The sequence below is a fragment of the Ensifer sp. EB106-05-01-XG146 genome, from assembly GCF_058791875.1.
Genome location: NZ_JBYTDX010000001.1, coordinates 1,562,164 through 1,617,941 on the forward strand (window position 1 = coordinate 1,562,164; position 55,778 = coordinate 1,617,941).

Annotated in this window: 52 protein-coding genes, 1 tRNA gene, 1 pseudogene and 1 riboswitch (2 of these 55 only partly in view); of the genes and pseudogenes, 25 read left to right on the forward strand and 29 right to left on the reverse strand. The window is 62.7% G+C overall.

The features are described from left to right. Positions 1-1,136 carry the 5' portion of a methionine--tRNA ligase gene (gene metG / locus AC3WVQ_RS07710; RefSeq protein ID WP_110819174.1) on the reverse strand. The gene continues 418 nt to the left of window position 1, outside the view, so only the first 1,136 of its 1,554 coding nucleotides appear in the window; it begins with the start codon at positions 1,134-1,136; its stop codon lies beyond the left edge, outside the window. 176 nt (positions 1,137-1,312) lie between these two features. On the opposite strand from metG, the gene AC3WVQ_RS07715 reads away from it, so the two are divergent. After that, entirely contained in the window at positions 1,313-1,618 is a 306-nt protein-coding gene (locus AC3WVQ_RS07715) for a nucleoside triphosphate pyrophosphohydrolase family protein (RefSeq protein WP_060610969.1), read from the forward strand. Here AC3WVQ_RS07715 and AC3WVQ_RS07720 read toward each other — a convergent pair. From AC3WVQ_RS07720 to AC3WVQ_RS07735, 4 genes are all read right to left on the reverse strand, one after another. Beyond that, complete coding sequence (locus AC3WVQ_RS07720) at positions 1,613-2,641, reverse strand: DNA polymerase III subunit delta' (protein WP_110819175.1); 1,029 nt, start codon at positions 2,639-2,641, stop codon at positions 1,613-1,615. The two genes, AC3WVQ_RS07715 and AC3WVQ_RS07720, sit on opposite strands and share 6 nt — an antisense overlap. Further along, positions 2,638-3,321, reverse strand: a complete 684-nt coding sequence (gene tmk, locus AC3WVQ_RS07725; RefSeq protein WP_226020682.1) for a dTMP kinase — start codon at positions 3,319-3,321, stop codon at positions 2,638-2,640. The genes AC3WVQ_RS07720 and tmk overlap by 4 nt, the downstream gene beginning before the upstream one ends. A gap of 101 nt (positions 3,322-3,422) precedes the next feature. Further along, entirely contained in the window at positions 3,423-4,583 is a 1,161-nt protein-coding gene (locus AC3WVQ_RS07730; RefSeq protein ID WP_060517170.1) for a D-alanyl-D-alanine carboxypeptidase family protein, read from the reverse strand. Between the two features lie 63 nt (positions 4,584-4,646). After that, entirely contained in the window at positions 4,647-5,681 is a 1,035-nt protein-coding gene (locus tag AC3WVQ_RS07735) for a septal ring lytic transglycosylase RlpA family protein (RefSeq protein ID WP_060517172.1), read from the reverse strand. Between the two features lie 311 nt (positions 5,682-5,992). Here AC3WVQ_RS07735 and AC3WVQ_RS07740 point away from each other — a divergent pair. From AC3WVQ_RS07740 to AC3WVQ_RS07760, 5 genes are all read left to right on the forward strand, one after another. Continuing rightward, positions 5,993-6,082 (forward strand) — tRNA-Ser (locus tag AC3WVQ_RS07740). A gap of 98 nt (positions 6,083-6,180) precedes the next feature. Further along, positions 6,181-6,846: a CBS domain-containing protein gene (locus tag AC3WVQ_RS07745; RefSeq protein ID WP_060600651.1), complete on the forward strand. Its 666-nt coding sequence runs from the start codon at positions 6,181-6,183 to the stop codon at positions 6,844-6,846. A gap of 205 nt (positions 6,847-7,051) precedes the next feature. Further along, on the forward strand, positions 7,052-9,508 hold the full coding sequence (locus AC3WVQ_RS07750) for a phosphoketolase family protein (RefSeq protein WP_181432605.1): 2,457 nt from the start codon (positions 7,052-7,054) through the stop codon (positions 9,506-9,508). Between the two features lie 124 nt (positions 9,509-9,632). Beyond that, positions 9,633-10,952: a glucoamylase family protein gene (locus tag AC3WVQ_RS07755; protein WP_110819177.1), complete on the forward strand. Its 1,320-nt coding sequence runs from the start codon at positions 9,633-9,635 to the stop codon at positions 10,950-10,952. Positions 10,953-10,977: 25 nt separating this feature from the next. After that, positions 10,978-12,651, forward strand: a complete 1,674-nt coding sequence (locus tag AC3WVQ_RS07760) for an ABC transporter ATP-binding protein/permease (RefSeq protein WP_090293828.1) — start codon at positions 10,978-10,980, stop codon at positions 12,649-12,651. Between the two features lie 91 nt (positions 12,652-12,742). On the opposite strand, the gene AC3WVQ_RS07765 is transcribed toward AC3WVQ_RS07760, so the two are convergent. Both AC3WVQ_RS07765 and AC3WVQ_RS07770 read right to left on the reverse strand, forming a co-directional pair. Then, entirely contained in the window at positions 12,743-12,868 is a 126-nt protein-coding gene (locus AC3WVQ_RS07765) for a hypothetical protein (protein WP_255380881.1), read from the reverse strand. Positions 12,869-13,061: 193 nt separating this feature from the next. Further along, positions 13,062-13,304: a hypothetical protein gene (locus tag AC3WVQ_RS07770; RefSeq protein WP_060520773.1), complete on the reverse strand. Its 243-nt coding sequence runs from the start codon at positions 13,302-13,304 to the stop codon at positions 13,062-13,064. A 227-nt stretch (positions 13,305-13,531) separates the two neighbouring features. Between AC3WVQ_RS07770 and AC3WVQ_RS07775 the strand changes: the two genes are divergently transcribed. Both AC3WVQ_RS07775 and AC3WVQ_RS07780 read left to right on the forward strand, forming a co-directional pair. Further along, positions 13,532-14,446 (forward strand): DnaJ C-terminal domain-containing protein, encoded by a 915-nt coding sequence (locus AC3WVQ_RS07775; RefSeq protein ID WP_090293829.1) that lies wholly within the window; start codon positions 13,532-13,534, stop codon positions 14,444-14,446. 3 nt (positions 14,447-14,449) lie between these two features. Then, entirely contained in the window at positions 14,450-14,764 is a 315-nt protein-coding gene (locus AC3WVQ_RS07780; protein ID WP_060520771.1) for a chaperone modulator CbpM, read from the forward strand. Here AC3WVQ_RS07780 and AC3WVQ_RS07785 read toward each other — a convergent pair. Next, on the reverse strand, positions 14,761-15,189 hold the full coding sequence (locus AC3WVQ_RS07785) for a nuclear transport factor 2 family protein (protein ID WP_060585136.1): 429 nt from the start codon (positions 15,187-15,189) through the stop codon (positions 14,761-14,763). The two genes, AC3WVQ_RS07780 and AC3WVQ_RS07785, sit on opposite strands and share 4 nt — an antisense overlap. A gap of 199 nt (positions 15,190-15,388) precedes the next feature. Between AC3WVQ_RS07785 and AC3WVQ_RS07790 the strand changes: the two genes are divergently transcribed. Beyond that, the gene (locus AC3WVQ_RS07790; RefSeq protein ID WP_034794298.1) at positions 15,389-15,745 is read left to right on the forward strand and encodes a hypothetical protein; all 357 of its coding nucleotides are present in this window, start codon (positions 15,389-15,391) and stop codon (positions 15,743-15,745) included. Positions 15,746-15,767: 22 nt separating this feature from the next. Here the strand turns inward: AC3WVQ_RS07790 and AC3WVQ_RS07795 are convergent, their stop codons facing one another. Both AC3WVQ_RS07795 and AC3WVQ_RS07800 read right to left on the reverse strand, forming a co-directional pair. Beyond that, positions 15,768-16,754, reverse strand: a complete 987-nt coding sequence (locus tag AC3WVQ_RS07795; protein WP_034794300.1) for a copper chaperone PCu(A)C domain-containing protein — start codon at positions 16,752-16,754, stop codon at positions 15,768-15,770. A 95-nt stretch (positions 16,755-16,849) separates the two neighbouring features. Beyond that, positions 16,850-17,239 (reverse strand): hypothetical protein, encoded by a 390-nt coding sequence (locus tag AC3WVQ_RS07800; protein ID WP_090293831.1) that lies wholly within the window; start codon positions 17,237-17,239, stop codon positions 16,850-16,852. Between the two features lie 162 nt (positions 17,240-17,401). Then, positions 17,402-17,489, forward strand: a riboswitch (glycine riboswitch). A gap of 141 nt (positions 17,490-17,630) precedes the next feature. On the opposite strand from AC3WVQ_RS07800, the gene gcvT reads away from it, so the two are divergent. The 3 genes from gcvT to gcvP are packed head-to-tail and all read left to right on the forward strand — an operon-like array spanning position 17,631 to position 22,013. Further along, a complete protein-coding gene (gene gcvT, locus AC3WVQ_RS07805) occupies positions 17,631-18,770 on the forward strand; it encodes a glycine cleavage system aminomethyltransferase GcvT (protein WP_060520768.1) in 1,140 nt (379 codons plus the stop codon). A 16-nt stretch (positions 18,771-18,786) separates the two neighbouring features. Then, a complete protein-coding gene (gene gcvH / locus AC3WVQ_RS07810) occupies positions 18,787-19,149 on the forward strand; it encodes a glycine cleavage system protein GcvH (protein ID WP_034794310.1) in 363 nt (120 codons plus the stop codon). After that, positions 19,149-22,013, forward strand: coding sequence for an aminomethyl-transferring glycine dehydrogenase (gcvP, locus tag AC3WVQ_RS07815; protein WP_090293832.1), 2,865 nt, complete (start codon positions 19,149-19,151; stop codon positions 22,011-22,013). The genes gcvH and gcvP overlap by 1 nt, the downstream gene beginning before the upstream one ends. A 142-nt stretch (positions 22,014-22,155) precedes the next feature. Here gcvP and AC3WVQ_RS07820 read toward each other — a convergent pair whose 3' ends face one another. From AC3WVQ_RS07820 to AC3WVQ_RS07860, 9 genes are all read right to left on the reverse strand, one after another. Continuing rightward, positions 22,156-22,584 carry a response regulator gene (locus AC3WVQ_RS07820; protein ID WP_127889067.1) on the reverse strand — a complete coding sequence of 143 codons (429 nt, stop codon included), beginning with the start codon at positions 22,582-22,584 and terminating at the stop codon, positions 22,156-22,158. A gap of 11 nt (positions 22,585-22,595) precedes the next feature. Further along, complete coding sequence (locus tag AC3WVQ_RS07825; protein WP_090293834.1) at positions 22,596-24,101, reverse strand: sensor histidine kinase; 1,506 nt, start codon at positions 24,099-24,101, stop codon at positions 22,596-22,598. A gap of 92 nt (positions 24,102-24,193) precedes the next feature. After that, entirely contained in the window at positions 24,194-24,586 is a 393-nt protein-coding gene (sufA, locus tag AC3WVQ_RS07830; RefSeq protein ID WP_034794319.1) for a Fe-S cluster assembly scaffold SufA, read from the reverse strand. A 93-nt stretch (positions 24,587-24,679) separates the two neighbouring features. After that, the gene (locus AC3WVQ_RS07835) at positions 24,680-25,060 is read right to left on the reverse strand and encodes an SUF system Fe-S cluster assembly protein (protein ID WP_034794321.1); all 381 of its coding nucleotides are present in this window, start codon (positions 25,058-25,060) and stop codon (positions 24,680-24,682) included. 69 nt (positions 25,061-25,129) lie between these two features. Continuing rightward, complete coding sequence (locus AC3WVQ_RS07840) at positions 25,130-26,371, reverse strand: cysteine desulfurase (protein WP_090293835.1); 1,242 nt, start codon at positions 26,369-26,371, stop codon at positions 25,130-25,132. Between the two features lie 129 nt (positions 26,372-26,500). Beyond that, on the reverse strand, positions 26,501-27,781 hold the full coding sequence (sufD, locus tag AC3WVQ_RS07845) for a Fe-S cluster assembly protein SufD (RefSeq protein ID WP_034794325.1): 1,281 nt from the start codon (positions 27,779-27,781) through the stop codon (positions 26,501-26,503). Positions 27,782-27,803: 22 nt separating this feature from the next. After that, positions 27,804-28,559, reverse strand: a complete 756-nt coding sequence (sufC, locus tag AC3WVQ_RS07850) for a Fe-S cluster assembly ATPase SufC (protein WP_034794631.1) — start codon at positions 28,557-28,559, stop codon at positions 27,804-27,806. Between the two features lie 80 nt (positions 28,560-28,639). Further along, positions 28,640-30,109, reverse strand: coding sequence for a Fe-S cluster assembly protein SufB (gene sufB, locus AC3WVQ_RS07855; protein WP_060520765.1), 1,470 nt, complete (start codon positions 30,107-30,109; stop codon positions 28,640-28,642). Between the two features lie 149 nt (positions 30,110-30,258). Then, positions 30,259-31,425 carry a cysteine desulfurase family protein gene (locus AC3WVQ_RS07860; protein WP_060520764.1) on the reverse strand — a complete coding sequence of 389 codons (1,167 nt, stop codon included), beginning with the start codon at positions 31,423-31,425 and terminating at the stop codon, positions 30,259-30,261. Positions 31,426-31,649: 224 nt separating this feature from the next. On the opposite strand from AC3WVQ_RS07860, the gene AC3WVQ_RS07865 reads away from it, so the two are divergent. Together AC3WVQ_RS07865 and AC3WVQ_RS07870 are read left to right on the forward strand one after the other, a co-directional pair. Next, complete coding sequence (locus AC3WVQ_RS07865) at positions 31,650-32,327, forward strand: alpha/beta hydrolase (RefSeq protein ID WP_034794344.1); 678 nt, start codon at positions 31,650-31,652, stop codon at positions 32,325-32,327. Positions 32,328-32,532: 205 nt separating this feature from the next. Then, positions 32,533-33,351, forward strand: a complete 819-nt coding sequence (locus AC3WVQ_RS07870) for an alpha/beta fold hydrolase (RefSeq protein ID WP_110819180.1) — start codon at positions 32,533-32,535, stop codon at positions 33,349-33,351. Between the two features lie 11 nt (positions 33,352-33,362). Here AC3WVQ_RS07870 and AC3WVQ_RS07875 read toward each other — a convergent pair whose 3' ends face one another. Beyond that, a complete protein-coding gene (locus tag AC3WVQ_RS07875; protein ID WP_060585115.1) occupies positions 33,363-34,562 on the reverse strand; it encodes a GGDEF domain-containing protein in 1,200 nt (399 codons plus the stop codon). A gap of 94 nt (positions 34,563-34,656) precedes the next feature. Then, positions 34,657-35,820, reverse strand: a complete 1,164-nt coding sequence (locus AC3WVQ_RS07880; RefSeq protein WP_090293838.1) for an anhydro-N-acetylmuramic acid kinase — start codon at positions 35,818-35,820, stop codon at positions 34,657-34,659. 100 nt (positions 35,821-35,920) lie between these two features. On the opposite strand from AC3WVQ_RS07880, the gene tyrS reads away from it, so the two are divergent. Next, on the forward strand, positions 35,921-37,174 hold the full coding sequence (gene tyrS / locus AC3WVQ_RS07885; protein WP_034794357.1) for a tyrosine--tRNA ligase: 1,254 nt from the start codon (positions 35,921-35,923) through the stop codon (positions 37,172-37,174). A gap of 150 nt (positions 37,175-37,324) precedes the next feature. Here the strand turns inward: tyrS and AC3WVQ_RS07890 are convergent, their stop codons facing one another. Beyond that, the gene (locus tag AC3WVQ_RS07890) at positions 37,325-40,717 is read right to left on the reverse strand and encodes a YhdP family protein (protein ID WP_090294410.1); all 3,393 of its coding nucleotides are present in this window, start codon (positions 40,715-40,717) and stop codon (positions 37,325-37,327) included. Between the two features lie 128 nt (positions 40,718-40,845). Here AC3WVQ_RS07890 and AC3WVQ_RS07895 point away from each other — a divergent pair, with 128 nt between their 5' ends. The 6 genes from AC3WVQ_RS07895 (at position 40,846) to AC3WVQ_RS07920 (ending at position 46,006) form a co-directional block, all read left to right on the forward strand. Next, complete coding sequence (locus tag AC3WVQ_RS07895; protein ID WP_143034188.1) at positions 40,846-41,073, forward strand: hypothetical protein; 228 nt, start codon at positions 40,846-40,848, stop codon at positions 41,071-41,073. Between the two features lie 55 nt (positions 41,074-41,128). Further along, a complete protein-coding gene (locus tag AC3WVQ_RS07900; protein ID WP_090293840.1) occupies positions 41,129-41,596 on the forward strand; it encodes a peroxiredoxin in 468 nt (155 codons plus the stop codon). A gap of 8 nt (positions 41,597-41,604) precedes the next feature. Continuing rightward, the gene (locus AC3WVQ_RS07905; RefSeq protein WP_034794364.1) at positions 41,605-42,432 is read left to right on the forward strand and encodes a ferritin-like domain-containing protein; all 828 of its coding nucleotides are present in this window, start codon (positions 41,605-41,607) and stop codon (positions 42,430-42,432) included. 104 nt (positions 42,433-42,536) lie between these two features. Further along, positions 42,537-43,871, forward strand: a complete 1,335-nt coding sequence (locus AC3WVQ_RS07910; RefSeq protein ID WP_244546684.1) for a M23 family metallopeptidase — start codon at positions 42,537-42,539, stop codon at positions 43,869-43,871. Positions 43,872-44,056: 185 nt separating this feature from the next. Further along, on the forward strand, positions 44,057-45,565 hold the full coding sequence (locus tag AC3WVQ_RS07915; RefSeq protein WP_034794369.1) for a DEAD/DEAH box helicase: 1,509 nt from the start codon (positions 44,057-44,059) through the stop codon (positions 45,563-45,565). 9 nt (positions 45,566-45,574) lie between these two features. Continuing rightward, positions 45,575-46,006: an NUDIX domain-containing protein gene (locus AC3WVQ_RS07920; protein ID WP_090293841.1), complete on the forward strand. Its 432-nt coding sequence runs from the start codon at positions 45,575-45,577 to the stop codon at positions 46,004-46,006. Positions 46,007-46,193: 187 nt separating this feature from the next. Here the strand turns inward: AC3WVQ_RS07920 and AC3WVQ_RS07925 are convergent, their stop codons facing one another. The 7 genes and pseudogenes from AC3WVQ_RS07925 to AC3WVQ_RS07955 all read right to left on the reverse strand — a co-directional run bounded on the left by AC3WVQ_RS07925 (position 46,194) and on the right by AC3WVQ_RS07955 (position 52,037). Beyond that, the gene (locus tag AC3WVQ_RS07925; RefSeq protein ID WP_034794374.1) at positions 46,194-46,511 is read right to left on the reverse strand and encodes a TfoX/Sxy family protein; all 318 of its coding nucleotides are present in this window, start codon (positions 46,509-46,511) and stop codon (positions 46,194-46,196) included. Continuing rightward, entirely contained in the window at positions 46,504-48,132 is a 1,629-nt protein-coding gene (locus AC3WVQ_RS07930; protein ID WP_492382688.1) for an NTP transferase domain-containing protein, read from the reverse strand. Before AC3WVQ_RS07930 ends, AC3WVQ_RS07925 begins: the two co-directional genes overlap by 8 nt. Further along, positions 48,129-48,830 carry an XdhC family protein gene (locus AC3WVQ_RS07935; RefSeq protein ID WP_090293844.1) on the reverse strand — a complete coding sequence of 234 codons (702 nt, stop codon included), beginning with the start codon at positions 48,828-48,830 and terminating at the stop codon, positions 48,129-48,131. The genes AC3WVQ_RS07930 and AC3WVQ_RS07935 overlap by 4 nt, the downstream gene beginning before the upstream one ends. A 2-nt stretch (positions 48,831-48,832) precedes the next feature. Beyond that, the gene (locus AC3WVQ_RS07940; protein ID WP_034794382.1) at positions 48,833-49,165 is read right to left on the reverse strand and encodes an XdhC family protein; all 333 of its coding nucleotides are present in this window, start codon (positions 49,163-49,165) and stop codon (positions 48,833-48,835) included. After that, positions 49,162-50,457 (reverse strand): vWA domain-containing protein, encoded by a 1,296-nt coding sequence (locus AC3WVQ_RS07945; RefSeq protein ID WP_090293846.1) that lies wholly within the window; start codon positions 50,455-50,457, stop codon positions 49,162-49,164. The genes AC3WVQ_RS07940 and AC3WVQ_RS07945 overlap by 4 nt, the downstream gene beginning before the upstream one ends. Continuing rightward, positions 50,457-51,386 carry an AAA family ATPase gene (locus tag AC3WVQ_RS07950; protein WP_060520752.1) on the reverse strand — a complete coding sequence of 310 codons (930 nt, stop codon included), beginning with the start codon at positions 51,384-51,386 and terminating at the stop codon, positions 50,457-50,459. The genes AC3WVQ_RS07945 and AC3WVQ_RS07950 overlap by 1 nt, the downstream gene beginning before the upstream one ends. Positions 51,387-51,510: 124 nt before the next feature. Next, positions 51,511-52,037, reverse strand: a pseudogene (locus AC3WVQ_RS07955) (flavin reductase family protein). Positions 52,038-52,298: 261 nt separating this feature from the next. On the opposite strand from AC3WVQ_RS07955, the gene AC3WVQ_RS07960 reads away from it, so the two are divergent. The 4 genes from AC3WVQ_RS07960 to AC3WVQ_RS07975 form a co-directional block, all read left to right on the forward strand. Next, the gene (locus AC3WVQ_RS07960) at positions 52,299-53,390 is read left to right on the forward strand and encodes a branched-chain amino acid ABC transporter substrate-binding protein (protein WP_060520750.1); all 1,092 of its coding nucleotides are present in this window, start codon (positions 52,299-52,301) and stop codon (positions 53,388-53,390) included. Continuing rightward, a complete protein-coding gene (locus tag AC3WVQ_RS07965) occupies positions 53,387-54,394 on the forward strand; it encodes a P1 family peptidase (protein ID WP_181432606.1) in 1,008 nt (335 codons plus the stop codon). The genes AC3WVQ_RS07960 and AC3WVQ_RS07965 overlap by 4 nt, the downstream gene beginning before the upstream one ends. A gap of 76 nt (positions 54,395-54,470) precedes the next feature. Then, positions 54,471-55,148 (forward strand): ribulose-phosphate 3-epimerase, encoded by a 678-nt coding sequence (gene rpe / locus AC3WVQ_RS07970; RefSeq protein ID WP_034794395.1) that lies wholly within the window; start codon positions 54,471-54,473, stop codon positions 55,146-55,148. Then, positions 55,145-55,778, forward strand: the 5' portion of a protein-coding gene (locus AC3WVQ_RS07975) for a DUF2259 domain-containing protein (RefSeq protein ID WP_090293847.1). 110 nt of this gene lie beyond the right edge of the window; only the first 634 of its 744 coding nucleotides appear in the window; its start codon is at positions 55,145-55,147; its stop codon lies off the right edge, out of view. The genes rpe and AC3WVQ_RS07975 overlap by 4 nt, the downstream gene beginning before the upstream one ends.

Genomic DNA, 55,778 nt, shown 5'->3' on the forward strand with positions numbered 1-55,778 from the left:
ACGGGCACCTGGCCGTCGCAGTTCTTGACGATCATCGACAGCGAGCGGCTCGCCAGGTTGCCGATGCCGTTGGCAAGGTCGGAATTGATGCGGGTCGCGATCCCTTCCTCGCTATAGCTGCCGTCCTGGCCGAAGGAGACTTCGCGCAGGAAGAAGTAGCGGATCTGGTCGAGACCGAAATGTTCGACGAGGTTGAAAGGGTCGACGACGTTGCCGAGCGACTTCGACATCTTTTCGCCCTTGTTGAGCAGGAAGCCGTGCGCGAAGACGCGCTTGGGCAGCGGCAGGCCGGCCGACATCAGGAACGCCGGCCAGTAGACCGCGTGGAAGCGGATAATGTCCTTGCCGATCACATGGATGTTCGCTGGCCAGAACTTGGCGCGCGGGCCCTTGGGGTCGTCGAGATAACCGGTCGCGGTGATGTAGTTCGTCAGCGCGTCGACCCAGACATACATGACATGCGCCGGATCGTTCGGCACCTTGATGCCCCAGTCGAAGGTGGTGCGCGAAACCGAGAGGTCCTTGAGGCCGGACTTCACGAAGGAGATCACTTCGTTGCGGCGCTCGGCCGGGCCGATGAAATCCGGATTCTCTTCGTAGTGCTTCAGCAGCTTGTCCTGGTATTCGGACAGCTTGAAGAAGTAGCTCTGCTCCTCGACCCACTCGACCGGCGTCCCCTGCGGGCCGTAGCGCACGCCGTCGGCGCGCAGCTCGGTCTCGTTCTCCTGATAATAGGCTTCGTCGCGCACCGAATACCAGCCGGCGTAGGAGTCCTTGTAGAGGTCGCCCGCCTCGCCCATGCGGATCCAGATGTCCTGCGACGCCTGATGGTGGCGCTGCTCGGTCGTGCGGATGAAATCGTCGTTGGACGCGTTCAGGGCCACGGCCATCTTCTGGAATTCGGCCGAATTGCGGTCGGCAAGTTCCTGCGGCGTCACGCCTTCCTTGCGCGCCGTCTGCTGCATCTTCTGCCCGTGCTCGTCCGTGCCGGTCAGGAAGAAAACCTCACGTCCGTCGAGGCGCTGGTAGCGCGCCATGGCATCCGTCGCGATCAGTTCATAGGCATGACCGATGTGCGGCTTGCCGTTCGGGTAGGAAATCGCTGTCGTGATGTAGAAGGGGGACGTGTCTCTCATAGGCGGATTCGATCTATCTCGGATTAAGCTACGCACGCTCTTAGCGCATACGCTGTTAGGAAGAAACATGCGATCCATGAAAAGCCCGGCCGAAGCGGCCGCCGCCACCGCCCTCCTCCTTGCGCGCCCCGCGTGCAAGATTTAGAACAAACGGGAAACAAATGAGGGGGGGAGTCGTGCTGGATCAACTTGGCAGCCAATTTGAAACCGCGTCGGCCGGCTATGCCGCCGCGCACGGGATCGAGCGCGATCCCGACTGGTTCATCTTGAAGATGCAGGAGGAAATGGGGGAACTGACCCAGGCCTGGAACAAGCTGAGCGGTCGCGGGCGGTCCCAGGGGAAATCGCCGGACGACCTCCGGACACAGATGGCCGACGAGACCGCAGACCTTCTTGGGCACGTCCTGCTCTTCGCGCAGCACCACAAGCTGGACCTCCAGGCGGCGATCGAGCGAAAATGGCGTTTTCAACCGGCGCTATAGCGCCGCTTTCATATCGTCGAGCAGCGACAGAATGGTCTGCTTTCGGTCGAGATTATAGGCATCGCTGACCGTCAGTCGCTCGGTCACGGAGGCTGACAGCCGGGCGAAGCGGTCGGCGCGCATGATATCGCCCGAAACGGCCGCCTCCCGCGCCTCCCGCATGATGCGATCGCTGGCAAGGGCCTGGAAGAAATCGAAGATCGTTTCGCTGTCCTTGCCGGCGAGTGCATCGGCGAGCTTGTGCATGTCTTTCCGGACAGACGGTCCCTGCCCTGTAAGGATGCCCTCGAAGGTTGCCGCGATTTCCAGTCCGCCATAGTTGATCAGCTTCAGCGCCTCGGCGACGCTGCCGCTGGCGGCTGCGATGATGCGCCCGGCATTCTCGCCCTCGAGATCGAAACCGAGATGCGCCAATGCCTGGCCGAGCGGTGCTGCGTCGAGCGGCTTCAGTCGCAGCGGCAGGCAGCGCGAGCGGATCGTCGGCAGCAGTTTTCCGGGTGCATGCGTCAGCACCAGGAACAGCGAGCGGCGCGGCGGTTCCTCGAGGATCTTCAGGATGGCGTTGGCCGCATTGCGATTGAGATCGTCGGCCGGATCGATGATGACGATGCGCCAATTGCCCGTGCCGGAGGTCTGGCTGAAGAACTTGCCCGCGCGCCGGACCTCGTCGACGGTGATCGCCCCCTTCGCCCTTCCCGTCTTTTCATCGATCGGGCGGGCCAGGTGCAGGAGATTGTGTGAGGCGCCGGAGGCAAGCTGCCTGCCGATCGCAGAGGTCGGGTCCGGGTCGGCAAGCGTTTCAGGCGCGTCGGACGGTTCAGGATTTTTTAGGATGTGATGGGCAAAGCGGAAGGCAAGTGTCGCCTTGCCGATCCCTTCCGGCCCTTCGATCAGGATCGCGTGGTGCCCCTTGCCGGAGCGATAGCTCTGCGCCAGAAAGGCTTCCGCCTGCTCATGGCCGAACAGGCGATTGTTCTCCGCGGGCGCAATGGCGCCATCAAGGACCCCGGCTCTTTCGCTCATGACACGGCTTCCTCGGCCGACGTGTCCGTGCCGTCGCCATGCGGCAGAAGCGCTTCGACAAGCGAAAGCACCTCGGCGGTGATGGCCTCAACCGGCTGCGTCGCATCCACCACCCGGCACCGCTCGGAATCGCGTCTGGCAATGTCGAGAAAGGCGTCGCGCCGCTTCTCGTGGGTCTCTAGTTGTTCCTTTTCGAAACGATCGGGATTGTCGTCGCCGGCGCGGCGTTGCGCCCGCTCGAGGCCGACGCTGGCGGGCAGGTCGAAGATCACGGTGCGGTCCGGCACGACACCGTTGATTGCTACGCGCTCCAGGCTTTCGACGAAGCTTTGTTCGAGATTGCCGGTGATGCCCTGGTAGACGCGCGAAGAATCCATGAAGCGATCGCAAAGCACGATGATGCCCTTGTCGAGCGATGGCCGGATGACCTCCTCGACATGGTCGCTGCGGGCTGCGGCAAAGAGAATCGCCTCCATCCGCACTCCGAAGGATTCCGCAGCCCCCGAAAGCAGCACGTGACGCACCGCCTCGGCGCCGGGAGAACCACCCGGCTCGCGCGTCGTCAGCACCTCGTAGCCGCGGGCGCGCAGGGAATCGGCTAGCAGGCGGAGCTGCGTCGACTTGCCGGCACCTTCCCCGCCTTCGAATGTTACGAATAGACCTTTTTTCAGCGACACCATGCTTTCCCGTATCGGCATGCGGTTTGGCCCTGTTTAGCCGATTGGTCCTCCGGGCGAAACCGTCAGGTGACGATTTGAAGAGGCATTCGAGTGAGCGCGGCTCAGAGCCAGAAGAAAAGCAGTTCCTGCAGGGCGTCGACCGCGCGGCTCGTCAGGGTTCCCTGCCCCACCGCGCCGGCCGTCTTGACCGGGACCTCGCGCAACAGTTTCTCGCCGTTCCACAGCTTGACGACGCCGACTTCCGTGCCGGCCGTCACCGGCGCCCGCAAGGGCCACTTGTAGACGATGCGCGCCGTCAGCCGCTCGGGATTGTTGACCGGCAGCAGCACGTCGACCGGACCGCCGGCCACCAACGCGACGTGAGACGCGTCGCCGCCATAGACGGCTGCCTCGCCGATCGCTTCTCCATCGGCGAAGATCCGCTTCTTCTCGAAGGCGGTCATCGCCCAGTCGAGAACCTTGCGGCTTTCTTCGATGCGTTCCTTGTCGGTTTCAAGGCCGCCCATCGCGAGATAAACGCGGCGGTCACCGCGTTGCAGCGACGCGGCGAGCGAAAAGCCGAAACCTTCGGCAAAGCCCGTTGCCAGGCCGTCCACGCCGATATTGGCGGAGATCAGCGGGTTCTTGTTGCGTTGGAGGATCTTGTTCCATTCGAATTCCGGCTGCGAATAGAGCCGGTAGAGATCGGGATGCGCTTCGTGCAGGTGGCGGACGAGCGTCACGAGCTCGCTCATCGTGATCTTGTTGCCGGGATCGGGCAGACCGGTGGCGTTGCGGAAGGTCGCAACCGGCATGCCGAGTTCGCGCGCGCGCGCCGTCATGCGCTCAGCGAACGCACCTTCGCTGCCGGTCATGCCCTCGGCGAGAATGATGCAGGCATCGTTGGCCAGCTGAACGGCTACGCCCTGCAGGAGATCGGCGACCCGGATGCGCGACTTCAGAGCGGCAAACATCGTCGAGGTGCCGGCCGGCGCGCCGCCGGTCCGCCACGCATGCTCCGATACGTCGTAGAGGGTTTCGGGCGAGACTTCGCCCTTGCCGAGCGCTTCGGCGACGACCTCCATGGTCATCAGCTTGGCAAGCGAAGCGGGTGGGATCGGGTCGTTTTCGGCACGCGAGAAAAGCACCGTGCCGGTTTCTGCATCGACCAGCAGGATCTGCTTTGCCTTGGTGTCGAAGGCGGGTGCCGGCGTTTGCGCGAATGCGGCGCCGGCAAACAACGCAAGGCCAAGGAAAGCGGCCGAAAGCATCTTCATGCGCATGGGAAACTCCGGTTTCCCCTCGGGCATAGCAGCGTGGTCATTTTGGCACAACGCCGAGAACTGTTAACGGGCCGAACCGTTCGTTTTCTGGCGCTTGGCGTAGTCGACGATGACTTGCGGCGTTAGCTGCTTCTTGTCGACCATGATCGCTTCGAAGGGCGATTCGGCGTCGCTGACGCGAACTTCGTAATAGGCAGCCGCATATGCCATGTTGCCGTCGGGCATCGGAATGTACTCCGGCCGCTCGCGCGGGATCGGGCCGATTTCCGGCAGCATGACGAATTCGTTGAACGACGCCGGCTGCTGGGCAAACTGCGGCACGGGCGCGGCCATCGCGGTGACCGGTTCGCTGACGTCGAGCGACGCCTTGGCCGGCACGGTGATGGTGCCGAGGCTTTGCTTGCGGAACGGTTCGTTCGAGGCAACCATCACGCCGGTTGCGATCTGCCCTTCGGGCATGATGCTCGGCCCGCGCTGGCCCTTCTCGACATAGGACGCCATCAGGTAAGGCATGTCGTTGCCTTCGAGCGGTGCGCGGCCGACATATTGCACCTTCACCTGTGCGCTGCCCTTGCGCTTGATGTCGAGCAGGTCCGCCGTTTTCGAGGAAACGTCGATGATGCGGCCGTATTCGTAGGGGCCGCGATCGTTGACGCGCACGATGACCGAGGTGCCGTTTTCCATGTTGGTGACGCGGGCGTAGCTCGGCAGCGGAAACGTCGGATGGGCGGCCGACAGATGCGCCTTGTCGTAGACTTCGCCGTTGGCGGTCAGGCGTCCGTGGAAGGCGGAGCCGTACCAGGATGCCATACCCGTCTTGTTATAGCCGAAGTCTTCCTTGGGCTGGTACCACTTGCCCTTGACCTGATAGGCCTTGCCTACCTGAAAGCGTCCGCCGCCCTTCGGGATGTTGTTGCCGGTGGCAACGCGCGGGCTCGCCTTTACGCCATAGACGGATTCAGGAAAGTACTCCTTGCTCCGCGCAGTTTTCTTGACATTCGACGTGGAGCCGCAGGCGGCAAGCGTTACGCACAGTGCCGGGATCGCCGCAAGGCGCAGTCCCTTGACCAGATATGCCGCATTTTTATTGGAGGTCATCTGTCCCACAACATCGATCGATAAAGCCGTACTCGAAACCTTCCGCTTACCCCCAGCGGAAATCTCGACGTCCCGAAACGGAACAGGTGTGTATTCATGACATCATCAAGGCAAAAATGCGAACTCATCCACAGGCCGGCTCCGCATTTCGTGAGTTATGGTTTACGGCTGGTTAACGTGATCGGGCCCGGCGCCTGCTCTTCAAAGCGGTCGAGAAAATCTTGCAGCGACGCATGTTAATTCTTGCAAAGCGCCAAGGCTTCGCGCAATAACGCCGTGCCCGGCACGCAGTCGCGCGGTGCTTCAGGCAAGGACAGGTGGCCGAGTGGTTTAAGGCTCTGGTCTTGAAAACCAGCGTACGGGAAACCGTACCGTGGGTTCGAATCCCACCCTGTCCGCCATTTCCCTTTTCTCCACCCATTAGTTGTCGAACCGACGAGATGGGACTACCTTACGAAGCGTAATGACGGTGCCAAGTCCTTTGGGGAGCGGGATCGACATGCGCGTTAAAGATGTGATGACGACGTCGGTCGTCAAGTTGTCCCCTGACAACAGCGTCAGGCAGGCGGCCCGGATTATGCTCGACAATCATGTCAGTGGCCTTCCCGTGGTCGACGGTGATGGAGCCCTGGTGGGCGTCATCAGCGAAGGCGACCTCATTCGCCGGAGCGAGCTTGGCGGCGGCATTCCGGTCGCCGACCCGACCGGGGCCGCGGACGAGCGGGCGAGCGCCTATGTGCGCCGATCCTCCTGGAGGGTCGGTGATGCCATGACGGCCAATCCCGTGACCATCGATGAGGATGCCTCCGTCGCGCGCGTTGCGTCTCTGATGCGGGAGCGCGGCATCAAGCGTGTACCGGTGCTTAGAAACGGCCTTGTTGTCGGTATCGTCAGTCGCGCCGATCTGCTGCAGGCGATCTTGTCTGCAAAGCAAGACGAGACGGCGGCCGGCGACGAAGCCATCCGGCGCAGTATCCTGGTGCGCATCGGCGAAAATACCGGTCTTGAAGGCCTGGACATAAAGGTCGCCGTGACCGACGGCATCGTGCACCTCTGGGGCAACGTGGATACCGCCGATTGCCGTAAGGCGGCCCGCATCCTCGCTGAGAACGTGCGCGGCGTTCGCGGCGTGGTCGAGCACTACGCCGAGCCCTATCCGCAATAAGATATGCGTCGAGACCGCCGCGGCCTGTGTCCGCGGCGCTGCAAGCGTATTCCTGCTGCTGTCGTTCGTACTTCAAGCGTTCCACCATCCTGCCCGCCGCAGAAAAAACAGCAACGACCGTAGCGAATTCGAGAGACTGCGATGGCTTGCGCGACGGCAAGCTGGAGGGAATTTCAGCATAGGTCCTTTTGACCGGGAGGCTCAGATGGTTTCGCCTGAAACAGCATCCATGAAAGAGACGGCATCCGGAAAATCAGCAGCACCGTTGTCGGCCGACGAACTCCGCCTGATGGACGCCTATTGGCGCGCTTCGAACTATCTGTCGGTCGGGCAGATCTATCTGCTCGACAATCCGCTTCTGCGCGAGCCGCTGAAGCGCGAGCACATCAAGCCGCGCCTGCTCGGCCATTGGGGCACGTCGCCGGGCCTCAACATGCTCTACGTGCACCTCAATCGCGTCATCAAACGCGACGACCTCGACATGATCTATATCATCGGTCCCGGCCATGGCGGGCCGTCTCTGGTGGCGCATGCCTATCTGGAAGGGACCTACACGGAGTTTTATCCGAACATCGCCGAAGACGCCGAAGGCATGCAGCGGCTGTTCAAGCAGTTCAGCTTTCCCGGCGGCATCCCGAGCCATGTGGCGCCGGAAACGCCCGGCAGCATCCATGAGGGCGGCGAGCTTGGTTATGCGCTCAGCCACGCCTATGGCGCCGCCTTCGACAATCCCAATCTGGTCGTTGCCTGCATTGTCGGCGATGGCGAGGCCGAGACCGGGCCGCTTGCGACGGGCTGGCAGAGCAACAAGTTTCTCAACCCTGCCCGCGACGGCTGTGTTCTGCCGATCCTGCACCTGAACGGCTACAAGATCGCCAATCCCTGCTTCCTCGCCCGCATTCCGCACGACGAGTTGAAGAAGTTCTTCGAGGGCATGGGCTACAAACCCTATTTCGTCGAAGGGCATGATCCGGCAAAGGTCCACCAGCAACTGGCAGACGTGCTCGATACGGCGACGGCCGAAATCCGGCAGATTTGGGACGATGCCCGCATCAGGGGCAATCTGAAGCGCCCGGCCTGGCCTATGATCATCTTCCGCACGCCAAAGGGCTGGACCTGTCCGCCGGAAATCGACGGTAAGAAATGCGAGGACTACTGGCGCGCACATCAGGTGCCGATGGGCGAGATGGAGAAGCCCGAGCACATCCGCATCCTCGAACAATGGATGAAGAGCTATCGCCCGGAAGAACTCTTCAGTGACGAGGGCCGGCTGAAGCCCGAGATCGCGGCGCTCGCCCCATCCGGACATCGCCGCATGAGCGACAATCCGCATGCAAACGGCGGCCTGCTGTTGCGCGACCTGAAAATGCCGGGCTTCCGGGACTACGCCGTCGACGTTCCGAGCCCGGGTGCCACGACCGTGGAAGCGGCGCGCGTGATGGGCAAGTTCCTGCGCGACGTGATGAAGAACAACATGGACGCGAAGAACTTCCGGCTGTTCAGCCCGGACGAAAACAACTCCAACCGATGGCAGGATGTGCTCGAGGTCACCGACCGCTGCTACATGGCCGAGATCTATCCGGAGGACGATCACCTCTCACCGGATGGCCGCATCATGGAAGTCTTGAGCGAGCATCAATGCCAGGGTTGGCTTGAAGGCTATCTCTTGACCGGGCGCCACGGCTTCTTCTCCTGCTACGAAGCCTTCATCCACATCATCGATTCCATGTTCAACCAGCACGCCAAGTGGCTGAAGGTCTGCAATGAGATCCCCTGGCGCCGGCCGGTCGCGTCGCTCAATTATTTCCTGAGCTCCCATGTCTGGCGGCAGGATCACAACGGTTTCAGCCATCAGGATCCGGGCTTCATTGATCATGTCGTCAACAAGAAGGCTGAGGTCGTCCGCGTCTACCTGCCGCCGGATGCCAATACGCTGCTGTCGGTCACCGACCATTGCCTGCGCAGCCGCAACTACGTCAACGTCGTCGTCGCCGGCAAGCAGCCGGGCCCACAATGGCTGACGATGGAACAGGCCGTGCGCCATTGCAGCATGGGTGTGAGCATCTGGGACTGGGCCAGCAACGACGCCAACAGTGAGCCGGACGTCGTCATGGCCTGCTGCGGCGACACTCCGACGCTGGAAACCCTCGCCGCCGTCCAGCTGCTGCGCGAGCATCTGCCTGAAGTGAAGGTCCGGGTCGTCAACGTCGTCAACCTGATGAAGCTGCAGCCGGCGGAAGAACATCCGCATGGCCTTTCGGACAGCGACTTTGATGGCATCTTCACAAGGGACAAGCCGATCATCTTTGCCTTCCACGGCTACCCGTGGCTGATCCATCGCCTCACCTATCGCCGCACCAATCACGGCAACCTGCATGTTCGCGGCTACAAGGAAGAAGGGACGACCACGACACCGTTCGACATGGTGGTGCTGAACGAACTCGACCGCTTCCACCTGGCCGGCGATGCCATCGATCGCCTGCCGCAGCTCGGCGCGCGGGCGGCCTACTTCAAGCAGGCGATCCAGGCCAAGCTGATCGAGCACCGGGAGTATATCGAGAAGCATGGCGACGACATGCCCTCGATCAGCGGCTGGAAATGGGGCGTTAACGGGGTGCAGCCTGCCAAGGCTGGGACATCGACCGAAGGGGACAATGTCTAAGGCCCGCGCACGGCTGGATTGACGATCACCCTGCCCGGCTTGCCTGGGCTTGCGAGCCGCTCCGCAAGGAGCGTCTCGCGCACACGACACGAACGAACCCTCATCCTCATTGCGGCTGGCTGCCATGTCGGAATTGCTGTCGACAGATCCCGAACTGAACCGCATGCCGACCGAGCAGGATCTTGCCCGGTTGCAGTTCACGACGCTGCTCTACTATCTCCACTGCACCAACCCGGACAACGGCCTGGTCCGTGACAAGACGCAGGAAGACGCGCCCGCAAGCATCGCCGCGGTCGGCATGGCGCTCGCGACGATCCCGGTGTTGGTCGAGCGCGGCATCGTCATCCGCAAATTTGCCGCAAAGATCGCGCGTCGGCGCTTGCAGTTTCTCCTGGAGTGCCCGCAGGGACCGGAACCCGACGCCTCCGGCTACAAGGGCTTCTTCTACCACTTCCTCGATATCGAAACCGGCAGGCGCGTTTGGGAGTGCGAGCTTTCGACGATCGACTCCGCCTTTCTTTTCGCGGGTGCTCTGACAGTGGCCGCCTATTTCGACGGCGATGGCGCCGAAGAAGTTGAAATCCGCAGGGTGGCAAACGCGCTCTATGAACGAGCCGACTGGAACTGGGCCTGCGATCACGGCCTGACGCTCACCCACGGCTGGCGGCCGGAAAACGGCTTCATCCCCTATCGCTGGCGCGGCTACGACGAGGGCCTGCTCCTCTACATCCTCGGCCTCGGCTCACCGACCCACCCGCTCCCGCCGGAAGCCTATGCGGCTTATACCGCAAGCTACGACTGGCGGAACCTTTACGGGCGCGAATTGCTCTATTCGGGACCGCTCTTCACCCACCAGCTCTCGCATATGTGGGTCGATTTCCGCGGCATCCGCGACGAATTCATGCGCGAGCACAACAGCGACTATTTCCAGAACAGTCGCCACGCGACCTTCGTCCAGCAGGAATATGCCATCCGCAACCCGCTGAATTTCGTCGGCTACGGCGAGCATTGCTGGGGCTTCACCGCAAGCGATGGTCCCGGCTGGACCAAGCGCACGGTGAACGGTGTCGAGCGGGATTTCTTCGACTACATCGCCCGCGGCGCCCCCTTCGGTCCTGACGATGGGACCGTGTCGCCCTGGGCAGTCGTCGCCTCCCTGCCCTTCGCGCCGGAAATCGTCATACCGACGGTCTGGAATTGTGCCCGTATGGATCTCGGCATGACCAGGCTTTACGGCTTCAGGCCCTCCTTCAACCGCAGCTTTCCGGCGGAAGGAACCGAATCCGGCTGGTGGGTCAGCCCCTATCATTTCGGCATCGACCAAGGCCCCGTGGTGCTGATGATCGAGAACTACAGGACCGGCCTGCTGTGGAACATCATGCGCCGCTGCGAGCCGATGGTGGTGGGATTGCGACGGGCAGGCTTCTCCGGCGGCTGGCTCTGACGGCCAAAGCAACAAAGGTACTCTGATGGACAGCCAGCCAGTGCCGATCAGAACAACCGCACTTCGCTTCGCACGGGCTGTCCGGATGCTGCTGACCTCCGAGGTCGGAGGCCGTGCCAAGTTGATGTTTGCCGGGCTTATTGCGCTGCTTTTCGGTCTGAACGGCCTCAACGTCGTCAACAACTACGTCGGCCGAAACTTCATGACGGCGATCGCCGAGCGCCAGATGAGCGAGTTCATTCGGCAAGCGGTTTTCTACGTCTGCGTCTTTGCCGTTCTCACCGTGACCGGTGTTATCGCACGTTTTGTCGAAGAACGGCTGGCGCTGCTGTGGCGTGAATTCATGACGAGACGCGCCGTCGATCTCTATTTGGAGGAGGAGACCTATTATCGCGTGGAAGTCTCGGGGACGCTAAGCAATCCGGACCAGCGGATATCGGAGGACATCCAGGCGTTCACTGTCACCACGCTTTCCTACATCATCATGCTGTTCAGCAGCACGCTGACGGTGGTGACGTTCTCAGGCGTGCTCTGGTCGATCAGCCCGCTGCTGTTTGTCGTCGCTGTTTTCTATGCCGCCTGCGGCTCGTATATGACGATCGTGCTCGGTCGGCCGCTGATCGGCCTGAACTATGAGCGGCTCGACAGGGAGGCGAACTTGAGGTCGAGCCTCATGCACCTGCGCGAAAACGCAGAAGCGGTGATGGTGACCAGCGTCGAGGGGCAGCAGAAGACGCGATTGCTAGATCGCCTCGATGCCTTGGTCGTCAACATCCTGACGATTACCGCCGTCAATCGCAACCTGGCCTTTTTTACCAGCGGCTACAACTGGATGATCCAGATCATCCCGGATTTGATCATCGCTCCGGCTTTCATGCGCGGCGAAATCGAGTTTGGGGTGATTACCCAATCAGGTGCAGCCTTCGCCATGCTTGTCGGCGCATTCTCGCTGATCGTCAGGCAGTTCAATTCGATCTCGAATTTCGCCGTCGTCGTTTCTCGACTGAGCGCCTTGCTGGAGGCAATCGAGGAAAGCCGAAAAAGCAGCGTCTCGTGCATCGAACTGGTGAAGCAAGACGGCGATCTGGCCTTTGACCAGGTAACGCTGGGATCGGCAGTCACCCACCCATTGCTTCGCGATCTGTCGCTGTCGATCCCAATGGGAACGCCTGTGCTGATCTCAGGGCCGCATGCGGCCGCGGGGGCTGCCCTCTTCCGGGCCACCGCGGGAATTCCGACCGCCGGCACCGGGCGGATCGAGCGCCCGGAAAGTCTGATGTTTCTGCCGCAACGACCCTATCTGCCGCCGGGTCCTCTTCGGCAATATCTTCTGCCGCCTGGAAGTTCCGAAGGCATCTCCGATAGCCAGGTGCTCAATGTCTTGCGCAGCCTCGGTCTCGGTGGGCTCGCCGATGGCGCCGAGGGGCTGGAGAAGGAACAGGATCGGGATATGTCCTTGGGCGACCAGCAACTCCTGGCCCTCGCCAAGGTGCTTCTCGCCAGACCACGGTATGTGTTTCTCGACCGGATCGAGGCAACGCTTGGTCGTGAGGCCTTGCGCAACACCCTGAGCCTTCTCCGCCAGAGTTCGATCACCTGCATCAACAACGGCGAGGAAGGCGATACACGCGACCTTTACGGCGCCTTCCTGGATTGCCGGGAGGATGGCAGCTGGACGTGGAAAGACGATCGGACTTGATCAGCCCCATCCCGGCACGCACTCAAGGCCGAGACCTGACCGGCATGCCCCGCCTGAGCGATCGCCCAATGACCGATTCTGACGCCGGCACCTACCGCGGCGCGACGATGCCCTGGTAGTAGTCGCCATCACCGCCGACGACCCGCGGCGGACCATTGTAGGTTTGTGAACAGGCGGCCAGCGTGGTGAGCGCAAGCAACAATACGATCGTTCTCATGAAGTCCCCTTCTGGCCTGCATGCCGGCTATGTCCTTGAGACTTGGGAGAATCTGAGGCGGAGCCGGTTAGAAAACAAGTACTAAAATGGTGGTATAACAAAATCTATGATCGTTGAAGATGCAATCTTCAACGATTGCCGCCCGCTATGGGGCGGCAATCCGGACACGGTCAACAATGGATGAATAGGTCGCCTAGATCGGGCGCTGCCGGTTGGTCTGTTCGCGCTCTCTCCAGTACTGCAGCCGAAGTCGCGGCGCCATGATCCAGGCGATGAACGGCGTGACGAGGAAACAGCTGACGACCACGATCGGGATCGCATATTTGGCGTTGGCCGTGAGGGCCGGTACCGACAGAACGATCAGGATCCCGATGGCGAACAGGATGGCGTTGATCATCAGGCCGACCATGATCGCGAGTTGCAGGCGGACGGACATTTCGACCTCCCGAAGCTTCGGGGCGCTACGCCCCTTAAGCGTGCATTTGCGCGGCGGATTGTAGCAGACCGCTCTCATTCGCGAAATGGTGGAGTTCGCGCGGCGTCTCGCCCCTGTCGCGGGCGCAAATCTGCTCTATGCTTTTAGGCGAGCGATTGAAGACGCACGCGCCGGCCCGGCAAGGCTCGGGGAACGTGGTCGATCCGCGCTCGCCCAAAGGAGATCGCATGACGAGCCCATACGAAACGCTCGGTGTCAGCCGCGACGCGACGCAAAAGGACATCCAGAGCGCCTATCGCAAGCTTGCCAAGATGCTGCACCCGGATCTCAATCCGGGAGACAAGGGCGCGGAGGACCGCTTCAAGGCGGTTTCAGCGGCCTATTCCTTGCTTGGAGACGAAGACAAACGCGGAAAATACGATCGCGGAGAGATAGACGAGACCGGAGCGGAAACGCCGCCCCGGCACTACTACCGCGACTATGCCCAATCAGGCGATGCGGGGGCACGTTACGAAAGCGCGCATGGCTTTTCTGATTTCGCCGAAGCGGACGATATCTTTTCGAGCTTCTTTTCACGGCGCGCGGGCGGGCAGCAGCAGCGCCAGCGCGGTCGCGATACCCATTTCTCGATGGAGATCGCATTTCTCGACGCGGCCAATGGCACCAAGACCCAGATCACCCTGCCCGGCGGCGGACCTGCGCTCGACCTGACCATTCCGCCCGGCACGCGCGATGGCCAGACGCTGAGGCTGCGCGGCAAGGGAGAACCGGGTCGCGACGGCGCACCGGCTGGCGACGCGCTGATCGACATTCGCGTCCGCCCGCATCCGCTCTTTGCCACGGATGGTGACGACGTGCGCTACGAGGTGCCGATATCGCTGAGCGAGGCCGTGCTCGGCGGCAAGATCCGCGTTCCGACGATCGATGGTGCCGTGAACGTTTCGATCGCTCCGCACACCAACACGGGCAAGACGCTTCGGCTGAAGGGCAAGGGACTGCACAAGCCGGGCGGTGGCCATGGCGATGCCTATGTCAGCCTGAAGATCGTGCTGCCGCAGGCCCCGGACCCGGCGCTTTCCGCCTTCGTCGAAGGCTGGGCCGCCGGCAAGACGGAAGATCCGCGCAAGGGCATGGGAGGATGACCTATGAACGACCGTGAATTTTGCGAACATCTCGATATCGAGGTCAAGGTTCTGCGCATCTGGGTCGAGCAGCGCTGGCTGATGCCCCAGGAGGCTGACGCCGGCTGGCTGTTCGAGGATGCCGACCTTGCGCGCGCGCGGCTGATCCAGGATCTGACGGGCCCCATGGGGGTCAATGACAACGGCGTCGACGTGGCCATGCAACTGCTCGACCAGGTCCACAGCCTACGGGGTCGCCTAGCGGTGTTGATGAACGCCATTCGCTCCCAGGAGCCGGCGGTTCAAAAGCTCATCTTGTCGAGCGCCGAGGAGGATTAGGCAACGGCCGGCTCGTTCAGCAGCCCGATCGTTTCGGCGACAAACAGGGTATCGACGAACTCCGTAAGGTCGACGATCCGATCGTCCCGGAACGTGAACTTGTCGATGATTTCGGTTCGCTCGCGGGTCTGCGACGGGATGAAGCGAACAAAGCCGGCGCGGTGGACGATGACGGTATCGCCATCGGCATAGCAGCCGACCATCTCCATCTCGCTCAGGTCCCAGTTCTTGACGAGCGTCGAGAAACTGTCGCGCACTGTTTCCGGCGTGTTGACGGCCAGTGCCAACGTGCCGAGCCTGCCGCTTCCCACGATGCGGAAGCTGAAGTTCGGATCGAGTTGCGCCATCATGGTGTCGAGGTCGTTGACATCGCGGGCGAGATAAAGGGCCCGCACCCTGAATTCCAGCATGCTTCGCTCAGTCATGACAGCCTCCCCGTTTCTATTAGAACGAGTGTGTTTTAACTTTAGCGATCGCGCAAGTATTAGTGGTGTTCCGCCCCGCTTCGCACCGCTCGCAGTGACCATCGTTAGAGTTTTCCTAAAATGCAACCACCAGTTTTTACCCGCCTTCAGGTGAAACTGAGCGACAAGAATGGATTGCTAACGGGAAGGCAGAGAAAACGTGACACAGGTCGTCACAGTATCCGCAACGACGGCGGCTTATGCGGCGGAAGCGCTGAAGCCGTCTGCACGTGTGCGTGGCGACGGTCCGACCGATGAAGCGATCACGTTGCTCTCGGCGCGGCGCACCGAAGAGCCCAAGTTGACGCCGGTCTCGATCCCGAAGACCAAAGGCGCCCTGCCCCTCTCCTTCATGCTGGCCACGGCCGACGGCCGTCTGCCGGAGCGCTCGGAAGCCGAAGCCCTGCGCCGCTATCTCGAATTCATGCGCGATGACGACGGCGGTTCCGAGAAGCAGGAAAACGAAGGCCGGCAGGATGAACCCGCCGGCCAGGAGGATGAAAGCGACGCCGCCTGAGGCGGTATCGCGATTTCTCGGGTCAATGATGCTTTTGGCCGCCGGCTGCCTCACCGCCCTTGGCCGAGCCGACCGGGAACGTCGCATCGACCTTGCCGGCCTTTTCGAAGACGAGCGTGACGGGAACCGTATCGCCTTCCTTGAAGGGCGTCTTCACGTCCATGAACATCAGATGCAGGCCGCCGGCCTTGAGCTCCACCGTTTCGCCGGCCGGCAATGCCACGCCGTCGTCGAGCTTGCGCATCCGCATCACGTCGTTTTCCATCTTCATCTCGTGGATCTCGACACGCGCGGCCGCAGGGCTCTCGACAGCAACGAGCCGGTCTTCACCTGCCCCACCGTTCTTGATCGTCAGGAAGCCGCCGCCGACCTTGGCGCCCGGCAGCATGGCCTTCACCGAGCCACCGGAGATATCGAGATCGCCGACCTTCGCCGAGCCGCCGGCCGCAGCCATATGTCCGCCATGGCCGGCGTGCGGATCGGCGGCATCGGCCATCGTCACCGTTACGGTCGGTGCCGGGCTTTTCAGGTCATGTGCGTTCTGGCCCTCGGCAGCCACCTGGTCCCAGACGACCTTGCCTTCGGTGCCGCAAAGCTGTGTGGTCGGGAAGGCCAGCACTGTCTCCTTGTCGAAGCCCGAGACTTTGCCGCGCACGACAAAGGTGTCGTAGTATTCGTTGGGAAGATTGCCGCCCTTCCACCGGATCTCCAGTGGGCCGGACGAGACCTTCTTGCCGTGATTGTCATAGGTCTTCTGGTAATCGCCCTTGATGATCTCGATTTCCCAGCCGGGCTTCGGCTGCGGTTGGGCGAAAACGAAGCCTTCCGGCAGCTTGATCTGTACTTCCGTCGTCGGCTTGCCGTCGCAGCCATGCGGAACCTGCAGCACCGCCTTGAAGGTGGTCTCCACCGGCGCCGTGTCTTTCTCGAAGGTGGCATGGGCGTGGGCGATGCCGCTTGCGGCAAGGGTAAGGCCGAGCGAAAGCGAAACGATCCTGGTCTTTGTCATGTCGGAATCTCCTGACCACGCGCCGGGCTTTGCCCGGTGTCCGGTGGTCCAAGCCGCTTGAACGCGGCAAATTGTATTGGGATGCGAGAGGAGAGTTACGAACGCGCCGGAGGCCCGCGCGAAGGCGGCAGCAACCGCAGATGCGGATGGGGCGTCGCGTATTCAGCGACAACTGTCGAAACCTGCCAGGCGCCCGTTTCGGCGCGAACGCTCTCGGTTGGCGGAGCCGGCAGCAGGATAGAGCCCGAAAGACGGCAGGCCTCGCAGACCGGGGCCATCGCTTGGCCCTTGCCGCTTTCATGGTCGACGCCATCCATGCCGAAGCAGATTTCGGCGATCGTTCCGTCAGGCAGCTGATAGGCGGAAATTTCGGCCGGGCTGAGCGTCTTGGCGCTGAGCGGCTTGTGGGCAAAGGTCAGGAAAACGAGCGCAAAGACGGCGATCAGCCGCACTGCTATCCCGAATTTTCCGTCGCGCCCTGTCATGGTTATCCCCGGTATCTGTCTTGGGTTATCCTCAACCGGAGAAGAATGCAAAGGCAGAATTGCCGCACCCTGCCCGGCTGCGTCTTTTGGTCATGCGACAAAAATGTGTTTCAGCGCGACACCGCCCCCTTGCCAAGCTCTGGCCTTCGCCGTTATCTGGAGACGATCTTGTTGGGAGAAGCCGGTTCGCTCCGGTGCCGAAGGAGCAACCGCCCCGGAAACTCTCAGGCCAAAGGACCAGCAAGGTGCCGGTAGGACTCTGGAGAGAAGCGTTTTTACGCTCGCCGAAGGGATAACAATCTCAGGCAAAGGGACAGAGGGGGCTCGAATCGACGGCGATTGACGCCGGAAGTGTGAGCCGGCGCGGGAGCGCCAGACCTGGAGGCCGGATTTGGAAAACAATCCTCATTTGAAACAGACGCCGCTGCATGCGCTGCACCTTTCGCTGGGCGCGCGCATGGTACCCTTTGCCGGTTACGACATGCCGGTGCAGTACCCCGATGGCGTGATGAAGGAACACCAGCACACCCGTGTTGCTGCCGGTCTCTTCGATGTATCGCATATGGGCCAGGTCATCGTTCGGCCGAAGTCCGGCAAGATCGAGGACGCGGCCCTGGCGCTCGAAAAGCTGGTGCCGGTCGATGTGCTCGGCCTTGCCGAGGGCCGCCAGCGTTATGGCCTCTTCACCAATGCCGAAGGCGGCATCCTCGACGACCTGATGATCACCAACCGCGGCGACCATCTCTTCCTCGTCGTCAACGCTGCCTGCAAGGACGCCGACTTCGAGCTCCTGAAGGCCGGTCTCTCCGATACCTGCGACGTGACGATGCTCGACGATCGCGCGCTGATCGCGCTTCAGGGCCCGCACGCCGAAGCCGTGCTCGGAGAACTCTGGGCTGATGTCTCCGCCATGCGCTTCATGGACGTCGCCGAAGCCGACCTGCATGACGTCACCTGCATCATTTCCCGCTCGGGCTATACCGGCGAAGACGGTTTCGAGATCTCCATTCCCGTTGCCTCCGCCGTCGATGTTACCCAGCGCCTGCTCGAACATCCCGATGTGAAGCCGATCGGCCTTGGCGCCCGCGATTCGCTGCGCCTTGAAGCCGGTCTTTGTCTCTATGGCAACGACATCGACACCACCACGACCCCGGTCGAAGGGGCGCTCGAATGGGCACTGCAGAAGGCGCGCCGCGCCGGTGGCGCCCGCGAAGGTGGTTTCCCCGGTGCCGATCGTATCCTCGGCCAGTTCGCCGCTGGCGCCTCGCGCCGCCGCGTCGGCCTGAAGCCCGAGGGACGCGCGCCGGTTCGCGGCGGCGCTAACCTCTTTGCCGATGCCGAGGGCAAGACCCCGGTCGGCCAGGTGACCTCGGGTGGCTTCGGCCCCTCGGTCGATGGCCCGGTCGCCATGGGCTATGTCGATGCCGGCCATATCGAGAACGGCACCACCCTTTTTGCGGAAGTGCGCGGCAAGTACCTGCCGGTGGCGGTCGCCGCCCTTCCCTTCGTCAAACAAACCTACAAACGCTGATCAGGAGAGAGCGCACATGTTGAAGTTCACTGAGGAACACGAGTGGCTGAAGATCGAAGCTGGTGTCGCAACCGTCGGCATCACCGAGCATGCCGCCGGCCAGCTCGGCGATCTCGTCTTCGTTGAACTGCCGGAAACCGGCTCGAACTTTGCCAAGGGCGATAGCGCCGCCACCGTCGAATCCGTCAAGGCAGCTTCTGACGTCTATTGTCCGCTTGACGGCGAAATCGTCGAAGTGAACCAGGCGATCGTCGACGACCCGTCGCTCGTCAACAGCGACCCGCAGGGTGCTGCCTGGTTCTTCAAGCTGAAGCTTGCCAACCCCAGCGATGCCGATGCCCTCCTCGAGGAAGCGGCCTACAAGGAGCTCGTCGCCTGATGAGCATGCCCAAGGATTTCACCTTTACGGACTACAAGCCGTATGACTTCGCCAATCGGCGTCATATCGGCCCGTCGCCGGCCGAAATGGACGAGATGCTGAAGGTCGTCGGTTACCCGACGCTCGATGCGCTGATCGACGACACCGTGCCGCCTTCGATCCGCCAGAAAACGCCGCTTGCCTGGGGCGCGCCGATGACCGAGCGCGAGGCGCTCGACAAGATGCGCGAAACGGCCAACCGCAACCAGAAGCTCGTGTCGCTGATCGGCCAAGGCTACTACGGCACGATCACGCCGCCGGTCATCCAGCGCAACATCCTGGAAAACCCGGCCTGGTACACGGCCTATACGCCCTACCAGCCGGAAATCAGCCAGGGCCGCCTCGAAGCGCTGCTCAACTACCAGACCATGGTCTGCGACCTGACTGGCCTCGACGTTGCCAACGCGTCGCTTCTCGATGAAGCGACCGCAGCCGCTGAAGCGATGGCGATGGCCGAGCGCGTTTCGAAGTCGAAGGCCAAGTCCTTCTTCGTCGACGAAAATTGCCATCCGCAGACGATCGCGCTTCTGAAGACCCGCGCCGAGCCGCTCGGCTGGCAGATCGTCATCGGCAATCCCTTCACCGATCTCGATCCGGTCGACGTCTTCGGCGCGATCTTCCAGTATCCGGGCACCTACGGCCATGTGAACGACTTCACGGGCCTGATTGCCCGCCTGCACCAGACTGGCGCGATCGCGACCGTTGCCGCCGATCCGCTGGCGCTGGCGCTTCTGAAGTCGCCTGGCGAAATGGGCGCCGATATCGCCATCGGCTGCACCCAGCGCTTCGGCGTTCCGGTCGGCTATGGGGGGCCGCATGCGGCCTATATGGCCGTCAAGGATGCACACAAGCGCTCGATGCCCGGCCGTCTCGTCGGCGTCTCGGTCGACGCGCGCGGCAACCGCGCCTATCGCCTGTCGCTGCAGACCCGCGAACAGCACATCCGCCGCGAAAAGGCGACGTCGAACATCTGCACCGCGCAGGTTCTGCTCGCCGTCATGGCCTCGATGTACGCCGTCTTCCATGGACCGAAGGGCATCAAGGCGATCGCCCAGAGCGTTCACCAGAAGACCGTTCGTCTCGCCATGGGCCTCGAAAAGCTCGGCTACACGGTCGAGCCCGATGTGTTTTTCGACACGATCACCGTCGAAGTCGGCAAGCTGCAGGGCATCATCCTCAAGACCGCGGTCGCCGAGGAAGTGAACCTGCGCAAGATCGGCGAGACCAAGATCGGCATCAGCCTCGACGAGCGCTCGCGCCCCGTCACGCTCGAAGCCGTCTGGCGCGCCTTCGGTGGCGACTTCAAGGTGGAAGAGTTCGAGCCGGGTTACCGCCTGCCGCAGCCGCTGCTGCGCACCAGCGAATACCTGATGCACCCGATCTTCCACATGAACCGCGCCGAAAGCGAGATGACGCGCTACATCCGCCGTCTGTCGGACCGCGACCTGGCGCTCGATCGGGCGATGATCCCGCTCGGCTCGTGCACGATGAAGCTGAACGCGACCGCCGAGATGCTGCCGATCACCTGGCCGGAATTCTCGGAGATCCATCCCTTCGTGCCGAAGGATCAGGCGGCTGGCTACCAGCACATGATCGAAGACCTGTCGGAGAAGCTCTGCGCCGTCACCGGCTATGACGCGATCTCCATGCAGCCGAACTCCGGTGCACAGGGCGAATATGCCGGTCTCCTGACAATCCGTGCATACCACCTTGCGCAGGGCAACGCCCATCGCGACGTCTGCCTGATCCCGACCTCGGCGCACGGCACCAACCCTGCGTCGGCCCAGATGGCCGGCATGAAGGTGGTCGTCATCAAGGTCAGCGAAAACGGCGACATCGACATGGAAGATTTCCGTGCGAAAGCCGAGCAGTATGCCGAAAATCTCTCGTGCTGCATGATCACCTATCCTTCGACGCACGGTGTGTTCGAGGAGAATGTGCGCGAGGTCTGCGAAATCGTGCACAAGCACGGCGGCCAGGTCTACATGGACGGCGCCAACATGAACGCCATGGTCGGCCTTGCCCGCCCCGGCGACATCGGTTCCGACGTCAGCCATCTCAACCTGCACAAGACCTTCTGCATTCCGCATGGCGGCGGCGGTCCCGGCATGGGCCCGATCGGCGTCAAGGCGCATTTGGCGCCATACCTGCCCGGCCACCCGGAAACGGACGGCCAGGACGGCGCGGTTTCGGCTGCTCCCTTCGGTTCGGCCTCGATCCTGCCGATCTCCTGGAGCTACTGCCTGATGATGGGCGGCGAAGGCCTGACCCAGGCGACGAAGGTGGCGATCCTCAACGCCAACTACATCGCAGCAAGGCTCAAGGGCGCCTACGAGGTGCTCTACAAGTCGTCGAAGGGGCGTGTCGCGCATGAATGCATCATCGACACCCGTCCGCTGGTCGAAAGCGCCGGCGTGACTGTTGACGACGTCGCCAAGCGCCTGATCGACTGCGGTTTTCACGCCCCGACCATGAGCTGGCCGGTTGCCGGAACTTTAATGATCGAGCCGACCGAATCGGAAACCAAGGCCGAGATCGACCGATTCTGCGAGGCAATGCTTGCCATCCGCGAGGAAGCCCGTGCGATCGAGGAAGGTCGCATGGACAAGACCAATAACCCGCTGAAGAACGCTCCGCACACGGTCGAAGACCTGGTCGGCGAATGGGATCGCCCCTATTCGCGCGAGCAGGCCTGCTACCCGCCGGGCGCCTTCCGGGTCGACAAGTACTGGTCGCCGGTCAATCGTGTCGACAACGTCTTCGGTGACCGCAACCTCGTCTGCACCTGCCCGCCGCTCGAAAGCTACGCGGAAGCCGCAGAGTAACGACATCGACCGGCGGAGCAGCAATGCTCCGCCGGTTGTTTTCTCCGGCGCGGCTGCGCCCGGACGGATGCGCGCCTGTGCGCTCGACCCCATTCCCCAAAAAAACGTGGCGTGTACTATCGATCGCGTGAAGACAGCTGGCCTATCGGCGCGCGCTCATGCCCGGTGGCAGGATTGTGCTTTCGACCCAGAAGCGAATGAACGCTTCGGCGAAGCGACGATATTCGATGACCGAAGACGGCTTTGCCGCATAGGCATTGGCGCCGGCACCGTAGCAGTGAAGCACGTCGGCCGGATTGATCGAGGACGTCAGCACGATGATCGGGATGAGCGCAGTGGCACGGCTCTTGCGCACGCGCCTTAGGAGCTCGATCCCATCGCTGCCGGGCAGCTTGATATCCATCAGCATGTAGTCGAAGTGCCCGCTGGAGAGCTGTTCCACGGCCTCGTCCGCGTCGGTCACCAGGACGAGTTCGATCGATTTGTCGATCTGGGCAAAGGCGCGCATCACGAAACGCGCATCGTGCGCGTCGTCTTCCACCAAGAGCAATCGCTTTGGCGTCGAGGTCACCTTGTTCCGCCCTACTTCGCCTTCCTCAGCCACCTCGGAAGCAACACGATGAAACGTGCGCCTTCTCGGAAGCTCGTGTCAAGGCAGATCGAACCGCCATGGCTTTCGGCGATGCGTTTGGCGAGCGACAAGCCGATTCCCGTGCCGCCATAGACCGTCTCATCCTTGTGCAGCCGCTGGAACACTTCGAAGATGCGCGTCGCAAACCGCGGATCGATGCCGATTCCGTTGTCCTCTACGACCAGTTCCACCGTTTGGTGCAAAACGCTGCCGTGGATGCGGATGACCGGAGGGCGGTCGGCGTGCCGGTACTTGATCGCATTGCCGACGAGGTTCTGGACCAGGCGGCGCAGCAGCTCGGGATCCCCTTCCAGTTCCGGCAGTGGGCCTACCTCGAAGGTTGCGTTTGCGTCGTTTGCGTCACCGGCGAGAATCGTCAACGTCTCCGAGACGACGTCGCTCAGCCGCACCTGGGTCCAGTCGGTGATGCGATGCGCGATCTGCGCATAGTCGAGCAGGCTGTCGACCACGCGGTTCATCCGCCGGACGCTGTCGCGCAGGTGCCGGGCATTTTCCGCAAGTTCGGTCTGATTGCCTGCCTTGAGGTCGTCTTCGATCATCTCGGAGAACATCGAGATGTGCCGAAGCGGCGCCTTGAGATCGTGGGAAACGGTGGCGGTGAACTGAGCGAGTGCCTCGTTCTTGTGTTCCAGTTCCTGCCGTTGCCGCTCGAGCGCGAGCTCGGCGCGCTTCAGATCCGTGACATCGACACGCGCGACGACCGTGTTGCCATCCTTGGCCTTGATGTTCTCCACTCTCAGCCAGCGGTCGTCGGCATAGCGGTGGATCTTCGGCTTTCCGTCCGGATAGCGGAAATCGCGCAGACGCGAGGCGATCCATTCGTTGCCTTCGCGCGTGCCCGGCAAGGCGTCCGGGTAGTGACCGCCCTGGCGCGCCAAGAGCAGGATTTCCTCGGCGGTGATGCCGGGCTTGAGTGCCGGACCGGCAGGCCCGCAGATCGCCTGATAGGCCCTGTTATAGACGACCAGCCGTTCCTCCCTGTCGAAGATGGCAAAGCCTTCAGGCATTGCTTCGAGGGCTGCATTCAGCATCTCGGAAGCCTTCTGCCGTTCGCTCACCGCTTCGGTCAGGTCCGAAACGTCTCTGATGATACCGATAAGCGCCAGTTCCTCGCCTTGGTCGTTGATCAGGGGCGTGGTGCGCAGATGCCCGGAAAATGTCGATCCGTCACGCCTGATATAAAGATAGTTCGAAGTCCGGGGGGCGGTTTCGTCCACGCGCGCCGCCCGGTTCTGCAGGCGCTTGGCATATTCCGCATCGGTCGCGTAGATCAGGCGCACGGATCTGTCGATGAACTCCGCGGACGGATAACCGAACTGGCGAAGTGCTGCATTGTTCGCGGAACGGATGATACGCTCGGCGTCGATGATGATCACGGGATCGGGAAACGTTTCGTAGAGCGCCTTGAAGACGAGATCTTCGTTCAACGCCGCCATGTCCCTCTCCCTATTCCATAGATGTGTATCTCAGCAGAAAAAAGGCCCGGCGAAAACCGGGCCGACCTATTCAATTGAAGGAATGGTAAAACTCAGTTGGCGCGCACTACGGCGTCACCCTGTGCCGCAAGTGCGGCCAGATCGGCCGGCTTCAGCTCGACCGATTCGCCACATCCGCAGGCGGATGTCTGGTTGGGATTGTGGAAGGTGAATCCGGAGCGCAGCGTCGTCACTTCGAAATCCATCTGCGTGCCGAGCAGATAGAGCACGGCTTCCGGCGCAATCCAGACCTTGGCGCCCTGATGCTCGATCAGGTCGTCCTTGGGGTTCGGCTCGGTCACGAGATCGACGGCATATTCCATGCCGGCGCAGCCACCCTTCTTGATGCCGACGCGAATGCCCTTGGCATCGGCGCCGGAATTCTCGACGATCGCACGCACTCGGCCGGCAGCGGCATCGGTCAGGCTCATCACGGCAAAGCCCATGGGCTCATTCTCCTTGTCGTCACCGGGGTAAAGGCCCGGCGCCTTACAGAATCAAATGTAGTATCCGTGCCTTAACGGATCAATACGCGAGGCTCAGTACCACCCGACGGCGACCTGTGCTTCCTCTGACATGCGGTCCGGCGTCCACGGCGGATCGAAGGTCATTTTGACCTCCACACCTGAGACGCCCTCGACGGCGCCGACGGCGTTCTCGACCCAGCCCGGCATCTCGCCCGCCACCGGGCAGCCGGGTGCTGTCAGCGTCATGTCGATCTTGACCATGCGGTCGTCTTCGATGTCGATCTTGTAGATGAGACCGAGTTCGAAGATGTCGGCCGGGATTTCCGGGTCGTAGACGGTCTTCAGCGCCGCGATGATGTCGTCGCTGAGGCGCGCAATCTCTTCGGTTGGGATCGCCGAATGCACGATGCCCTCGCGGACGTCGACCTTTTCTTCCGTTGCATCAAGGCTCATGTCGGCCTCCTGGACTTTCTCTAGTGGTTCAGCAGATTGGGATAAATCCCTGAACCTTTTACAAACTTCTTAGGCGAAGAACTTTCGTGCATGCTCCAGCGCGTCGACCAGCGCATCGACCTCGGCCCGTGTGTTGTAGAGCCCGAAGGATGCACGGCATGTGGAGGTCACGCCGAAACGTTTCAAGAGCGGCTGGGCGCAATGGGTACCGGCGCGAACAGCGACACCGGCACGGTCGATCACCATCGACACATCGTGCGAATGAATGCCGGCAAGCTCGAAGGCGAAAATGCTGCCCTTGTCGGGCGTGTTGCCGAAGACCCGCAGCGAATTGACCGACGAGAGGCGCTCGCGCGCATAGGCCGTCAGATCGGCTTCATGCGCCTGGATCGCTGCACGACCAAGCTTGTCCATGTAATCGAGCGCATAGCCAAGGCCGATTGCCTGCACGATCGGGGGCGTGCCGGCCTCGAACCGGTGCGGCGGATCGTTGTAGGTAACATAATCCTCGGTCACCACCTCGATCATCTCACCGCCGCCGAGGAACGGTCGCATCTCCTTCAGCCGGTCCGTCTTGCCGTAGAGCACACCGACACCGGAGGGGCCGTAGAGCTTGTGGCCGGTCATCACATACCAGTCGCAGTCGATGTCCTGGACATCGACCGGCATGTGCACGGCGCCCTGGCTGCCATCGACCAGAACCGGAATCCCGCGCTCGCGGGCGATGCGGCAGATTTCCTTGACCGGAACGACGGTTCCGAGCGCATTCGACATATGGGTGATGGCGATGAGCTTGGTCTTGTCCGTCAGGCACTTGACGAAATCTTCGACGTGCAACGCGCCGTCGTCATCGACCGGGATCCAGACGAGCTTGGCGCCCTGGCGTTCGCGGATGAAATGCCAGGGAACGATGTTGGAGTGGTGCTCCATGATCGACAGTACGATCTCGTCACCCTCGCCAAGCTTCGGCATGCCGTAGCCATAGGCGACCGTGTTGATCGCCTCGGTCGAGGACTTGGTGAAGATGACGTTGTCGACCGATGGGGCATTGAGGAAGCGGCGCACCTTTTCGCGTGCCGCCTCATAGGCTTCCGTCGCGGCATTCGACAGGTAATGCAGGCCGCGATGGACGTTGGCGTATTCGTTGGAATAGGCATGAGAGATCGCATCGATCACGACCTGTGGCTTCTGTGCCGATGCGCCGTTGTCGAGATAGACGAGCGGCTTGCCGTAGACGGTTTTCGACAGGATCGGAAAATCCTTGCGGATCGTTTCGACGTCGTAGGCGGGCACCGGTACAGAGTGTTCCATGTCTTCAATCCAATTTCGCCACGTCGCCGCGCGTCCCTGAGAACGCGCTAAGCGCACTGCAACATGTTGAAGTCCTGCGCAATTTTACCCCAAATCAACGCCGATTTAAGGAATTACGCAGACAGCCCGTCAGGCGTGCTTGTCGAGCCAGGTCGAGATGACCTCTTCCAGCGCCTCGACCAGCGCCTCGTCATCTTCCAGCTCTTCGACGATCTCGGCAACAAAGGCATTGACGAGCATGGCCCGAGCCTTGTTTTCCGGAACACCGCGCGCCATCAGGTAGAAGAGCTGCGTGTGGTCGATATCGGCAACCGTCGCACCGTGCCCGCACTGCACGTCGTCGGCGAAGATCTCCAGCTCAGGCTTCGCCGAGAGATCGGCGTCGTCGGACAGAAGCAGCGTGTTGCATGCCATCTTCGCGTCGGTCTTCTGCGCGTCCTTGGCAACCAGGATCTTGCCCTGGAACACGCCCTTGGCACGATCGAACACGACGTTGCGGATGATCTCCGTCGACGTGGTGTGCGGTACGTTGTGGCCGAGCGTGAAGGTCACGTCCGTGTGGCTCTCGCCGCCGAGCAGGTTGATGCCGCGCAGTTTGAAATCCGCACCCTCGCCGCTCGTCTTGCCATGAATCTCCTGGCGCACCAGCTTGCCGCCGGCGTTGATCACGAAGAGATGCAGCTTGGCATTCTTGCCGAGGTCGAAGCGGATCTGGCCGAGATGGGTATCGGCAGCGCCCTGCTGCTGCAGGATGATCCAGATGACATCGGCACCGTCGGCGAGCGTAATGTCGCTAACGGAGGAGACGAAGCTCTCGCCGTCTTTGGTCGACAGATGCCGCTCGATCACGGTTGCCTTGGCGTTGGCGCCGAACGTCACCGGGAAGCGCGTATGCGCCTGGCCGACACTCTGTACCAGCTGAATTTCCAGTGGATTTTCGACCGTTGCATCATCGCCGACGGCGATTTCGAGACCGCCGCGCACGAGACCGCCGTTGATGCGGCCGATCGCGTCGTCAAAGCCGAGCACAGCGAGGCCAGCCGTGGCCGAACCGTCGAGCAGGCTGTCGACATAGGAGCGGACCGTCACGCCCTCGGGAAGGTTGCCCTTGACCTCGGCCTGGCCGTTTCGGACCGAAAACACCGTCGAGCCCGGAACCAGCGCGTCGACGCGATCGGCAAAAGCCGTCGGATCGGTAGCCGGCACCGCGCGCAGCAGCGTGCGCAGGTCGGTGTAGTGCCAGGATTCGACACGGCGGGTCGGCAGACCCGCAGTCCTCAGTTCGTGCACCAGCGTGTCGCGAACCGAAAGCACCGAACCGTCACCCGGCAGATCGCCGATCTGCGCGGTATAGGCGTCGACGAGCGCCGTCTCGGCCGCCGTCATCTTGATTGCCTGTTGCATATTCATTCGAACACTCCTTCAACAGGCTCTAAGCTGCGGCCTCGATGATATCCGCGTAGCCGTTGGCTTCGAGTTCGTGCGCCAGCGTCTTGTCGCCCGACTTGATCACCTGGCCCTTGTAGAGGACGTGTACGGTGTCCGGCACGATGTAGTCGAGCAGGCGCTGGTAGTGGGTGATGACGACGACGGCGCGATCCGGCGAACGCAGGGCGTTGACGCCGTCGGCGACGATCTTCAGCGCATCGATGTCGAGGCCGGAGTCGGTTTCGTCGAGCACGCAAAGCTTCGGCTGGAGCAGCGACATCTGCAGGATTTCGGCGCGCTTCTTCTCACCGCCGGAGAAGCCGACGTTGAGCGGGCGACGCAGCATTTCCGGTGCGATCTTCAGCTCGGCAGCGGCTTCCTTGACGCGGCGCATGAATTCCGGCGTCGTCAGCTCGTCTTCACCGCGATACTTGCGCTGTTCGTTCATCGCCACCTTCAGGAACTGCATGGTGGCAACGCCCGGGATTTCGACCGGGTACTGGAAGGCAAGGAAGATGCCCTTGGCCGCACGCTCGGACGCGTCGAGTTCCAGGATGCTTTCGCCGTTGTAGAGGATGTCGCCTTCGGTGACTTCGTAATCTTCGCGGCCCGAGAGGATGTAGGAGAGCGTCGACTTGCCGGAGCCGTTCGGGCCCATGATGGCGGCAACTTCGCCGGCCTTCACGGTCAGGTTCAGGCCACGGATGATCTCGGTGCCGTCTTCGGCGATGCGGGCGTGCAGGTTCTTGATTTCAAGCATTTCTATCGTCCTCTTGGGAAACGAACGTTCGTTCGCGCGCAAACTCTCGGTGCGCGCCATTCAATTTTCAGTCCAGGGCCTTAGCCCACCGAGCCTTCAAGCGAGATGCCGATCAGCTTCTGCGCTTCGACGGCGAATTCCATCGGCAGTTCCTGGATGACTTCCTTGACGAAGCCGTTGACGATCAGCGCGATCGCCGCTTCGGTCGGGATGCCGCGCTGCAGGCAGTAGAACAGCTGGTCCTCGGAAATCTTCGACGTCGTGGCTTCGTGCTCGAACTGTGCCGTCGAGTTCTTCGCCTCGATGTAAGGAACGGTATGCGCGCCGCACTTGTCGCCGATCAGCAGCGAATCGCACTGGGTGAAGTTGCGGGCATTCTCGGCCTTGCGGTGGGCCGAAACCTGGCCGCGATAGGTGTTTTCCGAGACGCCGGCAGCAATACCCTTGGAGACGATGCGGCTCGACGTGTTCTTGCCGAGGTGGATCATCTTGGTGCCACTGTCGATCTGCTGGTGACCGTTGGACACCGCGATCGAGTAGAACTCGCCGCGCGAACCGTCGCCGCGCAGGATGCAGGACGGATACTTCCAGGTGATCGCCGAACCGGTTTCGACCTGCGTCCAGGAGATCTTGGAGTTCTTGCCACGGCAATCGCCACGCTTGGTGACGAAGTTGTAGATGCCGCCCTTGCCTTCCTTGTCGCCCGGATACCAGTTCTGGACCGTCGAGTACTTGATCTCTGCGTCATCGAGCGCAACGAGTTCGACGACGGCGGCATGAAGCTGGTTCTCGTCGCGCTGCGGTGCGGTGCAGCCTTCGAGATAGGACACGTAGGCGCCCTCTTCGCAGATGATCAGCGTGCGCTCGAACTGGCCGGTGTTCTTCTCGTTGATACGGAAGTAGGTGGACAGTTCCATCGGGCAACGAACGCCCTTCGGCACGTAGACGAAGGAGCCGTCGGTGAAGACTGCGGAGTTCAGCGTCGCATAGTAGTTGTCGGTCGTCGGAACGACGGAACCGAGATACTTCTTGACGAGATCTGGGTGCTCGCGGATCGCCTCGGAGATCGACATGAAGATCACGCCGGCCTTCTTCAGCTCTTCCTTGAAGGTGGTAACGACCGAGACGCTGTCGAAGACGGCGTCGACGGCGATCTTCGACTTCTGCACGCCGGCCAGGATTTCCTGTTCCTTCAGCGGAATGCCGAGCTTTTCGTAGACCTTGAGGATCTCGGGGTCGACCTCTTCAAGCGACGTCGGACCCGTGATGCCCTTCGGCGCCGCGTAGTAGTAGATGTCGTTGAAGTCGATCTTGGGATAGCTGACACGAGCCCAGGTGGGCTCATCGAGCGTCAGCCAGCGGCGATAGGCCTCAAGACGCCATTCCAGCATCCATTCCGGCTCGTTTTTCTTCTCGGAGATGAAGCGAATGATGTCTTCCGAGAGACCCTTCGGGGCCTTCTCGACTTCGATGGTCGTCTCAAAACCGTATTTGTACTGGTCAACGTCGATCTGACGGACCTGATCAATGGTCTCCTGCACGGCAGGCATGTCGTTCTCCAATCTTGCCGGATCCAAGGTCCGGCAGCTTGTCAACACGATGCGCTTGGCACACCGCTTATGTAATGGCTAAAAGGCGCTTTTCACCCTGTTTGCCAAGCGGAAAATTGCTTTTCCGCAATTTCGTCCGGTCGTTCCGCTCAGGCTGCTTGTCCGGGCGCTCGTCTTCTTGCTGCTACCTTTGCAAAGACCGCGGCGCAACGGTCGATATCAGCCTGTGTCGTGCCCTCGCCGATCGAGATTCGAAGTGCGCCCTGGCGCGGATCGTAACCCATCGCCGTCAGCACGTGGCTCTGCCCGACCTTGCCCGAGGAGCAGGCGGAACCCGCCGACAACGCCACACCTTCGAGATCGAAGGCAATCTGCCCGGTCTCGGCCTTGAGGCCAGGAAGCGTGAAGAAGATCGTGTTGCCAACGCGCGAAACGTCGCGGCCGTGAATAACCACGTCGGTTGCCGCGGCCAGCATCTCGCCTTCGAGCATGTCGCGCAACGCGCTGACCACGCCCATTCGTTGGCCGACATCTTCGCCGACCTTCCGGGCGGCCGCTGCAAAGCCGGCAATCGCCACCGGATTTTCAGTCCCGGAACGGTGCCCCTTTTCCTGTCCGCCGCCGCGGATCAGCGGTGCGGGCATCATAACCTCGCCGCGCGCCACCAGCGCGCCGGCGCCCTTCGGGCCGCCGATCTTGTGCGAGGAGACGATCAGGAAATCGGCGGCGAGGTCTTCAATCGAAAGCGGCACGCGGCCGGCGGCCTGCACCGCGTCGACGACGAGAATGCCGCCATGGGCGCGAACGATCTCGGCGATCGCGGCGATCGGCTGGATGATGCCCGTCTCGTTGTTGACCAGCATGACGGCAACCATCGGCAAGCCGAGCTGGCGATCATGCGCGGATAACAGCTCCCTCAGCACCGGGAGATCGACGACGCCGTCTGAAATCACCGGGATTTCGCTGAGGGCTTCGCGCGGAAAGCGTCCGCCTTCGCGCACGGCCGGGTGCTCGATCGCCGAGGCATAGAGCCGGCCGATCTTCAGCGGCGTGCGGCCCATGCGGAAATCGGGCGTAAGCACCAGGTTGGCCGCTTCCGTGGCGCCGCTGGTAAAGATGACGCTGCCAGGCTTGGCGCCGCAGAGCGCTGCCACGTCGCGACGGGCGTTTTCGATCAACGTGCGCAACGCGCGGCCCTCTCCGTGAACGGAAGAAGGGTTGCCAAGGAGGTCGAGCGCCGACAGGCAAGCCTCGCGCGCTTCGGGCAGAAGCGGCGCCGTGGCGTTCCAGTCCATATAGATGCGCGAACTCGACATGATTTCCTTCGCTAGATCAACAGGTCACAGGCCCGCAACCTCTGGCGATGCATTTTCCTTGAATTTTCCGCGCCGCTTGCCTTATGAGACGAAGCACAAGGCGGAATGCCCGCACAGAAGTTTTGAACGGTTCTAAACTAGGTTTTAGAAAAGCTGACTGCTTTCGTCAAGACTCATCGCGATCTGAACCCAAGATTCGAACCAGGAACACTCCCGGAGAGCCAATGCCCGAAATCATCTTCAACGGACCCGCCGGCCGCCTCGAAGGCCGTTATCAGCCTTCGAAGCAGAAGAGCGCGCCGATCGCCATCATCCTGCACCCGCACCCGCAGTTCGGCGGCACGATGAACAACCAGATCGTCTACCAGCTCTTCTATATGTTCCAGAAGCGCGGCTTCACCACGCTCCGGTTCAACTTCCGCGGCATCGGCCGCAGCCAGGGCGAATTCGACCACGGCGCCGGCGAGCTTTCGGATGCGGCATCCGCGCTCGACTGGGTGCAGAGCCTGCATCCGGATTCGAAGAGCTGCTGGGTTGCCGGCTATTCCTTCGGTGCCTGGATCGGTATGCAGCTCCTGATGCGCCGCCCGGAAATCGAAGGATTCATGGCCGTCGCGCCACAGCCGAACATCTACGACTTCTCGTTCCTCGCGCCCTGCCCGTCCTCGGGTCTGATCATCAACGGCGATTCCGACAAGGTTGCGCCGGAAAAGGACGTCAACGGCCTCGTCGAGAAGCTGAAGGCGCAGAAGGGCATTCTCATCACCCACAAGACGGTGCCCGGCGCCAACCACTTCTTCAACGGCCAGGTCGAAGGCCTGATGACGGAATGCGAGGACTACCTCGACCGTCGCCTCAACGGCGAACTGACACCGGAGCCGGCCGCCAAGCGTATTCGCTGAAAACCCGGGCCACGTACAGGAGCGCCGCGTACCCCTTCGGGTGCGCGGCGTTTTTTATGGACAAATGCGCCCCATGGTCGTGCGCCCGAAGGCTGCAAAAACTCTCACCCGATAGGATGAGTTTCAGCGCCGTGTGATCGGCGTATAGTGCAAGTCTAGGCTGTCTGGGTGGGGCAGAGCCGAGCAGCATTCACGGGAGGGAGCCATGTCGCAGGTGTCGAATGTGTCGGCGTGCGAGCCGAGGTGGCTAACCCTGCCCGCCACTCCGCAGCTTCCGGCTGGCGGACGTGAGGGTGTTGTCGAGCTCGCGGACGCCAGGATCTGGCACGCGGTGTATGGTTCGGGTGCTCCCGTCATTTTGCTACATGGCGGGCTAGGCAATTCCGACTATTGGGGGCTTCAGGTCACGGAGCTCGCCAAAACCTGTCAGGTCATCGTGATGGACAGCCGGGGTCACGGACGCAGCTCCCGAGGTAGTGGGAGCATGAGCTATGATCTCATGGCAGGCGATGTCATGGCACTGATGGCTCACCTGAGGTTGCCAAAGGCGGTCATCATCGGTTGGAGCGACGGCGCGATTATCGGGCTCCTGCTGGCGATGGGGCATCCCGATCTCATAGCCGGTGTCTTTTCCTTCGGGGCAAACAGCAATCCATCCGGAACACACGATTTTACCAAGAGCGTCGTCTTCAACGCCTATATCGCGCGAACGGGCGAAGAGTACGCCCTGCTGTCGTCGACGCCAGGGGGATTTAAGCGCTTCTTCGACGAGATGATGGCGATGTGGACTTCGCAGCCGAACATCACGGCCGACGACCTTCAGAAAATCCGGGTCCCTGTCTGGGTGGTGGATGGCGACCATGAGGAAGCCATCAAACGGGACGACACGCTGTTCATCGCCGACAACATTCCGGGGGCCGGCCTGTTGATCCAGCCTGAGGTCAGCCATTTTTCGATACTGCAGAACCCGCACCAGTTCACCGAAGACATCCTCCGGTTTCTCCGAGAGAAATGCATCGCCTAGACGCCGGTCGTCTATGACCGCCCGATCCAGTGTGGAACGCTTGGGTTGACGACCGTGGTCGGTGCTTCGGCACATTCGACACGGTTGCGACCGTTGGCCTTGGCTGTATAGAGCGCCTCGTCGGCGCGCTGTATCACCGGATCGAGCGCCTCGCCGATGCCGACGGCCGTGACGCCGAAGCTCGCCGTCACCCTTGCTGCTTCCGGAAGTCCGCCGATCTGCTGGGACATGATCGCCGCACGCATGCCGTGGGCGACGACGCGCGCTTCGGATAGATCCGTGCAGGGCAGAAACACCGCGAACTCTTCGCCGCCGAGACGGCCGGCGACGGCGCGGTTGGGCATCACGTCCATCAGCACCCGGGCGAATCGGCGAATGACTTCGTCGCCCGTGAGGTGGCCATAGGTGTCGTTGACCAACTTGAAGCGATCGAGGTCGGCGAGAATGACTGTTCCCGGCGTCTGGGTGGTGCGGGCGTGCAGGAGCGGCATGACCCGTTCGATGAAGCCACGGCGATTGTAGAGGCCGGAGAGCAGGTCGATTTCCGAGCGCGCCTGCGCGTCGTCGACAATCTCCTTGACCATCACGCCGAGCATGGCAAGGCCGGCGCCGACGATGAGGATCGCACCGAGCGCCTGCGAGATGAGCGCAAACGGGCTGGAAACATAGTCCTGGGCCGTTACGCCCGAGCCTGCGACGACCGCGGCATAGATCTTTACGAGGTAGTAGGCGGCCGAGAGCGCCAGCAGGCCGAACAACAGCCAGTCAAAGAAGGTGCGACGGCCGGAGCGAAGGACGACCGATGCCGTCCACGCCTGGATCACGACAAAGGGCGCCTGGTACGGGATCGCATGCTCCCAGGTGCCTCTCGGCAGGTCGTAGATCGCCAGGTCCAGGGAAACGCCGGCGACGAAGAAGGCGCCGAGCAACGGCACGCGCACCGGCACTTGATAGAAAAGGCCGAGGCCAAAACGCAGAAGACAGAAGCCGCCGAGCACGCAGGCAAAGGCGCTGACGGCAAAGAGCCGCGGGGTCGAGGAAAAGGGAACGATCGTTTCGCAGACGGCTGCAAGCGAGGCGACGGCAAATCCGGCAGCGCACCAGAGCGCCGCACGCCGCTGCCGGCTCTTTGCGGCAATGATGAGAAATGCGGCCGTGAAGATCTGCGCGATGATGAAATTCACGGCCAGCAGAGAAATCGCACCACCCATCGACGAACCCGAAACCCTCGTGCGGCACCAAGCCGCTCCTCGCCACCTCCAGTGGCAGCGGCTGAGATCCTAATTCGCTGTTGCGAAAATTTGATTAATCCGTTGGGATGACGGACTTATGGCGAAACGCGAGATCAACTTCAAGTTCCGCGCGCCGGCCGCCGCTGACCGGTTGCCGCACGCCCGTCGTACCCGGATAGGTAAGCGGCAGGCCTCGCAAGGCACGCACGGCGAGGTAGGCCCAGGCCTCGGCCTCCATCGAATCGCCGTTGAAGCCCACCGCCTCCGCCGCAAGCACTGTCGCGCCCTCTACTTCGGCAAGCGAAGCGAGGTCACGCATGATCACCGGATTGAGCCGGCCGCCGCCGCAGACGACATAGGTGACTGGCCGCTGTGGCAAGTGCCCCGCCGATTTGATGATCGCTGCCGCCGTGACATGGGCAAGCGTACGTGCGCCGTCGGCAAGGCTCGCATCGCTTCCGGCCGGCGGTGCAAAATCGCTCCGGTCCAGAGAGCGGCGCGTGGCCGCGGAGAAGAAGGCATTGGTGAGATAGCGTTCGGCAAGCGCCGGCAGCACCGTTCCCTCGCTGGCGATCATGCCGCCCTGGTCGAAGGGAATGCCGGCATGCGCTTCGACCCACTGGTCGATCAGCGTGTTGCCGGGACCGCTGTCATAGGCAATGAGCGTCTCGCCTTCGCCGATGAAGGTCAGGTTGGAAATGCCGCCGATGTTGACGAAGACAACCGGTGCTGGAAGGCCGGCCGCGCCTCGCGCCAGTGCCGCGTGGTAGGCGGGGATCAGCGGCGCGCCCTGCCCTCCATGTTCCATGTCGTTGGCGCGCATGTCGTAGACGACATCGATGCCCGTTTCTCCGGCAAGGAGCGCGCCGTCGCCGATCTGCACCGTCAGGGCCTCGTCCGGGCGGTGCAGCACGGTCTGTCCGTGAAAGCCGAGCACGTCGATATCAGCCGCCGACAGGTTGTTCTGTTTGAGGAAGGTCTTGACCGCTTCTGCGTGTCGCAGCGTCAGGTCGCGCTCAAGCGCATCAAGGGCGCCCGGCCTTTGGTCACGTTGCGTGATCGCCTTCGCTTCAACCAGTCCCTGCTTCAAACGATCCCGAAATTGCGCGTCGTAGGGAAAGCTGGCAGATGGTCCGCGCTCGACGACGGTCTCCCCGTCGGTTCGCAACAGGGCCACGTCGATGCCGTCCATGCTCGTGCCACTCATCAGGCCGATTGCGGTTCTTGTCTGTGTCATGCGGGTCAATATTTCCAGAATCACTTTTGAAGTGATTATGCGCAAAAACAGTGCTAAACGCCCGTTCGTTCAAAAACTCCCCCCGCAAGAGAGACAGATCATGTCCGGTTTCAAGTCCGATTTCCTTCACACCCTCAGCGAGCGTGGCTTCATCCACCAGATCTCCGACGAGACTGGCCTGGACGAACTGTTCCGGAAGGAAACCGTGACGGCCTATATCGGCTTCGACCCGACGGCGCCGAGCCTGCATGCCGGCGGCCTGATCCAGATCATGATGCTGCACTGGATGCAGGCGACCGGCCACCGGCCGATCTCGCTGATGGGCGGCGGCACCGGCATGGTCGGCGACCCGTCCTTCAAGGACGAGGCTCGCCAGCTGATGACGCCGGCGACGATCGACGCCAACATCGCCAGCATCAAGACGGTGTTCTCCAACTACCTCAGCTATGGCGAAGGCCCCAAGGACGCGTTGATGATCAACAACGCCGACTGGCTGCTCGGCATCAACTACCTCGAATTCCTGCGCGACGTCGGCCGTCATTTCTCGGTCAACCGCATGCTGTCCTTCGACAGCGTCAAGACGCGGCTTGATCGCGAGCAGTCGCTGTCCTTCCTCGAATTCAACTACATGATCCTGCAGGCCTACGACTTCGTCGAGCTGCACAAGCGCACCGGCTGCCGCCTGCAGATGGGCGGCTCGGACCAGTGGGGCAACATCATCAACGGCATCGACCTCGGCCACCGCATGGGCACCGAGCAGCTCTATGCCCTGACCTCGCCGCTTCTGACCACCTCGTCGGGCGCAAAGATGGGCAAGTCGGTCAACGGCGCCATCTGGCTGAACCCGGACATGCTGTCGGCCTATGACTTCTGGCAGTACTGGCGCAACACCGAGGATGCGGACGTCACCCGCTTCCTGAAGCTCTACACGACCCTGCCTATGGCCGAGATCGATCGGCTCTCCGAGCTTGGCGGCTCTGAGATCAACGAGGTCAAGAAGATCCTGGCAACCGAGATCACCGCCATGCTGCACGGCCGACCGGCCGCCGAGCAGGCGGCGGAGACCGCTCGGAAGACTTTCGAGGAAGGCGCGCTTGCCGCCGACCTGCCTTCGGTCGAGATCCCGACGGCTGAGCTTGAAGCCGGCCTCGGCCTGCTGACGCTGATCGTACGCGCCGGTCTTGCCGCTTCCAACGGCGAGGCGCGTCGCCATGTCCAGGGCGGTGCCGTCAGGATCAACGACGAGGCCGTCAGCGACGAGCGTCGGATCATCGGCACCGGCGACGTGACCGCCGACAATGTCGTCAAGCTGTCGCTCGGCAAGAAGAAGCACATTCTGGTGCGCCCGGCCTGAACCGGAGCGCCACTCAAGAATTTGAAGGGCCGGCCCGACAGCGCCGCGCGTCTGTTAAGACGCGCAAAGGTCGCTGTAGAACTTTGAAGTGCTGCATGTTTTGTCCTTAAATCGGCGACGATTTAAGGACATGCAGTGCGTCGGCCTTCTTCATTGGAACTCGAAGATGCTGCGGAAGACGCCCGGCGCGATGATCGACAAAGGATTGATCGTCAGCTTCGGCTGGTTGAACGGGCCGTTGAGCTTGAAGGTGATGCCGAGCAGGCCGCGGTCGCGGCCGTTGCCGAGCAGCACGCCGATCAGCGGCAGTTCGCCGAAGATGCGGTTCAGCCCATAGGCCGGCATGAAAGTGCCAGTCATGTCCATGATGCCATTGTTGTCGCGCACCGTTCCCTGGAAGGTCGCGCCGACATCGGTGCCGCGCAGCACGCCGCCCTCGACGCGGATCGCGCCACGGTCGAGCGCCAGTTGCGCGAAGCCGCGTTCGAAGCGGGCCGAGCTGACGTCGATGTCACGGCGCACGGCCTGGTTCAGGCTTCGGCCGTCGGCACCGGTGGGCGTCGACACCATCGATTGCAGGCGCTGCTCGCCGACGAGCTGGAACTTTCGGATATCGACGCTGCCCCGCCAGGAGCGCCCGCCACGGTCACGCAGTTTGAGATTGAGCAGGCCGCCGCGCATGTTCTGGTAGATGTCGGCAAACCGCGCCAGCGCGCCGGCATCTCCCGTAGTCAGCTCTAGCGTGTTGTCGGCACCGGCCTTGGCGAGCCGGGCAACCAGCGCCTGACCGCTGCTCGTCACGGCCGAGAGGTTGACGTCCTCGATCTGACGTCCGCGCTCGCCGTAGACCAGATTGACGTTCGAGAGCGATTCGCCATTGAAACCGGTGACGCGATCGAGCTGGGCCTTGATGGCAATGTCGTCGCCACCACCCTGGTTCTGGTCGCTTCCGGTCTTCAATTGGGCCAGGATCGGCCTGATATCGGCTGCAGCGCCGCTGAGCGACGCCGTGTAGCCGCCCCTGGTGCGGTCGATGGAGACCTTGAAGTCGTCGCCCTGCGCCAGGCGGACATTGTCGAGATCCGCCGAGAGCAGACCGCCATCGTCGATCTGCAGCTTGCCGCGCGCACCAAAGCCGTCGCCGGCAACCGCGAAATTGCTGATTGTTGCGATCTTGCCGTCCATCGAGGACGTGAACTGCGCCTCGGCCGGAATCCCGACGCCCTTGCTCCAGCCGATCCAGGGAAGCGAGAGCTGGGCTTTCGTGAGGTCGATCTCTGCCGTCTGCCGGCTCGCCTCGTCGATTGCAACGTCGATCGTGATCGGTCCGGAAACGATCCGAGAAAGCCCAGGTATCAGTTTCTGCCAAACACCCTGCTCCAGCGAGCCCGAAATCTCGCGCGAACGCTTGACGGTCGAACCGGAATCGACCGGTTCCGTCAGCGCGACCTTGACCTTCGCGCCTTCGATACGGGCATCCGCATCGAGGACCGCCTGCTGATTATCGACCCGAAATGTACCGACGAGATCCTCTACGGCGCGCCCGAACATGGCCTTCTGGACGGTGACCTTATCGAGCTGCATCTGTACCTGATAGAGCGGCTTCGGCGGCTTCTGATCCGAGATCAGGCCGAAACGGGCGCCCACGACGGCGGTCAGAGGACCGCTGAAATCTTCCGGCAGCAGCGGGGTCTTTTGTAGCGCCTGAATCGGCTTGTAGCTCACGAGCTCGGCGATCGCATCGGCATCGCCGCCAACCTCGATCTTCATCTCCGCCATCAGTGGTTTCGTGTAGACGTCGGGAAGGATGAAGTCGCCGCCGTTGAGCGCGACCGCGCGTCCAGACGGGAAGAAGGCGGTCCCCTTCTCGATCTCGGCTGTCATGCGCTGGCCGCTCAGCTTGAACTTGCCGGAGGTGTCGCGCAGCGGGGGTATCTCGCCGGTGATGTTGATGCGCGTGTCGTCGATATCGAAGTTGATATTGAGCTCCTGCTCGTTGAGCTTGAGCTCGCCTTCGTTGGTGGCGATCCGCCCCTCGGCGACCGATACTTCGATGCGGGCATTGGTGACCGTGCCGCCGAAGAGGTTGGCGATCGCCCAGCGCCGCGCGCCCTTGGCCAACCACCACGGCCACAATTGCTTGACGGCGGTCGCCTCCATGCGATCGCTGACCGAGGCGAAGCTGATCTGCGGTGATGTCTTGCCGAAGGCGACGGAAAGCGATCCGAACATCGAACCGAGCGGGGTCGACACGGCGAGCTGGTCGAAGATCAGTTGGCGCTTGTCCGACACAAACCGGCCATTTGCCTTGGCATCGAAGATCAGTGGCGCGTCGGCGACGTCTTCCGGGGCGGAGCTTGCGTTCTTGAGCAGGAGGTCGATGGCAAACCCCTTCTCCGTTGCGCCGGCAATCTTGTCGAGGTCGATAATCGCTCCGGTAAACGGAAAGGTCGAACGGCCGATCTTGACGGCCGACGGCAGAATTTCGACGGACGAGCGCTCGAAGTCATAGGCGACGTCCATTTGCGAGGCATTGAGCGTCGAGACGAGGTTGCCTGCGTGGAACTCGCCCTTGGACGTGCGCACGGTCACGCGCAGATCCGGTTTCGCATTGCCCGCGGCCCGTGTCGCCTTCAGCGACAGCCCGGCCGATGCGACGACGCCGAAGGGCGGCTCCGAGCCGACTTTACCGTGGTAGAAGAACGGTGCGAGCGGCAGATTGGTGATCGACGCTTCGAAGCCGGTCATGTGCCCCTTGTCGCCAAGGGCGTCGGCGCTGAGATCGACGTCCACCCCGTCGACGGTGACGCTGCCCTTGACGCTCATCGAGCCGCCGGCGTCACGGTTGAACTCGAGCGCGTTGGCGACGACGGGCACGACGCGATCGCGGGAGCCGATGACGGAGAAGCTGAAATCCGACAGCGTGACCTTCTGGCTGCCGCGGCCGGCCGCCATCTGCGATATGCGGTCGACGTGGGAGAAGATTGCCTCCAGCGTATCGCCAACGTCGGCAATGCGGATCTTGGTGAGATCGAGCGGTTCGCCGCGCGGCAGCAACCCGGAATCGAAATCGCCGCCTTCCGCTTCGAGGTTGGAGACGGCGATGCGTCCGGTCATCAACGCCAGCGGGTCGAGCGCGATCGAGATCGCGCGGAGCTTGGCGACCGGCTGGCCTGAGGACGCTTCGCTGAGCGCCACTTCGCGGGCTCTGAGCGCAATCGCGCCGCTCGCGGTCATGCGCACCACAGTGCTGCCGACCTCTACGCGGTAGGCATCGCCGAGCGCTGCATTGAGTGCGGTGCGGGCGCGCGCGTTAAGCGTGCTGTCCATCACCCCGCTTTCGATGACGACAATGAGGATCGCCGCGATGGAAAGCGCGAGCAGCGATGTCAGCAGTGCGATCTTGGCACAGAAGCGCGCGGCTTTGTTCTTGCGCGGCGCGTGCACGATCATGGGTTCGTGCGCCTGCGCCGAAGGCAACGCATGCAACGCGACGATGTCTTTCTTGCGAAAGCCGACTTTTTCGCCGCGGATCTCACTCATCAGCGCGGGCGTCCTCCATACGATACGAGCTTCGTCGTCGCCCTCCGTCTCTGTCATTTCGGGGCGACCACTTCTCGCTTCTTGTAGACCACATGTCATCGTGCCGAGTCACCAAGGGACGCGGGACCATGCTGTGGAAAGCGACCACCTGCGATGGAATTCGCGCGCGCAGGCGACTGCAACGTTTCGTAGCGGCCCATGCCGTCCGAAACCTGTCGAATCTAGCACAAATGCGCTGGACGGCAGTCGACGATTTTCGCTATGCCCAAGAGCGCCGCGCGCCTTGTGGCGCGCAAATGTCGCTCGACTACCTTGAGCACTGCACGTTTTGCCCTCTGGTCGGCAAAGACCAATGAAAACATGCAGTAGCGCGCGATTGTCTGCAAAACTTGGCGGAAGGAAGGTTTAATCATGGCAAGACCCGGTCCCGGAGATGTCGCTCCCGACTTCACCCTGCCGCGTGACGGCGGCGGTACGATTTCGCTCTCGGCCCTGCGCGGCCGCCCGGTTGTTCTGTTCTTCTATCCGAAGGACGATACGCAGGCCTGCACGCTTGAGGCGATCTCGTTTTCGGAACTTGCCGACGAATTCGCCGCAGCCGGCATAGCCCTGATCGGGCTTTCGCCCGATTCGGTGAAGAAGCACGACCGCTTCGCCAAGAAGCACAACCTGACGGTGCCGCTCGCTGCCGACGAGGAGAAATCGGTCGTCGAAGCCTATGGCGTCTGGGTCGAGAAGATGATGTACGGGCGCAAGTACATGGGGGTCGAGCGCAGCACCTTCCTGATCGGCGCCGACGGCGTCGTCGTCAGGGTTTGGGAAAAGGTGAAGGTGGACGGCCACGCCCGCGAGGTCCTTGACGCCGCAAAGGCGATCTGAGGGCGCCGATGACCGAGTTGCCCGTGTTCCACAGCCTGCGGGGCGGTGCAGTCGAAGCGATCCGCGCCGCCGACCTCGAGGTCAAGACGGCGCTCGCGCAGGAAGCCGCCCGGCGCTGGCAGCGCCGCACGCTGTCGCTGCGCTCGCCGCTCGACCGGCCGGTGCCGGTGCGCCCGGGCCGACCGGACAAGCCGGTGCTGACGCCACCGACGCAGGTCAAGCGCCGGTCTCTCGGTTCGCTGAAGGGCCGAATCGCACTTCTGCACTCCATCGCCCATATCGAATTGAACGCCGTCGATCTCGCCCTTGATATCGTCGCCCGCTTTGCAACCGAGCCGGTGCCCAATTCCTTCTTCGACGGCTGGATGCGTGTCGCCTTCGAAGAGGCGAAGCACTTCCGCATGGTCCGCCAGCGCCTGAACGACCTCGGCGCCGACTATGGCGACCTGCCTGCCCATGACGGCCTCTGGCAGGCGGCGCACGATACGCGCAACGACCTGACGGCGCGGCTCGCCGTCGTGCCGCTCATTCTCGAAGCGCGCGGTCTCGACGTGACGCCAGCGCTTCAGGCCAAGATGCGCGAAACCGGCGACTTCGAGAGTGCGGCCGTGCTCGACGTCATCTACGAGGACGAGAAGGGCCACGTCGCCGTTGGCGCCAAATGGTTCCGCTTTCTCTGCGCCCGCGAGAAGAAGGACCCGGCAGCGACCTTCCAGCAGCTGGTGCGCGCCAATTTCCGCGGTCCCCTGAAGGCGCCGTTCAACGATATCGCCCGCGCCGAGGCCGGCCTGACGCCGTCGTTCTACCGCTCGATGACCGCTTCGACCAATCGATAGCGGGCATCACCTTCCCGCAATCTTGCTTACCGATTGTTAACCCTAACAAAGTGTAATGATCCCCAGGTGATGCGAGGCAACGCGCACATGGCGGGAGAGAACGGGTGTCTGGACATCAGGCAAATCGTACCTTTGGAAAACGCAAGCAGAATCACGTCCTGATCCTGGCCAGCGGCGACAAGGTCCGGCACATGACCGTGCGCCCGTGGATGGCGGCGATCGCTGTCTCCTTTGCAGGCGTCTGCAGCATCGGCTATCTCGCGGCCACTTCCTATCTGGTTTTGCGCGACGACCTGATCGGCGGCACGATTGCCCGCCAGGCCCGCATGCAGCATGAATACGAAGATCGGATCACCGCGCTGCGGGCGCAGGTCGATCGGGTCACCAGCCGGCAACTGCTCGACCAGCAAGTGGTCGAGGAAAAGGTCGAGAAGCTGCTGCGCCAGCAGATGGCGCTGACCTCGCGCAACGGAAAGCTCGGCGCCCTGGTCGAAAGGGCCGAAAATTCCGGCGTCACGACCGCAACCGATGCGCCTGCGGCCGTCGAGCCGCTTGCCTATGAAAAACGCGCCGATGCGAGCAGCAGCGGCAGTGTCAAGGCGATTGAGAAGCTGATGGGACTGACCGTTGCGCCGGTCAGTGCTGCGGCTGTCCCCGCCCTCGCCTATGCAGCACCCGATGCCGGCGAATCAAGTTCCGACCGCGCCGACCGGATTTTCTCAAAAGTGACGCTCTCGCTGAAGGATGTCGAGCGCGAGCAGATGACACGGGTCCAGCGACTGACGGACGGTGCGGCGAAGACGTCGGATGCGATTCGCTCGATCGTCGGGCGCACCGGTGTCGACCTGCCCGTTGACGATGTCGCCGAGTTGATTCCGGCCAACGACATATCCGGCTCCGCCGAGACGGCGATCGGCGGTCCCTTCGTCGAGCCTGTGAACGATGACGATTTTGGCCGTTCGCTTGCCGCGCTCGATACCGCACTCCTGGAGCTCGACCGCACGCGCGCCGAGGTCCGCAAGCTGCCCTTCGGCAACCCCTCGCCGGCCAGCGACATCACCAGCGATTTCGGCAACCGGCTTGATCCGTTTCTCGGGCGTCTGGCGCTGCATGCCGGCATCGACTTTCGCGCAACGGTCGGCACGCGCATCCGCTCGGCAGCGCCTGGAACGGTGACCAATGCAGGGTTGACGGGCGGCTATGGAAACATGGTCGAGATCGACCATGGCAATGGTGTCGCGACGCGCTACGCCCACCTTTCCACCGTGCTGGTGAAAGCCGGCGACCGGGTGAAGGCTGGCGAAGTCATTGCCAAGTCCGGCAACACCGGGCGCTCCACCGGACCGCACCTGCACTATGAAATCCGGCTGAACGGCAATGCCGTGGATCCCATGCGGTTTCTGGATGCGAGCACCAACCTTGCAAGCTATATGAACTGACGCTACCGCGCGGTTCCGCTTGACAAGAAATGCGACAGATTCGCCACTATTTACCTTTTACTGCTTCAACGTGCTGGATTTCTTGACTTTCGGCGGCGTTCAGCTTAAGAGCGCGGCCACGTGCTCGTGCGTTTTCCATCGATCGATCAGTGTTCTATTGAACCGGAACGGAAACAGATTTCCCTTTGACCAATTTTGCTGACCTTGGCCTGAGCCAAAAAGTTCTCTCCGCTGTCACCGATGCGGGCTACACAATCCCGACCCCGATCCAGACAGGCGCTATCCCGCCGGCGCTGCAGCGTCGTGATATTCTGGGCATCGCCCAGACGGGCACGGGCAAGACCGCTTCGTTCGTGCTGCCGATGCTGACGCTGCTCGAAAAGGGCCGCGCCCGCGCGCGCATGCCGCGTACGCTCATTCTGGAGCCGACGCGCGAACTCGCCGCACAGGTCGCAGAGAACTTCGACAAGTACGGCAAGAACCACAAACTCAACATCGCGCTTCTGATCGGCGGCGTGTCCTTCGACGAGCAGGACCGCAAGCTTGAGCGTGGCGCTGATGTGCTGATCTGCACGCCCGGCCGCCTGCTCGACCACTTCGAGCGCGGCAAGCTGCTGATGAGCGGCGTGGAAATCCTGGTCATCGACGAGGCCGACCGTATGCTCGACATGGGCTTCATTCCCGATATCGAGCGCATCGCCAAGCTGATCCCGTTCACGCGCCAGACGTTGTTCTTCTCGGCGACGATGCCGCCGGAAATCCAGAAGCTTGCCGACCGCTTCCTGCAGAACCCGGAGCGCGTCGAAGTCGCCCGCCCGGCTTCCACGGCTCAGACGGTGACGCAGCGCTTCGTTGCAGCGCATGCCAAGGATTACGAGAAGCGCGCGGTACTGCGTGATCTGATTCGCGCCCAGGACGAACTGAAGAACGCGATCATCTTCTGCAATCGCAAGAAGGATGTCGCCGACCTCTTCCGTTCGCTCGACCGCCACGGCTTCTCCGTCGGTGCGCTCCATGGCGACATGGACCAGCGGTCGCGCATGACGATGCTGGCCAACTTCAAGGACGGCAACATCAAGCTGCTCGTCGCCTCCGACGTTGCGGCCCGCGGCCTCGATATCCCTGATGTCAGCCACGTCTTCAACTTCGACGTTCCGATCCATGCGGAAGACTACGTCCACCGCATCGGCCGTACCGGCCGTGCCGGCCGCTCGGGCGCGTCCTTCACGCTGGTGACCAAGCGCGACACGAAATTCTCCGACGCCATCGAAAAGCTGATCGGCCAGAAGGTCGAATGGCTGAACGGCGACCTTTCCAATCTGCCTGAGCCGATGGAAAGCCACGATACCGGCCGCCGTGAACGCGGTCGTGATGGCCGCAAGGACCGGAAAAAAGATGGGGATCGCGGCTCCAAGGCCCGTTCCGATCATAAATCCGATACCGTGCGCGCCGATAGTGAGGCCGAAATTGAAACAGTCGTGGAAAGGGCGGAATCGGTGAAACCGGCACGCAGCGCAGAGAACAAGCAGGCACAGAACAACCGTGGCGATCGTCCGGTGCGTGCATCGAACCCTGCCAACGACGACAATCGCGACCGCCGCAACCGTCACCGCCGCGACTATGACGACGGCCCGACGCCCGTCGGCTTCGGCGACGAAATCCCTGCCTTCATGCTGATTGCCGGCAAGGCCTGATCCGAAAGGATGGGCCAGCCGGGCATCGATTTTCCGGGCTTCGGCTGCGGACTTGTCATCGTGCGCGATGGCAAGATTCTGCTCTACAGGCGCGTCAATGCGCCTGAGGCCGGGCATTGGAACATCGTCGGCGGCAAGGTCGATCACATGGAGCGTTCGCAGGCTGCGGCCTGCCGCGAGGCCGAAGAAGAATCCGGCCTCAAGATTGGCTCGACCGAATTCCTCTGCCTCAGCGAACAGGTGATCGACGCTGACCGCCAGCACTGGATCTCTATGATCTATGTGACCCGGGATTGCTCAGGTGAACCTCAACTCACCGAACCGGACAAGCTTTCCGAATTCGGCTGGTTTAGCCTCGACGCCCTGCCCCAACCGCTATCCCGCTTTACCGCCGATGCCGCCGATGCCTTGCGCAGGCATGAACAGGGCGTCGCCGCATAGCAGCCGCCCACCGGGGCCGGTGTTCTTCGTACGTCCCTCGTTCTGTGCATTGCTGGTGCCGCTGTCGGCGGCGTTCCGCGGGCACCAACGGATCCGGCCGATGTCACTTGGGCGCGCCGATGGGAAACGTGGTGATCGTGTCAATATTTTCATCTGAGGCGCAGCTGCCGCGCATAGGCTGGACGGCCTACTTCCTGGAGCGTAGCGCCGCCTCATAGGCAAGCCGCACCCACCGCGCCATCTCGTCCGGATCATCGAATGCGTCGTCCGGAATGCTCCAATAGGGCATCTTCACCGGCTTGCCCTTGCCGTCATAGGCCCATTGCCGCGAACCGGCCGCCTCCAGCGCCGGCGCTGTTTGCTCGTCGCCCTTCAGCAGAATTTCGCCATCGACCTCAAGGGCGAAGATCACACCCTGGCAATAAATGCCCTTGCCGCCGAACATCCGCTTGATGGTCACCGGCCCGAGGACCGCGAACATGTCTTCGATTGCGGCATTATCCACGCGTCTGTTCCTCCAAGATACCGCCGGCGGCGACGATCTGTTCCGGCGTGTCGAGATCGAGGCGCGCCGCCGCGCCGAGTTCGACATCGATGACCGGCAGCCCGCTCTTTTCGATAATGTGCCTTGCACCAACGTCTCCGACCAGTTGCTTGATCGCCGAAAATGTCTGTCGCGGCAGGATCACCGGATTGCCGCGCTGTCCGCCTGCGGTCGCGCGGATGATGGAGCGGCCACCTTCGGCGACGAAACGTTCGATGAGCCGGCACAGATCGTCGCCGGTTATCCCGGGCATGTCTGCAAGCATCACCAGCATGCCCGGCGCCCGCGCCCCGACTGCCGAAAGCCCGGCCGTCAGCGAAGAGGCCATGCCCGAAATGTAGTCGGGGTTGGAAACGAACGTCACCGGCAGCCCTTGCAGCGCGTGGCGGATATCGGCCTCGCGGTGGCCGGTCACGACGCTGACCTTGCCCGGAGCGGCCTTAAACGCGGCTTCGACGCTGCGGCGCACGAGCGGCACGCCATCGAAAGTTGCGAGAAGTTTGTGCCCGCCGTCAGCGCCCATACGGCTGGCCCGGCCAGCGGCCAGAACGACGACTGAAACCGAGCCGGATGACAACTCCGTTGCATGTTCGCGTGGCTGCGGCCGGGTCGGGATCTCACTCAACAAGCCGCCGACGCCAAGGCCGGTAATATCGTCGAAGCTCGGCCACTCGCCGGCGAGGATCCGGTCGAGGATCCAGTCGAAACCATTCTCGCGCGGGCTGCGGGCGCAGCCGGGTGCACCGATGACCGGCGTTTCGCCGACGCGGCCGAGAACGAGAAGATTACCGGGGTCAACAGGCATTCCCACATGATCGACCACGCCGCCGGCCCGCCGGATCGCCGCCGGAATGACGTCTTCGGGATCGGCGACCGCCGAAGCGCCGAAGACGATCAGCAGGTCGTGCGTTGATCGCATTTCGGCGATCGCCGCCCCCACGGCGTCTTCGCTATGCGCGACGCGCCGTTCGGTGAAGAGTTCGCTTCCGGCCTGTCGCAGCCGCGCCGCGAGGATGGCATGGGTCTTGTCCATGACCTGGGATTTGCGGTTCGGCAACTCCGTTGCTATCAAGGCCGCGCGACGCGGCGCAAACGGCTTGACCTCGAAGGCGCGATGGTCGCGCAGAAGCCTCTCCGCCTGCTCGACGAAGGCGCCGGCGACCGCAAGCGGGATGATCTTGATCGTTGCGACCATATCGCCGGGCTGCACCGGCATATGGTCGTCGAGACAGGCGAAGGTGATGGAGGGATCTAGGCGGTTCAAGCGATCGACAATTTCGCGGCTCGCAACGAAGAGGCCTGCGACCTCGGAATAGACGTTGACGCGGCCGGTCGCTGCCCGCGAAAACCGGAGATGATCGGGGGCTATGGAAGCGGCAATGCGCGTGGCTGCCTCGTCTTCCGGGAGGTCGCCGGCATCAAGGCGGGCGGCCACCACCTCCACGACGCCTGAAGCGGTCAAAGCGACGATGTCGGCGGCTGTGACCCGGTGCCCCTTCGGCAGCCTGGCATCACCGACCTTCACCGCATGCGCGAGCATCGCGCCCTCTGCTTCTGCGACCTTGATCGGGCCGAACCTCATACTCCACTCCCTGCGGAAGCAACGTCCCGCCGTCGCAGCGCCTCGATGATTTCGGCGAGGATCGCAACCGCGATTTCGGCAGGACTTGCCGCGCCGATATCGAAACCGATCGGCGCACGGATGCGGGCCATGTCAGCATCGGCGACACCCGCATGCCGCAGTCTTTCGATCCGTGTGGCATGTGTCTTGCGGCTGCCGAGCGCACCGACATAGAAACAACCGGCCGACAGTGCCGCCCGGATCGGTTCGTCGTCGATCTTCGGGTCATGCGTCACGGCTGCAAGTGCCGTGAAGCGGTCGAGCGGTCTGAGTTTCAGGGCGTCCTCCGGCCAATCGGCGATGAGGTCGACGCCGGCAAAACGTTCCGGCGTGGCAAAGGCCGTACGCGGATCGATGATGGTCATGTCGAAGCCGGCAACGGGCGCAAGCTGCGCCAGGGCCTGTGAAATATGCACCGCGCCGATGACGAGGATGCGCGGCGGCGGCAGGTAGACATTGAGGAAGAAGGAGCCCTGCCCGGTTTCGACGATCCCGGCTCGGCCGGACCGCAAGGCACGGGCAACGGCTTCGCGCCAGGGTTCTGGACAGTCGTCGCCTTCGAGGTAGACGCGGACACCACCGGTAAGATCGCTGGCGGTGACGGCGGCGCGGCGGGCCGCGCGCGCAAGATTGAGTGTTTCCAGGATCGCCCGTTCCATTGTCAGCCGTTAACCCGTTCCACGAGGACCCGGATCCGGCCGCCGCAGGAAAGCCCGACGCGCCAGGCGGTCTCGTCCGCGACGCCGAAGTCGAGAACGCGCGAGGTGCCAGAGGCGATCACGTCGGCCGCTTCGGTGATGACCGCGCCCTCGACGCATCCTCCCGAAACAGAGCCCTGAAAATTGCCCTCACTATCGATCACCAGATGGCTGCCGACCGGCCGTGGCGCCGAGCCCCAGGTCTCGATCACCGTTGCGATCGCCACCCGGCGCCCTTCCTTCAGCCAGGCTTCGGCGATGTCGAGCGGATCGAGAACATTGACTGCCTGCCTCATGCCTGCCACCTCCCATGCGCGCCGGTCACCGTGGCCCGGCCAGGATCAAGGAACCGCCGCGGGTCCGCCTGGCGGGAGCGCTGCCCGGACAGCGCCTTCACCAGTTCGCCAATTGATTCAAGATTGTGCACGGCCCGGAATTCGTCAACATGCGGCAGCATCGCCCGCACACCGCGCGCCCGCGCCTCGAAGCCGTCGAAGCGCAGCAGCGGGTTCAGCCAGATCAGCCGCCGACAGGATCGGTGCAGGCGGTCGATTTCGATTTCGAGATCGGCGACGTCATCGCGCTCCAGACCGTCGGTGATCAGAAGCACGATCGCGCCCTGCCCGAGCACGCGCCGCGACCAGCGCCGGTTGAACTCATGCAAGGTCTCGCCGATGCGCGTGCCGCCGGACCAGTCCTTGACCGCAGCGACGCAGTCGTCGATCGCCGCATCGGGATCACGATTGCGCAATTGGCGCGAGACATTGGTCAGCCGCGTTCCGAAGAGGAAGGTATGAACGCGCCGCCGTTCCTCGGTCAGCGCATGCAGAAAGTGTAGAAAGATGCGGGTGTACCGGCTCATCGAGCCGGAGATGTCGGCGAGCACGACAAGCGGCGGATGAACGACGCGCCGCTCCCGAAACCTCGGAAGGATCAGTTCGCCGCCAAAGCGCATGGCGTCGCGCATGGTGGCGCGCGGGTCGATGCGGATCTGACGCTTCGAGGGGCGGAAGCGGCGCGTGACGACGCGGTCCATCGGTAGCGTCAATGCCGAAAGCGCGCGCTTGGCCTCGGCAAGCTCGGCAGCGCTCATCTGCGCGAAGTCGGCCCGGCGCAAAAGCTCGCGACCGGAGACCGTGAAACGTGCATCGACTTCGATCTGCGGCTCGTCGCGCGGCGGTCGATCGGCCTCGTGGCCAGAAAGCAGCGCGTCGCTGACGCGGGTCTCGCCTGCCCGGCGCTGCTCCCGTTCGCTCTCGCGTTCCGGCGCCAGCGGCGACATCATCGCGATCATTTTTTCGACGAGACCGCGCGACCGCCAGAACAAGCGAAACGCCTCGTCGAAGACCGGCTGGTCCTCGTGACGTTTGACGAAGACGCATTGCAGCGCGGCGTAGAACGCGTCCCGTCCACCGATCCCGATCAGCGCCACCGCATCGATGGCGTCGGCGATGGCGCCTGGCCCGATCTTGATGCCGGCGCGCCGGAGCGCGCGCGCGAAGAAGACAATATTGTCGGCAAGCCGTCCGTCGCCTGGCGCGGATGGCGGGGGAACATCGTCCCTGTGCTGTTCCCGCGCCTCCGTCATCAGCTTGCCGCCAGCAATTCCGCCTTGACCTCGGAGAGCAGCTTTCGCCCCTCTGCCCCCTCTATCCTGGCGATGTCGTCCTGGTATTTGAGTAGGGTGCCAAGCGTGTCGGCGATCGTCTCTGGATCGAGCGCCAGCCGGTCGAGTTCCGTCAGCGCCGTTGCCCAGTCGATGGTTTCGGCAACGCCCGGGTTCTTGAAGAGGTCGATCGTGCGCAGCCGCTGCACATAGGCGATGACTTCCCGTGACAAGGTGGCATTGCAGCCGGGAACCTTGCGGCGAATGATCTCCAGTTCCTGCGCCGCCTTGGGATAATCGACCCAATGATAGAGGCAGCGGCGCTTCAGTGCGTCATGGATCTCGCGGGTGCGATTGGTGGTGATGATGACAACAGGCGGTTCGTCCGCCCGGATCGTACCAAGTTCCGGAATTGTCACCTGGAAATCGGACAAAACTTCCAGCAGGAACGCCTCGAAGGCTTCATCTGTCCGGTCGAGCTCGTCGATCAGGAAAACGGGCGCACGTCCCGAATTGGAGGAAATGGCCTGCAGAACCGGGCGGCGGATCAGGAAACGTTCGGAGAAGATGTCGCTTTCGACCCGCTTGCGGTCGACCTTGCCGGATGCTTCCGACAGGCGGATTTCGAGCATCTGCGCCGGATAGTTCCACTCGTAGACCGCCGAGGCGACGTCGAGACCTTCGTAGCATTGCAGCCGGATCAACGGCCGGTCGAGCGCCTTGGCCAGAACCTTGGCGATCTCCGTCTTGCCGACGCCGGCTTCGCCCTCAAGAAAAAGCGGGCGCTTCATCCGGAGTGCAAGAAACAGCACCGTCGCCAGCGCCGTGCCGGCGAGATAATCATGTGCCTCCAGCAGTGCCATCGTCTCTTCGATGGACTGTGGCAGGCCCGTTGCCGCCTGTGTCGCCATGTCTCCTCCACCACGGCCCGAATCGATCGCTGGATGCTGGAAGGGGGCAAAATCCACCGGCCAACTCAACGACTTAGAGCGATCTTCTCATGTTGCGATGAGCAGTCGACCGCTGAGTAAAAACTTATAGCGAGTGGTATCCGCGGTCCACATAAATGAGCGGCGGGCGGGACGGCCCGATCGCGACGTCGACAACCTCGCCAAATAGCACCAGATGCGTGGCGATCGTCTTCACCTCGACAAGACGGCAATCGAAAGCGGCGGTGGCATTGACGAGGATTGGCGCACCGGTTGTAAGCCGCGTCCACTGTCCGAGCGCAAAACGCAGATCCATGTCGAGCTGGTCGCGGCCGGAGAAGCCATGGGCAAGCGCCCGGTGCTCGTCGCCGAGCAGGTTGAGTGCAAAGCTGTCGCTGCGCGTGAAGATATCGTTGCGCGGATTGGCGCCGTTCAGGCAGACGAGAACCGTCGGCGGGCTATCGGAAACCGAGCAGGCCGCAGTCACAGTGACGCCGCGCCGCTCGCTGCCGTCAGCGGCGGTGATGATCTGCACGTGACCGGCCAGGCGGCTCATCGCGTCGCGATAACTGATAGGGTCCAGCCGGGTCTTCTCCAACACATCTTTCTCCGGGCGATGTCAGGCACATACATAGACGCTGGCGGAAAATATGAAACCCGCCGGAGGGAGAATCTTGCACATCTGCGACGTGGCCTTGACGCAGATTGAACCTTCTTCGCCAGGAGCGGCATCTTTTCCTTTGACGCCGGGAGGCACATCCTTAAAACATGCGGCAACGACCGTGCCTCGCGTCTGACGCGAGCGGCAACGGAACAGGAAGCTGTGGTGGCTCGCCGTAGGACTTTGCCCCGGATCGGTTCGGTCGGGAAAGCTTGCGGCGGCGGAGTAAGTGAATGCGTCGATCCATTGTCAGCAGCCTTATCCTTGCCGGACTGGTACAGGCAACGCCGGCTTTGGCGGCCGGCATCAAGGTGGCGGTCGTGGCGCCTGTGGAAGGTCCGTTCGCGCCGCTCGGCAAGCAGATTGTCGACGGCGCCGGCTTCAAGGCCGGTGATCGCGGCAGCGAGATCGTCGTCATTCCCGAGACCTGCGATACCGCCGGCAGCGAGGCACTGACCAAAGCGCTGCTTGCCGCAGGTGCCGAGGCCGCAGTCGGCTTTCTCTGCACCGAAAGCCTGGATGCGGCGCTTCCGGCACTGACCGAGGCGGGCTTGCCGGCGATCACGCTCAGCGTGCGCTCCGATATCCTGATGGAAGACGCGCTCAAGAACAAATGGCCGCTCTTCCGCCTCGCACCGAGCGGCAATGCCGAGGCCACGGCGATCGTCGATGCCATCGTCAACCGCTGGAAGGACAAGCCCATCGCGCTCGTCGACGATGGCACGATCCACAGCCGGGAACTGGTCGAGGCCGTGCGCGCAGCACTCGCCGAAATCGGCATGACGCCGGTCTTCAGCGACACCTACCGGCCGGCGCAGGAGCAGCAGATCAACCTCGTGCGGCGCCTGGTGAAAAGTGGTGCAACCCACGTCTTCACCGGCGGCGACCGGCAGGATACCGCCGTGATCGCCCGCGATGCCCTTGGCGAAGGCGCGAGCCTTACCTTGCTTGGCGGCGATGCCTTGAACGCGGCCGATCTCACTGTCCCGCTTGCCGATGGCGTGCTTGCGGTAACGCTGCCGGATGCGGCGCAGTCGCCGGAGGGCAAGCCCTTTGCCGACGAAATGCGCGCCGCCGGCATCGAGCCGGAAGGCTATGTGATGCCGGCTTTCGCCGTGATGGCTTTGCTGGAGGAAGCCAAGGACCGGGCAGCACAGGACGACAAGTCGCTGATCGAAGCGATCGCCGGCAAGGGGCCCTACCCGACCGTTCTCGGCCTCACCGCCTTCAACGCTGGGCACGAGCGCGCCGACAATCCCTACCGTTTGATGCAGTGGCAAGGCGGCCATTTCGCGCCCGCGGCCGCTGAAGGAGCCGCCCCATGATGCGTCCCGGACCGCTGAACCTGATCACCGATGTCAAAGGTCTGACGGTCGGCAACGCCGAGGACCATCGCCTGAAATCCGGCGTCACCGCGATCGTCTGCGACCCGCCGGCGACGGCTGCGGTCCAGGTCCTGGGCGGTGCGCCGGGAACCCGGGAGACCGACCTGCTCGATCCGCACAATACGGTACAGACGGTCGATGCGCTCGTTCTTTCCGGCGGTTCGGCCTTCGGGCTCGATGCGGCGTCCGGTGCTCAGGCGGCGCTCAGGAAAATGGGTCGCGGCTTCGCCGTCGGCCCACACCGGATACCGATCGTACCGACGGCGATCCTCTTCGACCTCATCAACGGTGGCGACAAGGATTGGGGCCGCTTCCCGCCCTATCGCGAACTCGGCTTCGAGGCCGTCGGGCGGGCCGGCGCGACATTTTCGACCGGTTCGGCAGGCGCCGGCACAGGCGCGCTGACCGCGAGCCTGAAGGGCGGTCTCGGTTCGGCATCCACGGTTCTGCCGAACGGTTTCACCATCGGCGCCCTCGTCGCCGTCAATGCGCTCGGATCCGCCACCGTCGGCGACACCGGGCATTTCTGGTCTGCGCCCTTCGAACTGGAGAGCGAGTTCGGCGGACTTGGCCTGCCCCACCCGATGCCGGCCGATGCGGCCGACATCCGCATCAAGTTCCGCGACCGCCAGGCCGCCGTGGCCAATACAACGATCGCGGTCATTGCGACGGATGCGGTGCTGACGAAGGCCGAAGCCAAGCGCCTGGCGATTGCCGCCCATGACGGCTTCGCCCGCGGGCTCTGGCCGGCGCACACGCCGCTCGACGGCGATCTGATCTTCGCGCTTGCGACCGGCGCCAGCGGCAAGACGCCGACAACAGAGGATTTCATCGATCTCGGCGCCGTTGCAGCCTCGACCATGGCGCGCGCGATCGCCCGCGGCGTCCACGACGCAACGCCGGCGGAAAACGATCTCATGCCCTGTTGGTCAGAGCGTAGCTGACGCAGCTTTGATCGCAGGCATGTTGTTTGCGGGGCTCGGCGGTGCTATTCCCGCGGAAAACACGCTGGAGTGCGCCATGACCCACCCTATCCGCATTGCCCCGTCGATCCTGGCGGCCGATTTCTCCAAGCTCGGCCAGGAGGTTCGCGATGTCGTCGATGCCGGCGCGGACTGGATCCATCTCGATGTCATGGACGGTCATTTCGTGCCGAACATCACTTTCGGCCCGGATGTCATCAAGTCTCTGCGCCGCTACACCGATGCGACGTTCGACTGCCACCTGATGATTTCGCCGGCCGACCCGTTCCTCGAAGCCTTCGCCAAGGCCGGCTGCGATATCCTGACGGTTCACGCGGAAGCCGGTCCGCACCTGCACCGCTCGCTGCAGACGGTCCGTTCGCTCGGCAAGAAGGCCGGCGTGTCGCTCAATCCGGCAACGCCAGAAAGCGCGATCGAATACGTGCTCGATCAGCTTGACCTGATCCTCGTCATGACCGTCAATCCGGGCTTCGGTGGGCAGAAGTTCATCGACGCCACCGCGGAAAAGATCCGTCGCATCAAGGCGATGATCGGCGATCGACCGATCGAGATCGAAGTCGACGGCGGCATTGCGCCTGAAACGGCAGCCATTGCCACCGGCGCCGGCGCCAATGTTCTCGTTGCCGGCTCGGCGATCTTCAAGGGCGGTTCGGTCGAGGCCTATCGCTCGGCGATCGAAGCGATCCGTGCGCCGGCCGAGAAGGCTTATCGATGACGACACGCGCGGCAATTTCCGGCCTTTGTTGCCTGGCCGCGGCCGCCACTGCGTCGCCGGCGCTTGCTGGCGACTATGCCGCGCTGCAGCCGATCGGCTTTTCCGCCGATGGCAATGTCTTTGCCTTCGAGGAATATGGCGTTCAGGACGGCTCCGGCTTTCCCTATTCGACCATCTATGTGATCGACACGCGCAATGACAGCTTCCTGCCGGGTGCACCGGTGCGCGCTGTCAGTCGCGAAGATGGCAGCCCGCTGTCGAAGGCGCGCCATGAAGCCCGCCGTCGGGCTGCGCCCCTGATCGATGCCTATCGCCTGGCCGATGCGCCCGGGTTGCTCGCAGCCTTCAACCCGATCACGGAAGCCAACGCCAAGCCGCACTCGCTGACCTACGATGCCTTTGCAGCCGATGAAGCGTTCCGCGAGACCTATACGGTAACGCTCGAGGAAAAGACCTTCGAGCCGGACGGCATCTGCAAAGACTTCCTGAAGGAAGCCAAGGGTTTCCGTCTGTCGATGACGATGAAGGCGGGCGCACCGGCAAGCGACGCGCTTCAGGACGACAGCCGCATACCGGAAAGCCGCCGTTGCCCCACCGGCTACCAGGTCGGCGGCGCCATCACCCACCGCA

Excerpts from the sequence above, each read along its gene's own strand:
- AC3WVQ_RS07720 (WP_110819175.1), bottom strand. The coding sequence starts at position 2,641 with ATGAGCGAAAGAGCCGGGGTCCTTGATGGCGCCATTGCGCCCGCGGAG.
- tmk (WP_226020682.1), bottom strand. The coding sequence starts at position 3,321 with ATGGTGTCGCTGAAAAAAGGTCTATTCGTAACATTCGAAGGCGGGGAA.
- AC3WVQ_RS07730 (WP_060517170.1), bottom strand. The coding sequence starts at position 4,583 with ATGCGCATGAAGATGCTTTCGGCCGCTTTCCTTGGCCTTGCGTTGTTT.
- AC3WVQ_RS07735 (WP_060517172.1), bottom strand. The coding sequence starts at position 5,681 with ATGACCTCCAATAAAAATGCGGCATATCTGGTCAAGGGACTGCGCCTT.
- AC3WVQ_RS07745 (WP_060600651.1), top strand. The coding sequence starts at position 6,181 with ATGCGCGTTAAAGATGTGATGACGACGTCGGTCGTCAAGTTGTCCCCT.
- AC3WVQ_RS07750 (WP_181432605.1), top strand. The coding sequence starts at position 7,052 with ATGGTTTCGCCTGAAACAGCATCCATGAAAGAGACGGCATCCGGAAAA.
- AC3WVQ_RS07755 (WP_110819177.1), top strand. The coding sequence starts at position 9,633 with ATGTCGGAATTGCTGTCGACAGATCCCGAACTGAACCGCATGCCGACC.
- AC3WVQ_RS07760 (WP_090293828.1), top strand. The coding sequence starts at position 10,978 with ATGGACAGCCAGCCAGTGCCGATCAGAACAACCGCACTTCGCTTCGCA.
- AC3WVQ_RS07765 (WP_255380881.1), bottom strand. The coding sequence starts at position 12,868 with ATGAGAACGATCGTATTGTTGCTTGCGCTCACCACGCTGGCCGCCTGT.
- AC3WVQ_RS07770 (WP_060520773.1), bottom strand. The coding sequence starts at position 13,304 with ATGTCCGTCCGCCTGCAACTCGCGATCATGGTCGGCCTGATGATCAAC.
- AC3WVQ_RS07775 (WP_090293829.1), top strand. The coding sequence starts at position 13,532 with ATGACGAGCCCATACGAAACGCTCGGTGTCAGCCGCGACGCGACGCAA.
- AC3WVQ_RS07780 (WP_060520771.1), top strand. The coding sequence starts at position 14,450 with ATGAACGACCGTGAATTTTGCGAACATCTCGATATCGAGGTCAAGGTT.
- AC3WVQ_RS07785 (WP_060585136.1), bottom strand. The coding sequence starts at position 15,189 with ATGACTGAGCGAAGCATGCTGGAATTCAGGGTGCGGGCCCTTTATCTC.
- AC3WVQ_RS07795 (WP_034794300.1), bottom strand. The coding sequence starts at position 16,754 with ATGACAAAGACCAGGATCGTTTCGCTTTCGCTCGGCCTTACCCTTGCC.
- AC3WVQ_RS07800 (WP_090293831.1), bottom strand. The coding sequence starts at position 17,239 with ATGACAGGGCGCGACGGAAAATTCGGGATAGCAGTGCGGCTGATCGCC.
- gcvH (WP_034794310.1), top strand. The coding sequence starts at position 18,787 with ATGTTGAAGTTCACTGAGGAACACGAGTGGCTGAAGATCGAAGCTGGT.
- gcvP (WP_090293832.1), top strand. The coding sequence starts at position 19,149 with ATGAGCATGCCCAAGGATTTCACCTTTACGGACTACAAGCCGTATGAC.
- AC3WVQ_RS07825 (WP_090293834.1), bottom strand. The coding sequence starts at position 24,101 with ATGGCGGCGTTGAACGAAGATCTCGTCTTCAAGGCGCTCTACGAAACG.
- sufA (WP_034794319.1), bottom strand. The coding sequence starts at position 24,586 with ATGGGCTTTGCCGTGATGAGCCTGACCGATGCCGCTGCCGGCCGAGTG.
- AC3WVQ_RS07835 (WP_034794321.1), bottom strand. The coding sequence starts at position 25,060 with ATGAGCCTTGATGCAACGGAAGAAAAGGTCGACGTCCGCGAGGGCATC.
- AC3WVQ_RS07840 (WP_090293835.1), bottom strand. The coding sequence starts at position 26,371 with ATGGAACACTCTGTACCGGTGCCCGCCTACGACGTCGAAACGATCCGC.
- sufD (WP_034794325.1), bottom strand. The coding sequence starts at position 27,781 with ATGAATATGCAACAGGCAATCAAGATGACGGCGGCCGAGACGGCGCTC.
- sufC (WP_034794631.1), bottom strand. The coding sequence starts at position 28,559 with ATGCTTGAAATCAAGAACCTGCACGCCCGCATCGCCGAAGACGGCACC.
- sufB (WP_060520765.1), bottom strand. The coding sequence starts at position 30,109 with ATGCCTGCCGTGCAGGAGACCATTGATCAGGTCCGTCAGATCGACGTT.
- AC3WVQ_RS07860 (WP_060520764.1), bottom strand. The coding sequence starts at position 31,425 with ATGTCGAGTTCGCGCATCTATATGGACTGGAACGCCACGGCGCCGCTT.
- AC3WVQ_RS07865 (WP_034794344.1), top strand. The coding sequence starts at position 31,650 with ATGCCCGAAATCATCTTCAACGGACCCGCCGGCCGCCTCGAAGGCCGT.
- AC3WVQ_RS07870 (WP_110819180.1), top strand. The coding sequence starts at position 32,533 with ATGTCGCAGGTGTCGAATGTGTCGGCGTGCGAGCCGAGGTGGCTAACC.
- AC3WVQ_RS07875 (WP_060585115.1), bottom strand. The coding sequence starts at position 34,562 with ATGGGTGGTGCGATTTCTCTGCTGGCCGTGAATTTCATCATCGCGCAG.
- AC3WVQ_RS07880 (WP_090293838.1), bottom strand. The coding sequence starts at position 35,820 with ATGACACAGACAAGAACCGCAATCGGCCTGATGAGTGGCACGAGCATG.
- tyrS (WP_034794357.1), top strand. The coding sequence starts at position 35,921 with ATGTCCGGTTTCAAGTCCGATTTCCTTCACACCCTCAGCGAGCGTGGC.
- AC3WVQ_RS07890 (WP_090294410.1), bottom strand. The coding sequence starts at position 40,717 with ATGAGTGAGATCCGCGGCGAAAAAGTCGGCTTTCGCAAGAAAGACATC.
- AC3WVQ_RS07895 (WP_143034188.1), top strand. The coding sequence starts at position 40,846 with ATGCTGTGGAAAGCGACCACCTGCGATGGAATTCGCGCGCGCAGGCGA.
- AC3WVQ_RS07900 (WP_090293840.1), top strand. The coding sequence starts at position 41,129 with ATGGCAAGACCCGGTCCCGGAGATGTCGCTCCCGACTTCACCCTGCCG.
- AC3WVQ_RS07905 (WP_034794364.1), top strand. The coding sequence starts at position 41,605 with ATGACCGAGTTGCCCGTGTTCCACAGCCTGCGGGGCGGTGCAGTCGAA.
- AC3WVQ_RS07920 (WP_090293841.1), top strand. The coding sequence starts at position 45,575 with ATGGGCCAGCCGGGCATCGATTTTCCGGGCTTCGGCTGCGGACTTGTC.
- AC3WVQ_RS07930 (WP_492382688.1), bottom strand. The coding sequence starts at position 48,132 with ATGAGGTTCGGCCCGATCAAGGTCGCAGAAGCAGAGGGCGCGATGCTC.
- AC3WVQ_RS07935 (WP_090293844.1), bottom strand. The coding sequence starts at position 48,830 with ATGGAACGGGCGATCCTGGAAACACTCAATCTTGCGCGCGCGGCCCGC.
- AC3WVQ_RS07940 (WP_034794382.1), bottom strand. The coding sequence starts at position 49,165 with ATGAGGCAGGCAGTCAATGTTCTCGATCCGCTCGACATCGCCGAAGCC.
- AC3WVQ_RS07945 (WP_090293846.1), bottom strand. The coding sequence starts at position 50,457 with ATGACGGAGGCGCGGGAACAGCACAGGGACGATGTTCCCCCGCCATCC.
- AC3WVQ_RS07950 (WP_060520752.1), bottom strand. The coding sequence starts at position 51,386 with ATGGCGACACAGGCGGCAACGGGCCTGCCACAGTCCATCGAAGAGACG.
- AC3WVQ_RS07960 (WP_060520750.1), top strand. The coding sequence starts at position 52,299 with ATGCGTCGATCCATTGTCAGCAGCCTTATCCTTGCCGGACTGGTACAG.
- AC3WVQ_RS07965 (WP_181432606.1), top strand. The coding sequence starts at position 53,387 with ATGATGCGTCCCGGACCGCTGAACCTGATCACCGATGTCAAAGGTCTG.
- rpe (WP_034794395.1), top strand. The coding sequence starts at position 54,471 with ATGACCCACCCTATCCGCATTGCCCCGTCGATCCTGGCGGCCGATTTC.